The following is a 56,157-nucleotide window of genomic DNA, read 5'->3' as shown; positions in this document are numbered from 1 at the left end:
CACCTTTACCTTTGTAAGGCTCTGGCGGACGGAAGTCGCGGATTTCAGCGGCCACCTGACCCACCAGCTGCTTGTCGATACCCTTGATCAGGATGTCGGTCTGGCTTGGGGTTTCAGCGGTGATACCGGCTGGCAGTTCGTAGTCCACTGGGTGCGAGAAGCCCAGAGCCAGGTTCAGGACGGTGCCTTTAGCCTGTGCCTTGTAACCAACACCGACCAGCTGGAGCTTGCGCTCGAAGCCTTGGCTTACGCCTTGGACCATGTTGTTCACCAGAGCGCGGGTGGTACCGGCCATGGCGCGAGCTTGCTGGTCACCGTTGCGAGCGACGAAACGCAGCTCGCCAGATTCTTCGGTAACTTCAACAGACGAGTGAACGTTCAGTTCGAGAGTGCCTTTGGCACCCTTCACCGAAAGCTGCTGGCCGGCGAATTTGACTTCGACGCCTGCTGGCAGCTTAACGGGGTTCTTAGCGACGCGAGACATGCCTATCTCCCCTTAGAACACTGTGCACAGAACTTCGCCGCCGACACCGGCAGCGCGCGCAGCGCGATCAGTCATCACACCTTTGTTGGTGGAGACGATAGACACGCCCAGACCGCCACGTACTTTCGGCAGCTCTGCGACGGACTTGTACTGGCGCAGGCCTGGACGGCTGGAGCGCTTCAGTTCTTCGATGACCGGACGGCCTTCGAAATACTTCAGTTCGATCGACAGGGAAGGCTTGGCCTCACCAGTTACCTGGTAGCCAGCGATGTAACCTTCGTCTTTCAGAACTTTGGCAACCGCGACCTTCAGGGTGGAGGAAGGCATGCTTACGACGGACTTTTCAGCCATCTGGGCATTACGGATGCGAGTTAGCATGTCCGCTAACGGGTCCTGCATACTCATGGGCTAGATGCTCCTGATACAAGAATTATTAGCCTTGCGGCTATCACAACCACCCGAACAGGCAGGGGAAAACCCCAGGCTCAGGTGAGCCGGTCATTCTAGACACAAGGTAGAAACGAAACAAGCCCCATGTAGGGGCTTGTTTGATGGCAAGGTCACCGGCGGTCGGAAGATTGCTCCCCTTGCGCCGGGATCTTGCCTGCAGCGATTACCAGGAGGCCTTGACCAGACCTGGTACGTCACCGCGCATTGCAGCTTGACGCAGCATGTTACGGCCCAGGCCGAACTTACGGTATACACCGTGAGGACGACCGGTCAGGCGGCAACGGTTGCGCAGGCGCGAAGCGCTAGCGTCGCGTGGCTGCTTCTGCAGAGCGACTACGGCAGCGAAACGCTCTTCAGGAGAGGCGTTGACGTTGACGATGGTCGCTTTCAGTTCAGCACGCTTCTTAGCGAACTTGGCTACCGTGAGCTGACGCTTCAGCTCGCGGTTTTTCATGCTCTTCTTGGCCATTTTCCTACTCCAATCAGTTGCGGAACGGGAACTTGAAAGCACGCAGCAGAGCGCGGCCTTCGTCGTCCGAACGAGCAGTGGTGGTCAGGGTGATGTCCAAACCGCGCAGAGCATCGATCTTGTCGTAGTCGATTTCCGGGAAGATGATCTGCTCTTTCACGCCCATGCTGTAGTTGCCACGACCATCGAAGGACTTGGCATTCAGGCCGCGGAAGTCGCGGACCCGAGGCAGGGAGATCGCCAGCAGGCGGTCCAGGAATTCGTACATCTTGTCGCTACGCAGGGTCACCTTGACGCCGATCGGCCAGCCTTCGCGGACTTTGAAGCCAGCGATGGACTTGCGAGCGAAAGTCACAACCGGCTTTTGACCGGTGATCTTTTCCAGGTCGGCAACAGCGTGCTCGATGACTTTCTTGTCGCCGATCGCTTCGCCCAGACCCATGTTCAGGGTGATCTTGGTAACGCGCGGAACTTCCATCACGTTCGACAGCTTAAGTTCTTCCTTAAGCTTAGGAGCGATTTCGTTCCGGTAAATCTCTTTCAGTCGTGCCATGGTCTTCTACCTAGCAGTGTTCAAGCATCAACCGCTTTTTGGGTCGACTTGAAGACACGAATTTTTTTACCGTCTTCTACTTTGAAGCCAACGCGATCAGCCTTGTTGGTTTCACCGTTGAAGATGGCAACGTTGGAAGCGTGCAGAGGCGCTTCTTTCTCGACGATACCGCCCTGTACGCCCGCCATCGGGTTAGGCTTGGTATGACGCTTGACCAGGTTCACGCCACCGATGACCAGACGGTCATCAGCCAGAACCTTCAGCACCTTACCGCGCTTACCTTTGTCTTTGCCGGCGATCACGATGATCTCGTCGTCACGACGAATCTTTTGCATGTCGGATCTCCTTACAGCACTTCAGGGGCGAGCGAGACGATCTTCATGAACTTCTCGGTACGAAGTTCACGGGTCACTGGCCCGAAGATGCGAGTGCCGATCGGCTCTTGCTTGGTGTTCAGCAGAACAGCAGCGTTGCCGTCGAAACGAATGATGGAACCGTCAGCGCGACGTACACCGTGACGGGTACGGACGACAACAGCAGTCATCACCTGGCCTTTTTTGACCTTACCGCGCGGAATTGCTTCCTTGACGGTTACTTTGATGATGTCACCGATGCCGGCGTAACGGCGGTGCGAGCCGCCGAGCACCTTGATGCACATGACGCGACGAGCGCCGCTGTTATCGGCCACATCGAGCATGGATTGAGTCTGAATCATAAAATTTCTCCGACCCCTAGCCCTTAGACTTCAACAGCGCGTTCGAGGACTTCAACCAGTGCCCAGGACTTGGTCTTGGCCAGCGGACGGGTTTCGGTAATGGAAACCTTGTCGCCGATTTTGCACTGGTTGGTTTCGTCGTGCGCGTGCAGCTTAGTCGAACGCTTAACGTATTTACCGTAGATCGGGTGCTTGACGCGACGCTCGATCAGAACGGTGATGGTCTTGTCCATTTTGTCGCTGACGACACGGCCAGTCAGCGTACGGACGGTTTTTTCAGCTTCAGCCATGATCACTTACCTGCCTGCTGGTTGAGCACAGTTTTCACGCGAGCGATGTCACGCTTAACTTGCGAGAGCAGGTGCGACTGCCCCAACTGGCCAGTTGCTTTCTGCATACGCAGATTGAACTGGTCGCGCAGCAAGCCGAGCAGTTGCTCGTTCAGTTGCTGTGCCGATTTTTCACGAAGTTCATTCGCTTTCATCACATCACCGTCCGCTTAACAAAGGAGGTGGCGAGAGGCAGCTTTGCAGCAGCCAGGGCGAAAGCTTCGCGCGCCAGCTCTTCAGAAACACCCTCGATCTCGTACAGGACTTTGCCTGGCTGGATCTGGGCAACCCAGTACTCCACGGAACCCTTACCTTTACCCATACGAACCTCGAGAGGCTTCTTGGAGATCGGCTTGTCCGGGAACACACGGATCCAGATCTTGCCGCCACGCTTAACGTGACGGGTCAGCGCACGACGTGCGGACTCGATCTGGCGAGCGGTGAGGCGACCGCGAGCAACAGCTTTCAGGGCGAATTCGCCGAAGCTGACTTTGCTACCGCGCAGTGCCAGACCACGGTTGTGGCCAGTCATCTGCTTGCGGAATTTTGTACGCTTTGGTTGCAACATTTGGCGTACCCCTTACTTAGCAGCTTTTTTACGAGGCGCTGGTGCTTGTGGTTTCAGTTCTTCTTGGCGACCACCAATCACTTCGCCTTTGAAGATCCAAACCTTCACACCGATCACACCGTAAGTGGTGTGAGCTTCGTAGGTGTTGTAGTCGATATCGGCACGCAGGGTGTGCAGCGGCACACGACCTTCGCGATACCACTCGGTACGAGCAATCTCAGCACCGCCGAGACGACCGCTCACCTGGATCTTGATGCCCTTGGCACCAATACGCATGGCGTTCTGTACGGCGCGCTTCATGGCGCGACGGAACATTACGCGGCGTTCCAGCTGCTGAGCTACGCTCTGCGCAACCAGCATAGCGTCGAGTTCCGGCTTGCGGATCTCTTCGATGTTGATGTGCACAGGCACACCCATCTGCTTGGTCAGGTCCTGACGCAGCTTCTCGACATCTTCACCTTTCTTCCCGATAACGATACCTGGACGAGCGGTGTGGATGGTGATGCGTGCAGTTTGAGCCGGACGATGAATATCGATACGGCTTACGGACGCGCTTTTTAGTTTGTCTTGGAGGTACTCACGCGTTTTCAGATCCTTCAACAGGTAATCTGCGTAAGTAGCACCGTCTGCGTACCAGACGGAGGTGTGCTCCTTGACGATTCCCAGGCGAATGCCAGTGGGATGTACTTTCTGACCCATCTGATCGACTCCGTTACTTGTCCGCAACCTTGACAGTGATATGGCAAGACCGCTTGACGATGCGATCAGCACGGCCTTTGGCACGTGGCATGATGCGCTTCAGCGAACGCCCTTCGTTGACGAAGACGGTGGAGACCTTCAGGTCATCAACGTCTGCGCCTTCGTTGTGTTCGGCGTTGGCTACGGCCGACTCGAGGACTTTCTTCATGATTTCAGCAGCTTTTTTGCTGCTGAAGGCCAACAGGTTGAGCGCTTCGCCCACCTTCTTCCCGCGGATCTGGTCGGCGACCAAGCGGGCTTTCTGGGCGGAGATTCGAGCGCCCGACAACTTAGCGGCTACTTCCATTTCCTTACCCCTTAACGCTTGGCTTTCTTGTCAGCCACGTGCCCGCGATAGGTGCGGGTACCGGCGAACTCGCCCAGTTTGTGGCCGACCATGTCTTCGTTCACCAGAACTGGGACATGTTGACGACCGTTGTGTACCGCGATGGTCAGACCGACCATTTGTGGCAGGATCATCGAACGACGCGACCAGGTTTTAACTGGCTTGCGATCATTCTTCTCCACCGCCACTTCGACCTTCTTCAGCAGGTGAAGATCGATAAAAGGACCTTTTTTCAGAGAACGTGGCACTGTCGTATCCCTCTAGTTACTTGCGACGACGGACGATCATGTTGTCGGTACGCTTATTACCACGGGTTTTAGCACCCTTGGTTGGGAAGCCCCATGGCGATACCGGATGACGACCACCGGAGGTACGACCTTCACCACCACCGTGTGGGTGGTCAACCGGGTTCATGGCAACACCACGAACGGTTGGGCGAACGCCGCGCCAGCGTTTGGCACCAGCTTTACCCAGCGAACGCAGGCTGTGCTCGGAGTTCGAGACTTCGCCCAGGGTCGCACGGCACTCAGCCAGGACTTTACGCATTTCACCAGAGCGCAGACGCAGGGTCACGTAGACACCTTCGCGAGCGATCAGCTGAGCCGAAGCACCAGCGGAACGAGCGATCTGTGCACCTTTACCCGGCTTCAGTTCGATGCCGTGGATGGTGCTACCTACTGGAATGTTGCGCAGCTGCAGGGAGTTACCGGCCTTGATTGGGGCCAGTGCACCTGCGATCAGCTGGTCGCCAGCGCTCACGCCTTTAGGGGCGATGATGTAGCGACGCTCACCGTCTGCGTAGCACAGCAGGGCGATGTGAGCAGTACGGTTCGGGTCGTATTCGATACGCTCGACAGTGGCTGGGATGCCATCTTTGTCGTTGCGACGGAAGTCGACCAGACGGTAATGCTGCTTATGACCACCACCAACGTGACGAGTGGTAATGCGGCCATTGTTGTTACGACCACCAGACTTCGATTTTTTCTCGATCAGCGGTGCGTGAGGAGCGCCTTTGTGCAGCTCCTTGTTGACCACCTTGACCACGAAACGGCGGCCAGGGGAAGTCGGTTTGCATTTAACGATTGCCATGATGCACCCCTTCCTTACTCAGCACTGCTGCTGAAATCGAGATCTTGGCCTGGCTGAAGGGAGACGATCGCCTTCTTCCAGTCATTACGCTTGCCCAGACCACGTGCGGTACGCTTGGTTTTACCCAGAACGTTAACAGTCGACACGTTTTCAACTTTTACGTTGAACAGGCCTTCGACAGCTTTCTTGATTTCCAGCTTGGTTGCATCGGTAGCAACCTTGAATACGAACTGGCCTTTTTTCTCAGCCAGAACGGTAGCCTTCTCGGAAACGTGCGGGCCAAGGAGGACTTTGAATACGCGTTCCTGGTTCATCCCAGCAGCTCCTCGAATTTCTTCACGGCCGAGACAGTGATCAACACTTTCTCGTATGCGATCAGACTGACCGGGTCGGAACCTTGTACGTCACGTACATCGACGTGCGGCAGGTTACGAGCAGCCAGGTACAGGTTCTGATCAACAGCGTCGGAAACGATCAAAACATCGCTCAGACCCATGCCGTTCAGCTTGTTCAGCAGATCTTTGGTTTTTGGCGCTTCAACAGCGAAGTCCTGAACCACGACCAGACGGTCGCTACGCACCAGCTCAGCGAGGATGGAGCGCAGTGCTGCGCGGTACATCTTCTTGTTGAGCTTCTGCGAGTGATCTTGAGGGCGAGCTGCGAAGGTTACACCACCGCCACGCCAGATCGGACCACGAGTGGTACCAGCACGAGCACGGCCAGTACCCTTCTGACGCCATGGGCGCTTACCGCCACCAGCCACGTCGGAACGGGTCTTCTGCTGCTTGGTACCCTGACGGCCGCCAGCCATGTAGGCCACGACTGCTTGGTGAACCAGCGTCTCGTTGAATTCGCCACCGAAAGTCAGTTCGGAAACTTCGATCGCCTGAGCGTCATTTACATTAAGTTGCATGTCAGTTTCCCCTTAACCGCGAGCCTTGACAGCTGGACGTACAACCACGTCGCCACCAGTAGCGCCAGGTACGGCACCTTTGATCAGCAGCAGGTTGCGTTCAGCGTCTACGCGAACTACTTCCAGGGACTGAACAGTCACGCGCTCGGCGCCCATGTGACCGGACATTTTCTTGCCCTTGAACACACGACCAGGAGTCTGGCACTGGCCGATGGAACCAGGAACACGGTGCGACACGGAGTTACCGTGGGTGTTGTCCTGACCACGGAAGTTCCAGCGCTTGATGGTACCGGCAAAGCCTTTACCTTTGGACTGACCAGTAACGTCAACCAGCTGGCCTGCAGTGAAGAGTTCAGCTTTGATCAGATCGCCAGCCTGGAAATCGCCTTCTTCAAGACGGAACTCCCAAACACCGCGACCAGCGGCAACGTTGGCCTTGGCGAAGTGGCCTGCCTGAGCGGCAGTCACACGCGAAGCACGACGCTCGCCGACAGTGACTTGCACTGCACGGTAGCCATCGGTTTCTTCAGTTTTGAACTGGGTGACGCGATTCGGCTCGATCTCAATGACCGTGACCGGAATGGAGACACCTTCTTCGGTGAAAATGCGGGTCATACCGCACTTGCGACCGATTACACCAATAGTCATGTTGTAAACCTCATGAGTGTACGGGGCTTTCACCCGCTATGGCCGCCCATTTCAGAGCGTTACACGACTAGACCGAAGTCTTAGCCGAGGCTGATCTGTACTTCCACACCTGCCGCCAGATCAAGCTTCATCAGCGCGTCAACGGTTTTATCCGTTGGCTGGACGATGTCCAGAACACGCTTATGAGTGCGGATCTCGTACTGGTCACGCGCGTCTTTGTTGACGTGCGGGGAAACCAGAACGGTGAAACGCTCTTTGCGGGTAGGCAGTGGAATTGGACCACGCACTTGTGCACCAGTACGTTTCGCGGTTTCCACGATTTCCTGGGTGGATTGGTCGATCAGGCGATGGTCGAAAGCCTTCAACCTGATACGGATTTGCTGATTTTGCATTGGATTTCAGACTCCAGGCTGTTCCCAACGGACGCACCACGCCCGCTAAAAGGAGGCGTGATTCTATAGACGCCCCCATTTAGTGTCAACCCAATAAAAAAAACCCCCGCTGAGCGGGGGTTTTTTCAATCGGTCGAGAGATTACTCGATGATTTTGGCTACGACGCCGGCGCCGACGGTACGACCGCCTTCACGGATAGCGAAGCGCAGACCGTCTTCCATTGCGATGGTCTTGATCAGGGTAACAGTCATCTGAATGTTGTCACCTGGCATTACCATTTCAACGCCTTCCGGCAGTTCGCAGTTACCGGTCACGTCAGTGGTACGGAAGTAGAACTGAGGACGGTAGCCTTTGAAGAACGGAGTGTGACGGCCGCCTTCTTCCTTGGACAGAACGTAGACTTCTGCGGTGAACTTGGTGTGCGGCTTGACCGAACCTGGCTTGACCAGAACCTGGCCACGCTCAACGTCGTCACGCTTGGTACCACGCAGCAGAACGCCGCAGTTCTCGCCAGCACGGCCTTCGTCCAGCAGCTTGCGGAACATCTCAACACCGGTGCAGGTGGTGGTGGTGGTGTCACGCAGACCAACGATTTCCAGCGGATCCTGAACGCGGACGATACCACGCTCGATACGACCGGTAACTACGGTACCACGACCCGAGATCGAGAATACGTCTTCGATTGGCATCAGGAATGGCTGGTCGATGGCACGAACTGGCTCAGGGATGTAGGCATCCAGAGTTTCTACCAGCTTCTTGACAGCGGTAGTGCCCATTTCGTTGTCGTCTTTGCCTTCCAGCGCCATACGAGCCGAACCGATGATGATCGGGGTGTCGTCGCCTGGGAAGTCGTAGGTGGACAGCAGGTCGCGAACTTCCATCTCAACCAGTTCCAGCAGCTCAGCGTCGTCTACCAGGTCAGCCTTGTTCAGGAAGACCACGATGTACGGAACGCCAACCTGACGGGACAGCAGGATGTGCTCACGGGTTTGTGGCATCGGACCATCGGCGGCCGAGCAAACCAGGATCGCGCCGTCCATCTGGGCAGCACCGGTGATCATGTTCTTCACGTAGTCAGCGTGACCTGGGCAGTCAACGTGAGCGTAGTGACGAATGTTCGAGTTGTACTCGACGTGAGCGGTGTTGATGGTAATACCGCGCGCTTTTTCTTCCGGAGCCGAGTCGATCTTGTCGAACTCAACGACTGCCGAACCGAAAACTTCGGAGCAGACGCGAGTCAGAGCTGCGGTCAGAGTGGTCTTACCGTGGTCAACGTGGCCGATGGTGCCGACGTTAACGTGGGGAAGGGAACGATCAAATTTTTCTTTAGCCACGACAGTGAACCTCTTGCCTAAAGGGGATTAGCCTTGTTTTTTAACGAGTGCTTCGACGATGTTCGACGGAGCTTCGGCGTATTTGGAGAATTCCATGGAGTAGCTTGCGCGACCCTGAGACATGGAACGAACGTCGGTTGCATAACCGAACATTTCTCCGAGTGGTACCTCAGCAGTGATTACCTTGCCGGACACCGAGTCTTCATTACCCTGGATCATCCCACGACGACGGCTCAGGTCACCCATCACGTCACCCAGGTAGTCTTCCGGGGTTACAACTTCAACCTTCATGATCGGCTCAAGCACCACGCCACCGCCCTTCTGGGCCAGTTGCTTGGTCGCCATCGAAGCGGCGATCTTGAACGCCATTTCGTTGGAGTCGACGTCGTGGTACGAACCGTCGAACACTGTAGCCTTCAGGCCGAGCAGCGGATAGCCGGCAACAACGCCGTTTTTCATCTGCTCTTCGATACCCTTCTGGATCGGGGCGATGAATTCCTTCGGAATCACACCACCAACGACTTCGTTGGTGAAGACCAGACCTTCGGTGATGTTGCCCTTCTCGTCGACGTCTGGCTCCGAGAAACGGATCCAGCAGTGACCGAACTGACCACGACCACCCGACTGACGAACGAACTTGCCTTCGATCTCGACGTTGGACTTGGTGATCTTCTCGCGGTACGAAACCTGCGGCTTGCCGACGTTGCACTCGACGTTGAATTCGCGCTTCATGCGGTCAACGAGAATGTCCAGGTGCAGCTCACCCATACCGGAGATGATGGTCTGGCCGGTTTCTTCGTCGGTCTTGACGCGGAACGACGGGTCTTCCTGGGCCAGCTTGCCCAGTGCGATACCCATCTTCTCCTGGTCAGCCTTGGTTTTCGGCTCTACGGAGAGCGAAATTACCGGCTCAGGGAAGTCCATACGCTCAAGGATGATCGGCTTGTCGAGGTTGCACAGGGTATCACCGGTGGTGACGTCCTTCATCCCGATCAGAGCAGCGATGTCGCCTGCACGTACTTCCTTGATCTCTTCACGCTGGTTGGCGTGCATCTGCACCATACGGCCAACGCGCTCTTTCTTGCCCTTGACCGAGTTGATGACGGAGTCACCAGAGGTCAGGAAGCCCGAGTAAACGCGGACGAAGGTCAGGGTGCCCACGAACGGGTCGGTAGCGATCTTGAACGCCAGGGCCGAGAACGGCTCGTCGTCGTCAGCAGGACGCTCGTCGTACTGTTCAGGCTTGACTTCATCCTTCGGCACGTCGATCAGATCAGGGTGGATACCCTTGATCGCAGGGATCTCGGTTGGCGCAGGCAGGTAGTCAATGACGGCATCGAGAACCAGGGGAACGCCCTTGTTCTTGAACGAAGAACCGCAGACAGCAGGAACGATCTCGCTCGCCAGGGTACGGGCGCGCAGACCAGCCTTGATGTCTTCGACGGACAGGTCACCTTCTTCAAGGTACTTGTTCATCAGCTCTTCGCTGGCCTCGGCAGCAGCCTCGACCATGTTGCTGCGCCATTCGTTGGCCAGGTCCACCAGCTCGGCAGGAATCTCTTCCTCGCGATAGGTGGTGCCTTTGTCGTCGTCGTTCCAGTAGATGGCTTTCATCTTGATCAGGTCAACCTGACCCTGGAAGTCATCTTCTGCACCGATGGCCAGCTGAACCGGAACCGGGGTGTGACCCAGACGGTTCTTGATCTGACCTACAACGCGCAGGAAGTTGGCACCGGCACGGTCCATCTTGTTCACGTAGACAACACGTGGAACGCCGTACTTGTTGGCCTGACGCCATACGGTTTCGGACTGCGGCTCAACGCCGGAGGTACCGCAGAACACAACGACCGCGCCGTCGAGTACGCGCAGCGAACGCTCTACTTCAATGGTGAAGTCAACGTGGCCGGGGGTATCGATGACGTTTACGCGGTAGTTGTCGTACTGACCACGGGAACCTTTCCAGAAGGTGGTAACGGCAGCGGAGGTAATGGTGATACCCCGCTCCTGCTCCTGCACCATCCAGTCGGTGGTCGCGGCGCCGTCATGCACCTCGCCCATCTTGTGGCTCAGACCTGTGTAGAACAGGATCCGCTCGGTAGTGGTAGTCTTGCCCGCGTCAACGTGGGCACAGATACCGATGTTACGGTAGCGGTTAATTGCTGTAGTACGAGCCATAAAGCCCTCGCGAAATGATTGATGCTTGAATTAGAAGCGGTAGTGCGAGAACGCTTTGTTGGCTTCAGCCATACGGTGCACGTCTTCACGCTTCTTGACTGCAGCACCCTTGCCTTCGGCAGCATCCAGCAGTTCGCCGGCCAGACGCAGAGCCATCGACTTCTCGCCGCGCTTGCGGGCGTAGTCTACGAGCCAGCGCATTGCCAGAGCGTTACGACGGGATGGACGAACTTCAACCGGAACCTGGTAAGTAGCACCGCCTACACGGCGGGACTTGACTTCGACCAGCGGAGCGATGGCGTCGAGAGCTTTCTCGAAGATTTCCAGGGGGTCGCTGTTCTTGCGTGCTTTGACGGTATCCAGGGCACCGTAAACGATGCGCTCGGCTACGGCCTTCTTGCCGCTTTCCATCACGTGGTTCATGAACTTGGCGAGGATCTGGGATCCGTACTTCGGATCGTCAAGGATCTCACGTTTTGCTGCTACACGACGTCTTGGCATGATAAGCCCTCAAACGGTCTTCAGGTTAGCCCGGGACGCGGGTCTTCGACCCCTGCCCGACCTTACTCTTATCGACTCAAAAAAATGGATGTCTGCAAACGGCCGATTACTTCGGACGCTTGGTACCGTATTTCGAACGACCCTGGTTACGGCCTTTGACGCCCGAAGTATCCAGAGAGCCGCGAACGGTGTGGTAACGAACACCTGGCAAGTCTTTTACACGGCCGCCACGGATCAGGACGACGCTGTGCTCTTGCAGGTTGTGGCCTTCACCACCGATGTACGAGGAAACCTCGAAACCGTTGGTCAGACGCACACGGCATACTTTACGCAGTGCCGAGTTAGGTTTTTTCGGCGTGGTGGTGTACACACGGGTGCACACGCCACGACGTTGCGGGCAGTTCTGCAGCGCAGGAACGTCGGACTTCTCGACCGAACGCTTACGCGGCTGACGTACCAGCTGGTTGATAGTTGCCATCTACTAGCTCCACTGATTGTCTTGCGACTCTATTGTCTTGCAAGAAAGCCAAAAATTGGCGAGACGGAGCCTCACCAAATTTAAGGGTACAAAAGTCTAAAGAGGATCTTGCACCCAGTCAAGACAAGGCCCCGGCCCTCCTCGCCCGATCATCGGCAACATTTCATGTCACCGATGCCCGTTCGAGGGTAGCCGGGGCCCCGCCCTGGACTTAGTTACCGCTGGAATTCAGCGCTTCGGTCAGTGCGGCTTCCACCTCACTGGCGCTGACACGCAACGGTTTGTCGGCATCACGGCGACGCTTGCGCTCGCTGTGGTAAGCCAGACCAGTACCGGCTGGGATCAAACGACCCACAACCACGTTCTCCTTCAGGCCGCGCAGGTAGTCGCGCTTGCCGGTTACCGCCGCTTCGGTCAGTACGCGGGTGGTTTCCTGGAAGGAAGCCGCGGAGATGAACGACTCGGTCGACAGCGAGGCCTTGGTGATACCCAGCAGCACACGGGTGAACTTGGAGATGAACTTGTCCTCGCTGGCGAGACGCTCGTTCTCTACCAGTACCTGGGTCAGTTCCATCTGGTCGCCCTTGATGAAGCTGGAATCGCCCGACTCGGAGATCTCGACCTTGCGCAGCATCTGACGCAGGATGGTCTCGATGTGCTTGTCGTTGATCTTCACGCCTTGCAGACGGTAAACGTCCTGGATCTCGTTGACGATGTACTTCGCCAGCGCGCTGACACCCAGCAGACGCAGGATGTCGTGCGGATCGCTCGGGCCGTCGGAGATAACTTCACCGCGGTTTACCTGCTCACCTTCGAACACGTTCAGGTGGCGCCACTTCGGAATCAGCTCTTCGTACGGATCGCTACCGTCGGTCGGAGTGATCACCAGGCGACGCTTGCCCTTGGTCTCTTTACCGAATGCGATGGTGCCGCTGACTTCAGCCAGAATCGAGGCTTCTTTCGGACGACGCGCTTCGAACAGGTCGGCAACGCGCGGCAGACCACCGGTGATGTCACGGGTCTTCGACGTTTCTTGCGGGATACGCGCAATAACGTCACCAACACCGATCTGGGCACCGTCAGCCACACCCACGAGGGCGTTGGCCGGCAGGAAGTACTGGGCAGGTACGTCGGTACCTGGCAGGTACAGATCCTTGCCAGCGGCATCGACCATCTTGATTGCCGGACGGATTTCCTTGCCTGCGGCAGGGCGATCCTTCACGTCCAGTACTTCAATGTTGGTCAAGCCGGTCAGTTCATCGGTCTGACGCTTGATGGTGATGTTTTCTTCCATGCCCACGAAGGTCACGGTACCTTTCAGCTCGGTAACGATCGGGTGGGTGTGCGGGTCCCACTTGGCGACGATGGCGCCAGCTTCGACCTTTTCACCTTCCTTGACCGAAATCACTGCACCGTAAGGCAGCTTGTAGCGCTCACGCTCACGGCCGAATTCGTCGGCAATGGCCAACTCACCGGAACGCGATACGGCAACCAGGTTGCCGTCGGCACGCTCGACCTGCTTCAGGTTGTGCAGACGCACCATACCGCCGTTCTTCACCTGGACGCTGTCGGCAGCCGAAGTACGGCTTGCAGCACCACCGATGTGGAACGTACGCATGGTCAGCTGGGTACCCGGCTCACCGATCGACTGTGCAGCGATAACGCCGACAGCTTCACCGATGTTCACCTGGTGACCGCGAGCCAGGTCACGACCGTAGCACTTGGCGCAGATGCCGTAGCGGGTTTCGCAGCTGATCGGCGAACGCACGATCACTTCGTCGATGCTGTTCAGCTCGATGAACTCGACCCACTGCTCGTCGACCAGGGTACCGGCCGGAACGATCACGTCCTCGGTGCCTGGCTTGAACACGTCGCGGGCGATGACACGACCCAGTACACGCTCACCCAGCGGCTCTACAACGTCGCCGCCTTCGATGTGCGGCGTCATCAGCAGGCCTTGGTCGGTGCCGCAGTCGATCTCGGTAACCACCAGATCCTGGGCAACGTCCACCAGACGACGCGTCAGGTAACCCGAGTTCGCAGTCTTCAAGGCGGTATCCGCCAGACCCTTACGAGCACCGTGGGTCGAGATGAAGTACTGGAGTACGCTCAGACCTTCACGGAAGTTCGCGGTGATCGGCGTCTCGATGATCGAGCCGTCCGGCTTGGCCATCAGGCCACGCATACCAGCCAGCTGACGGATCTGTGCTGCGGAACCCCGCGCACCCGAGTCAGCCATCATGTACATCGAGTTGAAGGACTCTTGCTCGACTTCCTTGCCCTCGCGGTCGATGACCTTCTCTTTCGAGAGGTTGGCCATCATCGCCTTGGACACTTCGTCGTTCGCCTTGGACCACAAGTCGATGACCTTGTTGTACTTCTCGCCCTGGGTTACCAGGCCGGAGGCGTACTGGCTCTCGATTTCCTTCACTTCATCGGTAGCGTTACCGATGATGCGGGCTTTCTCGTCCGGGATAACGAAGTCGTTAACACCGATGGAAACACCGGAAATGGTCGAGTAGGCGAAACCGGTGTACATCAACTGGTCAGCGAAGATGACGGTCTCTTTCAGACCAACCACGCGGTAGCACTGGTTGATCAGCTTGGAGATCGCCTTTTTCTTCATTGGCTGGTTGACCACATCGTACGGCAGGCCTGCCGGTACAACCTGGAACAGCAGCGCACGGCCGACGGTGGTGTCGACGATACGGGTGTTCTTGACCACCGAGCCATCACGCTCTTTCACGGTTTCGTTGATACGAACCTTGATTTTCGCGTGCAGGGCAGCTTCGCCGGCGCGGAATACGCGGTCGACTTCCTGCAGGTCGGCGAATACGCGACCTTCGCCCTTGGCATTGATGGCCTCACGGGTCATGTAGTACAGACCCAGTACAACGTCCTGCGACGGAACGATGATTGGCTCACCGTTGGCTGGCGACAGAATGTTGTTGGTCGACATCATCAGCGCGCGCGCTTCGAGCTGGGCTTCCAGCGTCAGCGGCACGTGAACGGCCATCTGGTCACCGTCGAAGTCGGCGTTGTACGCGGCGCAGACCAGCGGGTGCAGCTGGATGGCTTTACCTTCGATCAGAACCGGTTCAAAGGCCTGGATACCCAGACGGTGCAGGGTTGGCGCACGGTTGAGCAGTACGGGGTGTTCGCGGATCACCTCGGCGAGAACGTCCCATACCTCTGGCAGCTCGCGCTCGACCATCTTCTTGGCAGCCTTGATGGTGGTCGCCAGACCACGCATTTCCAGCTTGCCGAAAATGAACGGCTTGAACAGTTCGAGGGCCATCTTCTTCGGCAGACCGCACTGGTGCAGACGCAGGGTCGGGCCTACGGTAATTACCGAACGGCCGGAGTAGTCCACACGCTTACCGAGCAAGTTCTGACGGAAGCGACCTTGCTTACCTTTGATCATGTCGGCCAGGGACTTCAGCGGACGCTTGTTCGAGCCAGTGATGGCGCGACCGCGACGGCCGTTGTCCAGCAGGGCGTCGACCGCCTCCTGCAGCATGCGCTTTTCGTTGCGCACGATGATGTCCGGCGCCGACAGATCCAGCAGGCGCTTCAGACGGTTGTTACGGTTGATCACCCGACGATACAGGTCGTTCAGGTCGGAGGTCGCGAAGCGGCCACCATCCAGCGGCACCAGCGGACGCAGGTCCGGCGGCAGTACTGGCAGAACGGTCAGCACCATCCACTCAGGCAGGTTGCCCGAGCCCTGGAAAGCTTCCATCAGCTTCAGGCGCTTGGACAGCTTCTTGATCTTGGTTTCCGAGTTGGTCTGCGGAATTTCTTCGCGCAGGCGGCCGATCTCGTGCTCCAGGTCGATAGCGTGCAGCAGTTCGCGGACAGCCTCGGCACCCATGCGGGCGTCGAAGTCGTCACCGAACTCTTCCAGCGCTTCGAAGTACTGCTCGTCGTTCAGCAGCTGGCCCTTTTCCAGGGTGGTCATGCCCGGGTCGATAACGACGTAGCTCTCGAAGTAGAGCACGCGCTCGATGTCACGCAGGGTCATGTCCATCAGCAGGCCGATACGGGACGGCAGCGACTTCAGGAACCAGATGTGAGCGACCGGCGAGGCCAGCTCGATGTGCGCCATGCGCTCACGACGCACTTTGGCCAGGGCAACTTCAACGCCGCACTTCTCGCAGATTACGCCACGGTGCTTGAGGCGCTTGTACTTGCCGCACAGGCACTCGTAGTCCTTGACTGGGCCAAAGATCTTGGCGCAGAACAGGCCGTCACGCTCAGGCTTGAACGTACGGTAGTTGATGGTTTCCGGCTTCTTAACTTCACCGAACGACCACGAACGGATCATTTCAGGCGACGCCAGACCGATGCGGATGGCGTCGAACTCTTCGACTTGACCCTGGTTTTTCAGCAAATTCAGTAGGTCTTTCAAGGCCTTTCCTCCTGGCGGAGCAGGGAGCGGGCATTACCTGCCCCACTCCCCTTCGCGTCACGTGTTATTCGGTTTCCAGATCGATATCGATACCGAGGGAACGGATCTCTTTGATCAACACGTTGAAGGACTCGGGCATGCCCGGCTCCATACGGTGATCGCCATCCACGATGTTCTTGTACATCTTGGTACGGCCGTTCACGTCGTCCGACTTCACTGTGAGCATTTCTTGCAGGGTGTATGCCGCGCCGTATGCTTCCAGCGCCCACACTTCCATCTCCCCGAAACGCTGACCACCGAACTGCGCCTTACCACCCAGCGGCTGCTGGGTAACCAGGCTGTAGGAACCAGTGGAACGCGCGTGCATCTTGTCGTCCACCAAGTGGTTCAGCTTGAGCATGTACATGTAACCAACGGTCACCGGACGCTCGAACTTGTTGCCGGTACGGCCATCGAACAGCACCATCTGGCCGCTTTCTGGCAGGTCTGCCAGTTTCAGCATGGCCTTGATCTCGCGCTCCTTGGCACCATCGAAGACCGGTGTAGCCATAGGCACACCTTTCTTCAGGTTGTGCGCCAGGGCCAGGATCTCGGCGTCGGAGAACTCGTCGAGGTTTTCCTGACGACCACCGATCTCGTTGTAGACCTCGGTCAGGAATACACGCAGCTCAGCGGCTTTGCGCTGCTCTTCGAGCATGCGGTCGATCTTCTCGCCCAGGCCTTTGGCCGCAAGGCCCAGGTGGGTTTCGAGGATCTGACCAACGTTCATACGCGAAGGTACGCCCAGCGGGTTCAGTACGACGTCGACCGGAGTACCGTTGGCGTCGTGCGGCATGTCTTCAACCGGCATGATAACCGAGACAACACCTTTGTTACCGTGACGGCCGGCCATCTTGTCACCCGGCTGGATGCGACGGCGGATTGCCAGGTAAACCTTGACGATCTTCAATACGCCTGGTGCCAGGTCATCGCCCTGCTGCAGCTTGCGCTTCTTGTCTTCGAACTTGTCGTCCAGCAGACGGCGACGGTCAACGATGTACTGCTGAGCCTTTTCCAGCTGCTCGTTCAGTGCATCTTCAGCCATGCGCAGCTTGAACCACTGGCCGTGCTCCAGACCGTCCAGTACTTCGTCGGAGATCACGGTGCCTTTCTTCAGGCCCGCGCCACCGTCGACCACCTGGCCGTTCAGGGCAGAACGCAGACGCTCGAAGGTTGCGCCTTCGACGATGCGGAACTCTTCGTTGAGGTCCTTGCGGATCTCGTCCAGCTGCATCTTCTCGATGGCCAGGGCGCGGCTGTCGCGCTCCACGCCATCACGGGTGAAGACCTGTACGTCGATGACAGTGCCCTTGGTGCCGGTTGGCACGCGCAGGGAAGTGTCCTTAACGTCGCTGGCTTTTTCGCCGAAGATGGCGCGCAGCAGTTTTTCTTCCGGAGTCAGCTGGGTTTCGCCTTTTGGCGTAACTTTACCGACCAGGATGTCACCCGCGCCGACTTCCGCACCCACGTAGACGATACCGGCTTCGTCCAGCTTGTTCAGTGCGGCTTCACCCACGTTCGGGATGTCCGCAGTGATTTCCTCTGGGCCAAGCTTGGTATCACGCGCCACACAGGTCAGTTCCTGAATGTGGATCGTGGTGAAGCGGTCTTCCTGCACCACACGTTCGGACAGGCAGATGGAGTCTTCGAAGTTGAAGCCGTTCCACGCCATGAAGGCGATACGCATGTTCTGACCCAGTGCCAGCTCACCCATGTCGGTGGACGGGCCGTCGGCCATGATGTCGCTGCGCTGAACCTTGTCACCCTTGCTGACCAGCGGACGCTGGTTGATGCAGGTGTTCTGGTTGGAACGGGTGTACTTGGTCAGGTTGTAGATGTCCACACCGGCTTCACCGGTCTCGACTTCATCGTCATTGACCCGAACGACGATACGGCTGGCGTCGACCGAGTCGATCACGCCACCGCGGCGAGCAACCACGCAGACACCGGAGTCACGGGCAACGTTGCGCTCCATGCCGGTACCCACCAGCGGCTTGTCGGCACGCAGGGTCGGTACAGCCTGACGCTGCATGTTCGAACCCATCAGTGCACGGTTGGCGTCGTCGTGCTCGAGGAACGGGATCAGCGAGGCAGCGACGGAAACAACCTGCTTCGGCGAAACGTCCATCAGGGTGACGTCTTCCGGCGCCTTGACGGTGAATTCGTTCAGGTGACGGACCGCTACCAGCTCATCGATCAGCTGCTTCTTGTCGTTCATCGCGGCCGAAGCCTGGGCGATAACGTGATCGGCTTCTTCAATGGCCGACAGGAACACGATGTCGTCGCTGACCACACCTTCTTTCACCACGCGGTACGGGCTTTCCAGGAAGCCGTACTGGTTGGTGCGGGCATAGGCTGCCAGGGAGTTGATCAGACCGATGTTCGGACCTTCAGGGGTCTCGATCGGGCACACACGGCCGTAGTGGGTCGGGTGCACGTCACGGACTTCAAAGCCAGCACGCTCACGGGTCAGACCGCCAGGGCCGAGTGCAGAGACGCGGCGCTTGTGGGTGATCTCGGAGAGCGGGTTGTTCTGGTCCATGAACTGGGACAGCTGGCTGGAACCGAAGAACTCTTTCACCGCCGCCGCAACCGGCTTGGCGTTGATCAGGTCTTGCGGCATCAGGCCTTCGCTTTCCGCCATCGACAGACGTTCCTTGACCGCGCGCTCTACACGCACCAGGCCAACGCGGAACTGGTTCTCGGCCATCTCGCCGACGCAACGAACGCGACGGTTACCCAGGTGGTCGATGTCGTCGACAATGCCTTTGCCGTTACGGATATCGACCAGGGTCTTCAGGACCTCGACGATATCTTCCTTGCTCAGCACACCCGAACCCTCGATCTCGGTACGACCGATACGACGGTTGAACTTCATGCGGCCAACGGCGGACAGATCGTAACGCTCGGCGCTGAAGAACAGGTTGTTGAACAGGGTCTCGGCGGCGTCCTTGGTCGGCGGCTCGCCTGGACGCATCATGCGGTAGATTTCGACCAGGGCTTCCAGCTGGTTGCTGGTGGTGTCGATCTTCAGCGTGTCGGAGATGAACGGACCGCAGTCGATGTCGTTGGTGTACAGGGTCTCGATACGGACAACCTGCGCCTTGGCGACCTTGATCAGCAGCTCGGTGGTCATCTCGGTGTTGCACTCGGCGAGGATCTCACCGGTAGCCGGATGCACGATAGCCTTGGCTGTGGTGCGGCCCAGGACGTATTCCATAGGAACGTCCAGCTGCTTGACGCCGGCCTTTTCGATCTGGTTGATGTGGCGCGCGGTAATACGGCGGCCTTGCTCGACGATGACTTTGCCGGTTTCGTCATGGATGTCCATGACAGCAACTTCACCACGCAGACGCTGTGGCACCAGTTCCAGGCTAAGTTTTTCGCCGGAAATGTGGAACACGTTGGTGGTGTAGAAGGTGTTCAGCACTTCTTCAGTGCTGTAGCCCAGGGCACGCAGCAGCACCGAGGCCGGCAGTTTGCGGCGACGGTCGATACGCACGAACACGCAGTCCTTCGGGTCGAACTCGAAGTCCAGCCAGGAGCCGCGGTAAGGGATGATGCGAGCGGAGTACAGCAGCTTGCCGGAGCTGTGGGTCTTGCCACGGTCGTGGTCGAAGAACACACCAGGCGAACGGTGCAGCTGGGAAACGATCACACGCTCGGTACCGTTGATTACGAAGGTACCGTTTTCAGTCATCAGGGGGATTTCACCCATGTAGACTTCTTGCTCTTTGATGTCCTTGATCGCTTTGTTCGACGATTCCTTGTCGAAGATGATCAGGCGCACCTTGACCCGCAGTGGTACCGCGAAGGTCACACCACGCAGGACACATTCCTTCACATCGAAGGCGGGTTCGCCCAGGCGATAGCCTACGTACTCCAGGGCAGCATTGCCGGAGTAGCTGATGATCGGGAATACCGATTTGAAGGCCGCGTGCAGGCCGACGTCGCGGAAGTTATCCTTGGATGCTCCCGCTTGCAGGAATTCGCGATACGAATCCAGCTGGATGGCCAGGAGGTAAGGCACATCCATGACGTCCGGCAACTTGCTAAAGTCCTTGCGGATACGTTTTTTCTCAGTGTATGAGTAAGCCATCAGCGTTCCCCAGCTTGGTCACCTGCTTGTTTGGCTTCTCCCGGCGGGAGCAGCCAGAAAATCGTGCAAACCCCTTGGTTTGCGCCACCCACATGGGTGTCTTGCAGCTTGTTATCGGGGCCGGCATGACCGGCCACCAATAACGGAAAAAGGCCGGTGGCATAAGCCACCAGCCATCAGCCTTTTGCTCAACGCTCAGGCTGGCATCGCAAGGTCGAGATTACTTCAGCTCGACTTTAGCGCCTGCTTCTTCCAGCTTCTTCTTAGCGTCTTCAGCGGCTTCTTTCGAAACGCCTTCAGCTACAACCTGAGGAGCGCCATCGACTTTCTCTTTGGCTTCTTTCAGGCCCAGACCGGTCAGCTCGCGAACGGCTTTGATCACGTTCACTTTCTTGTCGCCGGCTTCAACCAGAACAACGTTGAACTCGGTCTGCTCTTCAACAACGGCAGCAGCAGCAGCTGGGCCAGCAGCGGCAACAGCAGCGGTAACGCCGAAGGTTTCTTCCATTGCTTTGATCAGCTCAACAACTTCCAGAACGGTTTTCTGGCCGATTGCTTCGATGATTTGTTCGTTAGTCAGGGACATGACTTAAATCCTGTATTGGGGTGACAGCCTACGCAGCCATCAAATTAAACGTATGATTTTGAAAGAATTCGCACGCCTTAGGCGGCGGTAGCTTCTTTCTGGTCGCGAATGGCTGCCAGAGTACGAGCCAGCTTGCTGGTGGCGCCTTGAATAACGCTCATCAGTTTCGCAATAGCTTCGTCGCGGGTCGGCAGGGTAGCCAACACGTCGATCTGGTTCGCTGCAATGAAATTGCCGTCAAACGCAGCTGCCTTGATCTCGAACTTGTCCTGACCCTTGGCGAACTCTTTGAACAGACGAGCAGCAGCGCCCGGGTGTTCGTTGGAGAAAGCAATCAGGGTCGGGCCTTTGAACGCGTCGTTGAGGATCGAAAATTCGGTGCCTTCAACAGCGCGCTTGAGCAGGGTGTTACGTACGACACGTACATAAACGCCAGCTTCGCGGGCCTCTTTACGGAGTCCGGTCATTGCGCCTACAGTCACACCACGGGCATCAGCCACGACAGCGGACAGAGCGACTTTGGCAGCCTCGTTGACTTCAGCGACGATGGCCTTCTTGTCTTCGAGTTTAATTGCCACGGGTTTACTCCTGGTTTTTACCGTTTCATCTGGCCGAAGCCTGATGTCGTTTTGGTGTCTGATTCGGTAACGAATCGGGAGCACCATCTGCGTGGGCTGGGTTTTTAAGGCTTGCGCCGCCTACGGTCTTGGATAGCCCCCGCCAGGCAGGGACCCCAATTTTTGCTGGTGGCGCGACATGTCGCACCACCATGTTCTTACACGTTCAGCGAGCTCTGATCGATGACCAGACCTGGGCCCATGGTGGTGCTCAGGGTAACGCGCTTAACGTAGATACCTTTCGAAGAAGCTGGCTTGATACGCTTCAGGTCAGCGATCAGGGCTTCAACGTTTTCCTTCAGCTTGCCAGCTTCAAAGCCGACCTTGCCAACGGAGGTGTGGATGATACCGTTCTTGTCGGTACGGTAGCGAACCTGACCAGCCTTGGCGTTTTTCACGGCAGTGGCTACGTCTGGAGTCACGGTACCAACTTTCGGGTTAGGCATCAGGCCGCGAGGACCCAGAACCTGACCCAGCTGACCTACAACGCGCATGGCATCAGGCGATGCGATGACGACGTCATAGTTCAGGTCGCCGCCTTTCATTTCGGCAGCCAGATCGTCCATACCTACGCGGTCAGCGCCTGCAGCCAGAGCAGCTTCAGCAGCTGGGCCCTGGGTGAAAACGGCAACGCGAACGGTCTTGCCAGTGCCGTGCGGCAGCACAGTAGCGCTACGTACGACCTGGTCGGATTTACGCGGGTCAACACCGAGGTTTACGGCGATGTCGTAGGACTCGACGAACTTGGCAGCAGGCAGCGAGGCCAGCAGAGTTGCCGCTTCTTCGAAGTTGTAGGCCTTGCCTGCTTCGATTTTCTCGGCGATTGCCTTTTGGCGTTTGGTCAGCTTAGCCATTACACACCCTCCACGTTCAGGCCCATGCTGCGGGCAGAGCCAGCGATGGTGCGTACAGCAGCGTCCAGGTCAGCGGCAGTCAGGTCAGCCTGTTTGGCTTTCGCGATGTCTTCCAGCTGAGCACGGGTAACGGTACCGACTTTAACGGTGTTCGGGCGAGCCGAACCACTGGTCAGGCCAGCAGCTTTCTTCAGCAGAACCGAGGCAGGGGTGCTCTTGGTCTCGAAGGTGAAGCTACGGTCGCTGTAGACAGTGATGATCACTGGAGTCGGCAGGCCGGCTTCTTGACCCTGGGTACGGGCGTTGAAGGCCTTGCAGAATTCCATGATGTTCACACCATGTTGACCCAGTGCTGGACCAACGGGTGGGCTTGGGTTGGCCTGGCCGGCCTTAACTTGCAGCTTGATGTAAGCCTGAATCTTCTTAGCCATGAGCTACTCCAAAATCGGGTACGAACGCCTGCTGGCTCCCCGGATGACTTGCGTTTTATCCCAGTGACGACAAAACCCCGCAGCACACAGGGCTGCGGGGTATGGGATGCTTTGTCCGCCTAGACCTTTTCGACCTGGCTGAACTCGAGCTCCACCGGAGTAGAGCGACCGAAAATGAGCACTGCAACCTGCAGGCGGCTCTTTTCGTAGTTAACCTCTTCGACACTGCCATTGAAGTCAGCGAACGGACCGTCAATGACACGAACCACTTCACCTGGCTCGAACAGCGTCTTCGGCTTCGGCTTGTCGCTACCGTCGGCAACGCGACGCAGGATAGCCTCGGCTTCTTTATCAGTGATCGGCGCAGGCTTATCTGCAGTACCACCGATAAAACCCATCACACGAGGGGTGTCCTTGACCAAGTGCCAAGTCCCTTCGTTCATCTCCATCTGGACCAGTACATAGCCAGGAAAGAATTTGCGCTCACTTTTGCGCTTCTGGCCGTTACGCATTTCGACGACTTCTTCGGTCGGAACCAAGATCTCGCCGAAACCGTCTTCCATGCCAGCCAGCTTGACGCGCTCAATCAGGGAGCGCATTACATGCTTCTCGTAACCCGAGTAAGCATGCACAACATACCAACGCTTAGCCACGGGACACCTTTAGCCAACGATCAGGGAGACCGCCCAGCCGAGCAGGGAGTCGAGCCCCCACAGCAGCAGTGCCATAACCAGCACAACAGCCACGACAATCAGCGTGGTCTGGGTGGTTTCCTGGCGGGTCGGCCACACGACTTTACGAATCTCGGCACGAGCTTCCTTCGCCAACGTAAAGAACGACTTGCCCTTCGCAGTCTGCAGAGCTACAAAGCCCGCGACAGCAGCCAGGACGAGAAGTGCGAGAACGCGATACAGGATTGGGGAGGCGGAGTAATACTGGTTACCCACTACGCCAACAACCACCAAAGCCACTACAGCCAGCCACTTGAACAGATCAAAACGCGATTCTTGGGCTTCAGTTTTGGGGGTCATCGAGGAGGATCCTGTAAGAAGAAAGCCATCACACCGAGGTGAAATGGCAGGTCAGGAGGGAATCGAACCCCCAACCTACGGTTTTGGAGACCGTCGCTCTGCCAATTGAGCTACTGACCTGTAACGCTGTATCAGGCCGGCCATTATACCGGCCTGATCAAGTAAATCAACTACTTATTCAATAATTTTTGCTACGACGCCAGCGCCGACGGTACGACCGCCTTCACGGATAGCGAAGCGCAGACCGTCTTCCATTGCGATGGTCTTGATCAGGGTAACAGTCATCTGAATGTTGTCACCTGGCATTACCATTTCAACGCCTTCCGGCAGTTCGCAGTTACCGGTCACGTCAGTGGTACGGAAGTAGAACTGAGGACGGTAGCCTTTGAAGAACGGAGTGTGACGGCCGCCTTCTTCCTTGGACAGAACGTAGACTTCTGCGGTGAACTTGGTGTGCGGCTTGACCGAACCTGGCTTGACCAGAACCTGGCCACGCTCAACGTCGTCACGCTTGGTACCACGCAGCAGAACGCCGCAGTTCTCGCCAGCACGACCTTCGTCCAGCAGCTTGCGGAACATCTCAACACCGGTGCAGGTGGTGGTGGTGGTGTCACGCAGACCAACGATTTCCAGCGGATCCTGAACGCGGACGATACCACGCTCGATACGACCGGTTACAACGGTACCACGACCCGAGATCGAGAATACGTCTTCGATTGGCATCAGGAATGGCTGGTCGATCGCACGAACTGGCTCAGGGATGTAGGCATCCAGAGTTTCTACCAGCTTCTTGACAGCGGTAGTGCCCATTTCGTTGTCGTCTTTGCCTTCCAGCGCCATACGAGCCGAACCGATGATGATCGGGGTGTCGTCGCCTGGGAAGTCGTAGGTGGACAGCAGGTCGCGAACTTCCATCTCGACCAGCTCCAACAGCTCAGCGTCGTCTACCAGGTCAGCCTTGTTCAGGAAGACCACGATGTACGGAACGCCAACCTGACGGGACAGCAGGATGTGCTCACGGGTTTGTGGCATCGGACCATCGGCGGCCGAGCAAACCAGGATCGCGCCGTCCATCTGGGCAGCACCGGTGATCATGTTCTTCACGTAGTCAGCGTGACCTGGGCAGTCAACGTGAGCGTAGTGACGAATGTTCGAGTTGTACTCGACGTGAGCGGTGTTGATGGTAATACCGCGCGCTTTTTCTTCCGGAGCCGAGTCGATCTTGTCGAACTCAACGACTGCCGAACCGAAAACTTCGGAGCAGACGCGAGTCAGAGCTGCGGTCAGAGTGGTCTTACCGTGGTCAACGTGGCCGATGGTGCCGACGTTAACGTGGGGAAGGGAACGATCAAACTTTTCCTTAGCCATCGATACAACCCTCGCAGAAGAATAGTCTTGCGCTGATAAAACAAAGGCAGATATTTTCATATCTGCCTTGTTTGTATGGAGCTCTTGAGCGGACTTGAACCGCTGACCTCACCCTTACCAAGGGTGTGCTCTACCAACTGAGCTACAAGAGCGAAACACTTTGTGCAAAATCCAGCAAACTTGGAGCGGGTAGCGGGAATCGAACCCGCATCATCAGCTTGGAAGGCTGAGGTTCTACCACTAAACTATACCCGCGGAGCTTGTGGCTCTCGCTAAAACTGGTGGAGGGAGAAGGATTCGAACCTTCGAAGCTCTCGCAACGGATTTACAGTCCGTCCCCTTTGACCGCTCGGGAATCCCTCCAGATGTGGCCGGCATTCTATTTGTCTGCCGTCCTAGTGTCAAGCGTTTTTTCAAATTTTTTCAATCAAATCTGAAACTTAGCTGCTTTGACACCGCTTCCAGCTCTACCACCTAAGTGGTGTTCCCTGTGAAGCGGGCGCCATTCTATCAAGCTATTCGTCAGTTGCAATACCCTGGCAGAAAATAATTTTATGTTTTAAGTCTTTGAAATCATTGGAAAGAGATGAGAGCACCGTTTCATCCAGCAATCGCTCGCTTTCCGGGGCTACCTTGAGCCAACGACCATCGGCACCAGGCAACTGCCCTACCACCGGCACCGTCGCAATATCGAGGCTAAGCAGGCGCTGGCGCAGGGCTTCGAGCTGCGCCTGCACCATTACCCCACCGATTACCAGGCATTCATCCCGGCGCTTTGTGGGTGTTGATACACCCGTTTCACGCAAAAGCCGGATTTCTTGCTGACTCCCCTTGTACAGAGACAAGGGGGCGACTTCCTTGACCTTCAGCGGGGCTTCCTGCTGATGCCACACGTAGTAGAAGACGTTGAGCACCAGTAACAGCAGAAACAACCAACGCATAGGCACCTCAATCCAATGGACAAGCCATGGCCAGCCCCACGAACACCAGGTCGGGCACGACACGCGCCTGGGGCACGGCCTCCCTCACTAGCGGCGCATCGCCCCCAGTGAGGAATACGGTGAAATCTTCACCCCACAGGGCGCGTGCCTGCTCGAGCTGCGTGCGGGCAAAACCCTGCAGCATCAGAACACAACCGCGCTCGACTGCCTCGACGGTTGAGCGCCCTGGCAACAGGCTCGTCAACGCGCGCTCGGCGGAGGCATCGTCATAACGAATGCGCCGGGTGTGGGTGCGCAACTGACTGCGCATCAATGGCATGCCCGGGCAGATATACCCGCCCAGGTGCTCGCCATCCGCAGCCACGAAGTCGGCTTTTGCGGCAGTCCCCAAATCGATGACCAGGCAAGCCCCTTTGGCAACATGAAATGCACCTAACGCGGCCAGCCAGCGATCCATCCCCAAACGCTGGTAATCCTCATAACCGTTGCGCACGCCTGCCATTTCCCGGGCGGGGTGCGCTACCCGGGCCTGAACGGCAAAGGCCTGGGCGATAACCGCGCAAAGCGCATCGGTCTCTTCCTCGCTACGCACACTCACAATGCGACAGCCCGTAAGACGCACCGAGGCGAGTGCGGCCACTTCGGCCACCAATGCCTGATCGGAGTCGACAATCCCGCCGCCCTCGATCACTGCATCGGCGACATGGATGACCCGCCATTTGATAAAGCTGTTTCCGCAATCGAGCTCAAGAATCATCACGCAACCTCAAACTGAGCTCACCACCGCTGAAGCTCTTCTCCACTCCATCCACCTCAAGGCGCAAGCCGCCCTGCCCGTCGACGCCAAGAACAACACCATCAATACGCGTGTTACCGGCAATCAGCGATACACTCCGGCCTTGCCAAAGGTGCGCCTGCTCCCATTCCTCCTGGAATGCAGCGAAACCATAGCGCCGATGACGTGCCAGTTCATGCTGCAAATGCTGGGTGAGCGACGCCACCAGGTGATTCCGGTCTATTGCCCCACCCAGCTCGCGTCGCATCGACGTCCACTGCTGGTCGACCTGCTCGTTCGCCTGCATGTTCACATTGATGCCGACACCCAGCACAACATGGCAGACATCGGCTGGATCTCCCACCAGTTCCAGCAGAATGCCGGTGATCTTCATCCCGCGAACCAGGACATCGTTAGGCCACTTCAGCCCTACATCTTTTACACCAAAGCCCTGCAAGGTGCGCATTACTGCCAACCCTACCACCAGGCTCAAGCCTTCAAGCTGGCGCATGCCGCCGTCAACCCGCAGCACCAGGCTGTAGTACAGGTTCTCGGCAAACGGACTGACCCATTGCCGACCACGTCGGCCACGGCCAGCGCTCTGGCGCTCGGCCAAAACCAAAAAGGGTGCTGCCTGGCCCTCACCCGCCATGCGCAGGCCTTCGGCGTTGGTCGAGTCGATCGTGTCGTGGATGAATACTGGCCACTGCTCGCCTTCGGCGAACCCGGCGATTGCTTGTGCCTCAAGCAACACCAGCGGCGCAGCCAATTGGTAACCACGCCCACGAACTTTGTGAATGGTGAGGTTCAGTTCACTCTCCAGGTGCTGCAGCTGCTTCCAAACGGCGCTACGACTCACCCCGAGGGCCGCCCCCAGAGCTTCTCCGGAATGGAACCGGCCGTCCTTGAGGAGATTCAACAACTTCAGCATGCCAGTCTCGACTTGGAATAAGGCAGGCATGATAGCTATGGGCTGGGGGATTGCATAGGAAAAGGGCCGAATGCCTCGGGCTTAAACGCTCAGCCTGACGATAATGGCGCCGAGGAGCAGGCGCTGTGATGGCACCGGCTGCGCCGGTGTTCGCGGGCGCGCCCGCTCCCACAGGGATTGTTGTGAGGCCAGGAGACTTTTTTGGAGCACAAAGACAAAACCCCTACCTGCATGCGCAGATAGGGGTTTTGCGAAATGAATCTTGACGATGACCTACTCTCACATGGGGAAACCCCACACTACCATCGGCGATGCATCGTTTCACTACTGAGTTCGGGATGGGATCAGGTGGTTCCAATGCTCTATGGTCGTCAAGAAATTCTGTAGCCAGAATGTCCAGATGGACAGCCCAGCGAATCCGGATATGTGATGTTTGTGATGCCTTGCGAACTTTCGGTTCATGTCATCTTCACCACCGCAATCTGCGTCAGCAAATTGCTTGGGTGTTATATGGTCAAGCCTCACGGGCAATTAGTATTGGTTAGCTCAACGCCTCACAGCGCTTACACACCCAACCTATCAACGTCGTAGTCTTCGACGGCCCTTTAGGGGATTCAAGATCCCAGTGAGATCTCATCTTGAGGCAAGTTTCCCGCTTAGATGCTTTCAGCGGTTATCTCTTCCGAACATAGCTACCCGGCAATGCCACTGGCGTGACAACCGGAACACCAGAGGTTCGTCCACTCCGGTCCTCTCGTACTAGGAGCAGCCCCTCTCAAATCTCAAACGTCCACGGCAGATAGGGACCGAACTGTCTCACGACGTTCTAAACCCAGCTCGCGTACCACTTTAAATGGCGAACAGCCATACCCTTGGGACCGGCTTCAGCCCCAGGATGTGATGAGCCGACATCGAGGTGCCAAACACCGCCGTCGATATGAACTCTTGGGCGGTATCAGCCTGTTATCCCCGGAGTACCTTTTATCCGTTGAGCGATGGCCCTTCCATACAGAACCACCGGATCACTAAGACCTACTTTCGTACCTGCTCGACGTGTTTGTCTCGCAGTCAAGCGCGCTTTTGCCTTTATACTCTACGACCGATTTCCGACCGGTCTGAGCGCACCTTCGTACTCCTCCGTTACTCTTTGGGAGGAGACCGCCCCAGTCAAACTACCCACCATACACTGTCCTCGATCCGGATAACGGACCTGAGTTAGAACCTCAAAGTTGCCAGGGTGGTATTTCAAGGATGGCTCCATGAGAACTGGCGTCCCCACTTCAAAGCCTCCCACCTATCCTACACAAGCAAATTCAAAGTCCAGTGCAAAGCTATAGTAAAGGTTCACGGGGTCTTTCCGTCTAGCCGCGGATACACTGCATCTTCACAGCGATTTCAATTTCACTGAGTCTCGGGTGGAGACAGCGCCGCCATCGTTACGCCATTCGTGCAGGTCGGAACTTACCCGACAAGGAATTTCGCTACCTTAGGACCGTTATAGTTACGGCCGCCGTTTACCGGGGCTTCGATCAAGAGCTTCGCTTGCGCTAACCCCATCAATTAACCTTCCGGCACCGGGCAGGCGTCACACCCTATACGTCCACTTTCGTGTTTGCAGAGTGCTGTGTTTTTAATAAACAGTCGCAGCGGCCTGGTATCTTCGACCGGCATGAGCTTACGGAGCAAGTCCTTCACCCTCGCCGGCGCACCTTCTCCCGAAGTTACGGTGCCATTTTGCCTAGTTCCTTCACCCGAGTTCTCTCAAGCGCCTTGGTATTCTCTACCTAACCACCTGTGTCGGTTTGGGGTACGGTTCCCAGTTATCTGAAGCTTAGGAGCTTTTCTTGGAAGCATGGTATCAACCACTTCGTCGCCTAAAGGCAACTCGTCATCAGCTCTCGGCCTTGAAATCCCGGATTTGCCTAAGATTCCAGCCTACCACCTTAAACCTGGACAACCAACGCCAGGCTGGCCTAACCTTCTCCGTCCCTCCATCGCAATAACTGGAAGTACAGGAATATTAACCTGTTTTCCATCGACTACGCTTTTCAGCCTCGCCTTAGGGACCGACTAACCCTGCGTCGATTAACGTTGCGCAGGAAACCTTGGTCTTTCGGCGTGCGAGTTTTTCACTCGCATTGTCGTTACTCATGTCAGCATTCGCACTTCTGATACCTCCAGCAAGCTTCTCAACTCACCTTCACAGGCTTACAGAACGCTCCTCTACCGCATCACCAAAAGGTGATACCCGTAGCTTCGGTGCATGGTTTGAGCCCCGTTACATCTTCCGCGCAGGCCGACTCGACTAGTGAGCTATTACGCTTTCTTTAAAGGGTGGCTGCTTCTAAGCCAACCTCCTAGCTGTCTAAGCCTTCCCACATCGTTTCCCACTTAACCATGACTTTGGGACCTTAGCTGACGGTCTGGGTTGTTTCCCTTTTCACGACGGACGTTAGCACCCGCCGTGTGTCTCCCATGCTCGGCACTTGTAGGTATTCGGAGTTTGCATCGGTTTGGTAAGTCGGGATGACCCCCTAGCCGAAACAGTGCTCTACCCCCTACAGTGATACATGAGGCGCTACCTAAATAGCTTTCGAGGAGAACCAGCTATCTCCGAGCTTGATTAGCCTTTCACTCCGATCCACAGGTCATCCGCTAACTTTTCAACGGTAGTCGGTTCGGTCCTCCAGTCAGTGTTACCTAACCTTCAACCTGCCCATGGATAGATCGCCCGGTTTCGGGTCTATACCCAGCGACTAAACGCCCTATTAAGACTCGCTTTCGCTACGCCTCCCCTATTCGGTTAAGCTCGCCACTGAATATAAGTCGCTGACCCATTATACAAAAGGTACGCAGTCACCTAACAAAGTAGGCTCCCACTGCTTGTACGCATACGGTTTCAGGTTCTATTTCACTCCCCTCTCCGGGGTTCTTTTCGCCTTTCCCTCACGGTACTGGTTCACTATCGGTCAGTCAGTAGTATTTAGCCTTGGAGGATGGTCCCCCCATATTCAGACAAAGTTTCTCGTGCTCCGTCCTACTCGATTTCATTGATAAGAGATTTTCGTGTACGGGGCTATCACCCACTATGGCCGCACTTTCCAGAGCGTTCCACTAATCTCAAATCAACTTAAGGGCTGGTCCCCGTTCGCTCGCCACTACTAAGGGAATCTCGGTTGATTTCTTTTCCTCAGGGTACTTAGATGTTTCAGTTCCCCTGGTTCGCCTCTTGCACCTATGTATTCAGTACAAGATACTCAGCTTATGCTGAGTGGGTTCCCCCATTCAGAGATCTCTGGATCACAGTCTGTTTGCCGACTCCCCAAAGCTTATCGCAGGCTACCACGTCTTTCATCGCCTCTGACTGCCAAGGCATCCACCGTATGCGCTTCTTCACTTGACCATATAACCCCAAGCAATCTGGTTATACTGTGAAGACGACATTCGCCGAAAATTCGCATTTCGCCCAGTTAAGAGCAGAACTCACAAATTTTACCTTAGCCTGATCACACACCAGTGAAAGTGCGTATCAGTCTATATCTATCACATATCCGAATTTTTAAAGAACGATCTGACAAAAGTCAGAAATCAACATTCATCACCGAATGTTCATTTCTAATTTCTGAGCAGGAGCAACATCTACCGCAGAAAGTGGTGGAGCCAAGCGGGATCGAACCGCTGACCTCCTGCGTGCAAGGCAGGCGCTCTCCCAGCTGAGCTATGGCCCCGTATTCTACGGCTGAACCATGTAATGGTAGGTCTGGGCAGATTTGAACTGCCGACCTCACCCTTATCAGGGGTGCGCTCTAACCAACTGAGCTACAGACCTATAACAGGGTTGCGTTACAGCATCGTCTTTTACAATGAATCAAGCAATTCGTGTGGGAGCTCATCAGCAGGCTGATGTCGTCGATTAAGGAGGTGATCCAGCCGCAGGTTCCCCTACGGCTACCTTGTTACGACTTCACCCCAGTCATGAATCACACCGTGGTAACCGTCCTCCCGAAGGTTAGACTAGCTACTTCTGGTGCAACCCACTCCCATGGTGTGACGGGCGGTGTGTACAAGGCCCGGGAACGTATTCACCGCGACATTCTGATTCGCGATTACTAGCGATTCCGACTTCACGCAGTCGAGTTGCAGACTGCGATCCGGACTACGATCGGTTTTGTGAGATTAGCTCCACCTCGCGGCTTGGCAACCCTCTGTACCGACCATTGTAGCACGTGTGTAGCCCAGGCCGTAAGGGCCATGATGACTTGACGTCATCCCCACCTTCCTCCGGTTTGTCACCGGCAGTCTCCTTAGAGTGCCCACCATAACGTGCTGGTAACTAAGGACAAGGGTTGCGCTCGTTACGGGACTTAACCCAACATCTCACGACACGAGCTGACGACAGCCATGCAGCACCTGTGTCAGAGTTCCCGAAGGCACCAATCCATCTCTGGAAAGTTCTCTGCATGTCAAGGCCTGGTAAGGTTCTTCGCGTTGCTTCGAATTAAACCACATGCTCCACCGCTTGTGCGGGCCCCCGTCAATTCATTTGAGTTTTAACCTTGCGGCCGTACTCCCCAGGCGGTCAACTTAATGCGTTAGCTGCGCCACTAAAATCTCAAGGATTCCAACGGCTAGTTGACATCGTTTACGGCGTGGACTACCAGGGTATCTAATCCTGTTTGCTCCCCACGCTTTCGCACCTCAGTGTCAGTATCAGTCCAGGTGGTCGCCTTCGCCACTGGTGTTCCTTCCTATATCTACGCATTTCACCGCTACACAGGAAATTCCACCACCCTCTACCGTACTCTAGCTTGCCAGTTTTGGATGCAGTTCCCAGGTTGAGCCCGGGGCTTTCACATCCAACTTAACAAACCACCTACGCGCGCTTTACGCCCAGTAATTCCGATTAACGCTTGCACCCTCTGTATTACCGCGGCTGCTGGCACAGAGTTAGCCGGTGCTTATTCTGTCGGTAACGTCAAAACAGCAAGGTATTAGCTTACTGCCCTTCCTCCCAACTTAAAGTGCTTTACAATCCGAAGACCTTCTTCACACACGCGGCATGGCTGGATCAGGCTTTCGCCCATTGCCCAATATTCCCCACTGCTGCCTCCCGTAGGAGTCTGGACCGTGTCTCAGTTCCAGTGTGACTGATCATCCTCTCAGACCAGTTACGGATCGTCGCCTTGGTGAGCCATTACCTCACCAACAAGCTAATCCGACCTAGGCTCATCTGATAGCGCAAGGCCCGAAGGTCCCCTGCTTTCTCCCGTAGGACGTATGCGGTATTAGCGTTCCTTTCGAAACGTTGTCCCCCACTACCAGGCAGATTCCTAGGCATTACTCACCCGTCCGCCGCTGAATCAAGGAGCAAGCTCCCGTCATCCGCTCGACTTGCATGTGTTAGGCCTGCCGCCAGCGTTCAATCTGAGCCATGATCAAACTCTTCAGTTCAATACTGCTTGGGTTTTTAAGAAACCCTAAACTTGGCTCAGCAATCTCAAATGACTATGTGATTTCTCGCATGGCCACTTGTGATGCTGATAATCTTTGTGACTATCAGTCCGTACTCACAAGCACCCACACGAATTGCTTGATTCAATTTGTTAAAGAGCGGTTGGTTAAGAGTGTTTCATCTCAACCGAGGCGCGCATTCTACGCTTTCCTCATTTGCTGTCAAGCGTTTATTTTGAAGTTTTTTGCGAGAAACTCGTTTAGCTTCAAACACTTGACTCGCTGCGATCTCTCGTAGCGGGAGGCGAATCATACAGCGTTTAAAAGCGCTGTCAACCATCATCTCAACCGCTTTCGATCATTTGATCGTAGCCCTCACAGCGCCTTCCGAATCGATTAACTCATTGAATTTCAAGGAGTTTGTCGTTCCGTTGTCGCTGGAAGTGGGGCGCATTATAAGGGGATTCGAGAAGGCGTCAACCTTTAATTCAAATAAACTTTCAGGGCGCTTGAAAAGCAAAGCGGGGAGGCCTTTCGGCCTCCCCGCTTCTATATAGGTACACCGCCAGGCAATCACTCAGCCTTCAGCGTAACCCGCCCGAAGGACTTCTTACCCGCCTGGCACACATGCGTAGCACCCAGACCAAACAGGAAATCCTTGTCGACCACCACACCATCCACTTTCACTGCACCAGCACTCAGCAAGTCACGCGCCTGCGCCGAGTTCTTCACCAGGCCAGCACGGTTCAGAACCGCAGCGATAGGCAAGCCTTCCGCCGAAACCACCTCTACCTCCGGCAGGTCTTCAGGCAGCTCGCCTTCTTTCATACGGTTGCCCGCAGCACGGTGTGCATTGGCGGCAGCCTCCTCACCATGGAAACGCGCGACTATCTCTTCCGCCAGCTTGATCTTGATGTCTCGCGGGTTGGCGCCATTGGCCACATCGGCGCGGAACTGCTCAATCTCTTCCATGGAGCGGAAGCTCAGCAGCTCGAAGTAACGCCACATGAGCGTATCCGGGATCGACACCAGCTTGCTGTACATCACGCCCGGCGCTTCCTGGATACCGACATAGTTGCCCAGCGACTTGGACATTTTCTTCACACCGTCCAGCCCTTCGAGCAACGGCATGGTCACGATGTTCTGCGCTTCCTGGCCATAGGCACGCTGCAGTTCGCGCCCCATCAGCAGGTTGAACTTCTGGTCGGTACCACCCAGCTCGACGTCTGCTTTCAGCGCGACCGAATCGTAGCCCTGCACCAGCGGGTAGAGGAACTCGTGAATGGCAATCGGCTGGTTGGTGGTGTAGCGCTTGTCGAATTCATCGCGCTCGAGCATGCGCGCCACCGTGTACTGCGAGGCCAGGCGAATAAAGTCGGCCGGGGTCAGCTTGTCCATCCAGGTGGAGTTGAAGGCGACTTCGGTCTTGGCCGGATCAAGAATCTTGAACACCTGCTGCTTGTAGGTCTCGGCGTTGTCCAGCACCTGCTCACGAGTCAGCGGCGGACGCGTTGCGCTCTTGCCGCTTGGGTCGCCGATCATGCCGGTGAAGTCGCCGATCAGGAAGATGACCTGGTGGCCCAGCTCCTGGAACTGACGCAGCTTGTTGATCAGCACCGTGTGCCCCAGGTGCAGGTCCGGGGCGGTCGGATCGAAGCCGGCCTTGATGCGCAGAGGCTGGCCGCGCTTGAGCTTCTCAACCAGTTCCGACTCGACCAGTACTTCTTCCGCACCGCGCTTGATAAGCGCCAGCTGCTCTTCAACCGACTTCATAGACAAACCCGCAAGGCTCAGATTCAGGGGGAGCCAACCATACAAGATCGGCCGTCAAATACAAGTTTTGCAAAGGAATGTGACCCGGGCACAGGCTTGCGACGTCTACGCGCCCTTGCGTGAAAGTGGATTTGGTTATATTTTATACAGTTATTTCATCTTCATCATGTCATTCATCTATTCCATTTCACCTTTTTCAAAGTCACCTTACCCATGACCAACGAACCGCCTAAAGCGCCACCGCTTTATCCGAAGAGCCACCTGTTGGCCGCCAGCGGCATTGCCGCCCTGCTCAGCCTGGCTTTGCTGGTATTTCCGTCCAGCGAAGTGGAAGCCAAGAAAACCACCCTCAACCTCGAGCTGGAAAGCCCTGCCGAACAATTGAAGGACGAAGCCCGCGCTGCGCCCATGGTGCAGGCACAGGGTGAGCAAGGCTCACCTTTCGCCCAGATAGAAGCAGCCACACCCGAAACCCAGAAAGCCGAGCAGCCAACGCAAGACGCCAAACAGGTCGCCGAAGCCGCCAAGCAACCAGGCCACCGCGAGGTTACCGTAGCGCGCGGCGATACCCTGTCCACGCTGTTTGCCAAGGTCGGCCTGCCAGCCAATGCCGTGCACGACCTGCTGGCCAGCAACAAGCAGGCCAAGCAGTTCACCCAACTCAAGCACGGCCAGGTCCTGCAGTTCGAACTCGACAAGGATGGCCAACTGGCCAGCCTGCACAGCAAGGTCAGCAACCTTGAAACCATCAGCCTGAGCAAAAGCGCCAAAGGCTTTACCTTCAACCGTGAAATCAGCAAGCCGGTGGTGCGTACTGCCTATGCCCACGGGGTCATCAAAAGCTCGCTGTCAGCCTCTGCCCAGCGTGCCGGCCTTTCCCACAGCATGACCATGGACATGGCGCGCGTGCTGGGCTACGACATCGACTTCGCCCAGGATATTCGCCCAGGCGACGAGTTCGACGTGGTCTACGAGCAGAAGGTGATGGATGGCAAGGTCGTCGGCACGGGCAATATCCTTTCGGCGCGCTTCACCAACCGTGGCAAAACCTACACTGCCGTGCGCTACACCAACAAGCAGGGCAACACTACCTACTACACTGCCGACGGCAACAGCCTGCGCAAAGCCTTCATCCGCACCCCGGTGGACTTCGCCCGTATCAGTTCGCGCTTCTCCGCCGGCCGCAAGCACCCGATCCTGAACAAGATTCGCGCGCACAAGGGCGTTGACTACGCAGCCCCACGCGGCACGCCTATCAAGGCAGCAGGCGACGGCCGCATCGAACTGGCCGGGCGCCGCGGCGGCTACGGCAACACCGTGATCATCCAGCACGGTAACCGCTACAAGACGCTGTATGGCCACATGCAGGGCTTTGCCAAAGGCATCAAGACCGGTAGCACCGTCAAGCAGGGCCAGATCATCGGTTACATCGGCACCACTGGCCTTTCCACCGGGCCTCATCTTCACTATGAGTTCCAGGTCAATGGCGTGCATGTCGACCCCCTGAGCCAGAAGGTGCCAATGGCCGACCCGATCGCCAAGAACGAGCGTCAACGCTTCTTGCAGCAGAGCCAGCCACTGATCGCCCGCATGGATCAGGAAAAGGCCACCCTGCTCGCCGCGAACAAGCGCTAAGCCATGGCGCTTTACCTGGGGGTGATGTCCGGTACCAGCCTGGATGGCCTGGACATCGCCTTGGTCGAACAAGGCGAGCAGCTTGAACTGCTCGCCACGCTCTACCTGCCAATGCCCGCCAGCCTGCGCCAGGACTTGCTTGCCCTGTGCAGCAGCGGCCCTGACGAAATCGCCCGGGCAGCATTGGCGGAAAATCACTGGGCCACCCTTGCGGCCGAGGGTATACGCCAGCTGCTCGCTCAGCAGGGCCTGCAGGCTGACGCCATACGCGCCATTGGTAGCCATGGTCAGACGGTCCGTCACGAACCCGCTCGCGGCTTCACCGTACAGATCGGTAACCCCGCGCTGCTCGCCGAGCTTACTGGTATCAGCGTGGTAGCCGACTTCCGCCGCCGCGATGTGGCCGCCGGCGGGCAAGGCGCGCCACTTGTCCCGGCCTTCCACGAAACCCTGTTCAGCCACCTGGGCCAACGGGTAGCGATTCTCAATGTGGGCGGTTTCAGCAACCTCAGCCTGATCGAGCGGGATGCACCGGTGCATGGCTTTGATTGTGGTCCAGGCAATGTTTTGCTGGATGCCTGGGTCGAGCGCAAACGCGGCCAGGCCTACGATGCCGACGGTGCCTGGGCTGCCACCGGCGTGGTGCAGGCCGATTTGCTGCACGCATTGATGAGCGACCCGTTCTTCGCGGGCAGCGGCCCCAAGAGTACCGGCCGTGAGGTGTTCAACCTGCCTTGGCTCGACCGCCACCTCGCCGGCCTGCCCGCCTACCGGGACGAGGATGTGCAGGCGACACTGCTGGAGCTGACCGCACGCAGCATCATCGACTCGCTGGAAAAAGCGCAACAAGGCACCGAAGCGCTGTTGGTCTGCGGTGGAGGCGCCCGCAACGGTGCGCTGATGGCCCGCCTCGGCCAACTGCTGCCCACTGCACGTGTTACAAGCACCAGTGCCCATGGCGTAGACCCTGACTGGGTCGAAGCCATGGCTTTCGCCTGGCTGGCCCATTGCTGCCTGGAGGGCATCGCCGCCAACCGCCCCAGCGTCACTGCCGCCAGGGGCCTGCGCATACTCGGTGCAATCTATCCGGCATAACACCCAGGCCAGAAAGCAAAACGCCGCGCAATTGCGCGGCGTTTTCGTATCGGCCCGAATTCAGATCGAGAACGACGACCCGCAACCGCAGGTGGTGGCGGCATTCGGGTTCTTGATCACAAAGCGCGAACCTTCCAGGCCTTCCTGGTAGTCCACTTCGGCACCGGCCAGGTACTGGAAGCTCATCGGGTCGACCACCAGGGAAACGCCTTCGCGCTCGACGATGGTGTCGTCTTCAGCCACGTCTTCATCGAAGGTGAAGCCGTACTGAAAGCCCGAGCAACCGCCACCGGTCACGAACACCCGCAGCTTCAGACGTTCATTGCCTTCCTCATTGACCAGGTTCTTCACCTTCTGGGCTGCGCCATGGGTGAATTCCAGGCCGGTAGGGGTGAAGGTTTCGACGCTCATGTTGATTCTCCCGGCGCGGTAGCCGCCATATAACTCTCGATGACGCGCATTATCCGCTTTCCCGAGAAAATTGGTCAACAATACGTAAGCCGCAAGCGACAACCTACACGCCGCAAGCTCCACCCGCAGGGGTGTTGCTCGCGGCGTCTGTCACGGCAGCAGGCCTGCGTGGGACAGGCCCATGCGCTCATCCAGTCCAAACAGGATGTTGAGGTTCTGCACTGCCTGCCCCGAAGCCCCCTTCACCAGGTTGTCGATCACCGACAGCACCACTACCAGGTCCCCGCCCTGCGGGCGATGAACGGCAATGCGGCAAACGTTGGCACCGCGCACGCTGCGGGTTTCCGGGTGGCTACCGGCCGGCATCACGTCGACGAACGGCTCATCGGCGTAGCGTTTCTCGAACAACGCCTGCAGGTCGACCGAAGTATCGGCCACGTTCGCGTACAGGGTAGCGTGGATACCACGGATCATCGGTGTCAGGTGCGGCACGAACGTCAGGCCGATGTCCTTGCCGGCCGCCTGGCGCAGGCCCTGGCTGATTTCCGGCAAGTGGCGATGCCCCTTGACGGCATAGGCCTTCATGCTTTCACCGGCTTCGCAGAACAGCGAACCCACTGCCGCACCACGCCCGGCGCCGCTGACACCCGACTTGCAGTCGGCGATCAGCCGCGCGGGGTCGGCCAGACCCGCTTCCAGTAACGGCAGGAAACCGAGCTGGGTGGCGGTCGGGTAGCAACCCGGCACGGCAATCAGGCGCGCCTGGCGAATCTTCTCGCGGTTCACTTCGGGCAGGCCATACACGGCATCCTTGAGCAGTTCAGGCGCGCCATGCGGCTGACCGTACCACTTGCCCCACTCGGTGGCATCCTGCAGACGGAAGTCAGCCGACAGGTCGATCACCTTGGTACCCGCCGCCAGCAATTCGCCGGCCAGTGCGTGGGCAACGCCATGCGGTGTGGCGAAGAACACGACGTCGCAAGCAGCCAGCGCCTTGCTGTCGGGTACGCTGAACGCCAGCCCGTCATAGTGGCCGCGCAGGTTCGGGTACATGTCTGCCACCGCCACGCCCGCCTCCGAGCGCGAAGTGATGACAGCCACTTCGGCCTGTGGATGCTGTGCCAGCAGACGCAACAGTTCGACGCCGGTGTAACCGGTGCCGCCAACAATACCGACCTTGATCATAACGCTTGCCCCTTATCAACGAGCCGTCTGGAAAGCGCACGATAATAGGGGCGCGAGGCGCCTGTAACAACTCTTCGGGTGTCCCTTCCGGCGCCCGACCACTACTATCTGACGACCGTGATTACCTGAAGGAACACCCTCCATGCTTTACCTATGGATCAAAGCGCTGCATATCGTCAGCGTAGTCTGCTGGTTCGCCGGCCTGTTCTATCTGCCGCGGCTGTTCGTGTACCACGCCCAGAGCCAGGACAGCATCAGCCAGGAACGCTTCGTGACCATGGAGCGCAAGCTCTACCGCGGCATCATGAACCCCGCAATGGTCGCCACCTATGTGTTTGGCGCCTGGATGCTCTACCTCAACCCCGGCTGGCTGAGCCAGGGCTGGCTGCATGCCAAGCTGACCCTGGTAATCCTGCTCACCGGCTACCATCACGTGTGTGGCGCCCAGCGCAAACGCTTCGCCAGCGGCACCAACACACGCAGCCACGTCTATTATCGCTGGTTCAACGAAGTGCCCGTGCTCATCCTGCTGGGCATCGTGATTCTGGTGGTGGTCAAGCCGTTCTGACACAGCCACCTCAACTATCAGCAAGCCCAGCCGCGCTGCCAGGCCATTGGCCCCCGGGCCTTGTAGCAAAACGCAGCACCTGGCACGGGCAAGCTGTACACTAGGCGCCCTCTTCCGCCCCCAGGAGCCTTGCATGTCCCGTTACGCCATGATCACTGGTGCTTCCAGCGGCCTGGGCCTGGCCCTGGCGGAAGCGCTGGCACGGCGTGGACGCAACCTGATCCTGGTGGCACGCCAGCGCGAAACGCTGGAACCGGTCGCCCTCGAGCTGACCCAACGCTTTGGCGTAGAGGTACTGTTCCGCGCCTGCGACCTCAGCCAGCCGCTGCGCCTGTCAGGTTTCGTGCTGGAGCTGGAAGAAGGCGAGCGGCGCATCGACCTGCTGGTCAACTGCGCCGGTTTGCGCACCTACGGCCCGTTCCTGGCCCATGAGTGGGCCGACGAGCAAGACCTGCTCGAGGTCAACGTGCTGGCCATGAGCCGGCTATGCCATGCAATCGGCAACCTGATGGCCGTGCAGGGTGGCGGGCAGATCCTCAACGTTGCAGGCCTGGCCGGGGTCGCACCTGGGCCATGGATGGCGGCCTATGCCGCCAGCAAAGCCTACGTGCTGAGCTTTTCCCAGGCACTGCGCGAGGAGCTCAAGCGCGCCGGCATCAAGGTCTCGGTACTGTGCCCCGGCCCGGTACGCTCTGCACGGCGGCGCATCCCCCGCCTGGATGGCAAGCCACGCTGCCTGAGCCCCGAGGAAGTGGCCCTGTACACGGTGCGGGCGCTGGACAAGAACCGCGCCCTGATCATGCCAGGGCGGCGCAACCGCTGGCTGGCCTTCGCCCCCCGTCTGCTGCCACGCTGGCTGGTACACAAACTGGCCGGCGCCATTCACCGCCGCTATTGCCCGGCCGGCATGGAATAGCCACTGGGCGATTGGCGCCTGGCTGAGTACACTCGGCCCGACCTTCACCATGGAGCAGTGCTGTGGACGATCTATTCCTCAAAATCATCAACCGGGAAATTCCGGCGGATATCATCTACGAAGACGACCAGGTCCTGGCGTTCAAGGACATTGCTCCGGCGGCGCCGGTGCATTTCCTGGTCATCCCGAAAAAGCACATTCCTACCCTCAATCACCTCACAGAAGAGGACAAGGCCCTGGCAGGCCACATCCTGTTCACTGCCCAGCGCCTGGCAGTCGAACAAGGCTGCGAGGAAGGCTTCCGCGTGGTAATGAACTGCAACCCCAAAGGCGGCCAGACCGTCTACCACATCCACATGCACGTGCTTGGCCAGCGCCAGATGAACTGGCCGCCGGGCTGATCCACGGCAAGCGACCCCGCCGCTATTGCGGTAAACTGTCGGGCACATTCTTGCGGAGGTGCCCGATGGCTACCGAACGTCACTACTCGCCGCTCGACCGCTTGTTGCTGCAGGCCGATACCGCCATGCGCACCTTGCTGCCCTTCAGCGGCCAACCCGCCCGGCCGTCACCGGCCATCATCCAGCCAGACGCCAACCTGGACGAACAGCAAACCCGCCACATTGCCGGGCTGATGCGCATCAACCATACCGGTGAAGTCTGCGCCCAGGCCCTGTACCAAGGTCAGGCCCTGACGGCCAAGCTGCCCGAAGTGCGCAAGGCCATGGAACATGCCGCCGAGGAAGAAATCGACCACCTGGCGTGGTGCGAGCAACGCATTCGCCAGCTGAACAGCCACCCAAGTGTGCTCAACCCCCTGTTCTATGGCATGTCCTTCGGCATCGGCGCACTGGCCGGGCTGGTCAGCGACAAGGTCAGCTTGGGTTTCGTCGCCGCCACCGAGCACCAGGTATGCAAGCACCTGGACGAACACCTTGAGCAGTTGCCGCAAGAAGACGAAAAGTCCCGCGCCATTCTTGAGCAGATGCGCGTCGACGAAGAGCAGCACGCCGAGTCCGCCCTGGAAGCCGGTGGCTACCGTTTCCCTGCTCCTGTGCGCTTCGGTATGAGCTTGCTGGCCAAGGTCATGACCAAGAGCACCTACCGCATCTGAAGGCTGCCCCATGACGGACCGAATCCACGCCAAGGACCTGGCGCGAGCCGTGCAAGCCGGCGTTCTCCAGCCTGGCCAGGACCAGGCCCTGCTGGCGTTCCTGCGCCAGCAACCGCCAGCACGCGGTACCTTTCAGCTGGCCCATGTCGCCTTCTACTTCGGCGCCATGCTGATCATGGCGGCCATGGGCTGGTTGCTCACCGAGGCCTGGATGAGCATCGGCGACGCCGCACTGCTGGTCATCGCCAGCCTGTACATCGGGCTGATCACCTTATTTGCCCTCAACTTGCAGCGGCGTGCGCAGCCCGTAGCCGCCGGGGTACTGGCCGCCGTCGCGGTCAGTATCGTGCCGCTGGCAGTGTTCGCCATCGAACGCTTGGCGGGTTGGTGGCCAATGGATGACACCCAGGCCAACTACCACCACTACTACACCTACGTGCAAGGCGGCTGGCTGGCGATGGAGGCGGCCACGGTAGTGGCCGGTTTGCTGATGCTGCGGTTGATCCCTTACCCGTTCATCGTCATGCCGATCGCCGTGGCCCTATGGTTCATGTCGATGGACATGACTGAGTGGTTCTTCGGCTCGCCGTTCAGCTGGGCGCAGCGCCGTGAGGTTTCGCTGTGGTTCGGCCTGGGAATGCTGGTGGTGTTCCTGCTGGTGGACGGCCGTACACGCGAGGACTATGCCCGCTGGGGGTACCTGGCAGGACTGGCGGCATTCTGGGGCGGGCTGACGCTACTGGACAGCGGCAGCGAGCTGGGCAAGGCGCTGTACTGCCTGATAAACATTGCGCTGATGGGCATGGCAGTGCTGCTGCGCCGGCCGGTGTTCATGGTGTTCGGCGCGCTGGGGGTTGCGGCCTACCTGGGCTACCTGGCGTATGAGGTATTCGCGCAATCGCTGCTGTTCCCGGTCGTGGTGACACTGATCGGGCTGGGGGTCATCTGGCTGGGGCTGGTCTACCAGAAGCGCCGGGAGCGGTTGAGCCGCGCAATGCGCAGCGGCTTGCCGGCATGGCTTCGCTCTGCATTGCCGGCACTGCGCAACTGATGGTGTCGGGACCGCCTGGCGGCCCCAAAAAACCCGGCTTCAACCCAACTCTACAATCTCGTACCCGTGGGTAATCTCGACCCCGGCACGCTCGAGCATGATCGACGCAGAGCAGTACTTCTCTGCCGACAGCTCTACCGCGCGCTTGACCTGCGCTTCTTTCAGCCCGCGCCCCTTAACGACGAAGTTCATGTGGATCTTGGTGAACACTTTCGGGTCTTCACTGGCGCGCTCGGCTTCCAGAAACGCCTCGCAGCTCTCCACCGCCTGGCGCGACTTCTTCAGAATGCTGACCACGTCAAAGCTGCTGCAGCCACCCAACCCCAACAGCAGCATCTCCATAGGGCGCACACCCAGGTTGCGGCCGCCGGCCTCGGGAGGGCCATCCATCACGACGACATGGCCGCTGCCCGATTCGCCGAGAAACATTGCCTCACCGGCCCACTGGATACGTGCCTTCATCTACCTGGACTCCTGATATTCGGAAAAGGGTGTCAGCTTAGACCTTGTGTGGCTGTGGGAAAAGTACGAGAGGACTCGGTTTAGTACCGAAACATCTTGTAGTGTCTGATAAGCTGGCGCCAAATGACTGGCGCCTGCCGCTGTCGATCTACAAAAATACCCAAGCCTCGTATCGAACAGGACTTCGTGATGGTTGCCTCTGCCCTACCCGCAAAGATCAAGAACATCGACAAGTTGCTGGTGCACTGCCAGCGCCGCCGCTTCACCGCAAAAAGCAACATCATCTGCGCTGGCGACCGGGCCGAAACACTGTCGTTCATCATCAAGGGGTCGGTCACCATCATCATCGAAGACGATGACGGTCATGAAATGATCATCGCCTACCTCAACCCGGGCGATTTCTTTGGCGAGCTGGGGCTGTTCGAGCCCGTTGAGGGTGAGCAGCAGCGCAGCGCCTGGGTACGGGCGAAGACGGAATGCGAAGTGGCCGAGATCAGTTACGAGAAATTTCGCGAAGTGGCGCGCCAGGACCCGGAAATTCTCTACGCCCTGGGCAGCCAGATGGCCCAACGCCTTCGTAATACCACACGCAAGGTCGGCGACCTGGCGTTCTTCGACGTAACCGGCCGCGTCGCCCGCTGCCTGCTGGAGCTGTGCAAGCAGCCCGACGCCATGACCCATCCGGATGGCATGCAGATCAAGATCACCCGCCAGGAAATCGGCCGCATCGTCGGTTGCTCGCGGGAAATGGTCGGCCGCGTGCTCAAAGACCTCGAAGAGCGCAGCCTGGTCCATGTCAAAGGCAAGACCATGGTGGTCTACGGTACCCGCTAATCCCTGGGCAGGTCGGCCAAGACCTTGGCGTAAGCTTGCGAGAGGCGCTGGAACCAGGGCACTGCGGGCGCCACTTCGTGCAAGGCAATGTGTGCGTCGGCGCGGCAACGCTGCTCAAGCGCGCAGCACTCGTTGAAACGGTTGACCGCCGCCACCATCGCCTCACGTTCGTTGTCCAGCAACAACGCGCCGTGCACCAGTACCACCGGGCGTTTGCCGCCCAGGCCCTGGCGCCATCGCTGGGCGGTACCGACCAGCTTGCGGCCGTTGAGGTTGACGTTGTAACGGCCATCGCAGAAGGCGCCGTCGATTTCCCCCACCGACGCTACCCCGCCCCACTCGCGCAACACATCGCACAGTGGCAGGCACAGGCGCTCATAAGCGGTTTCGATACGGCCATGGTCGCCTTCGCTGCGCGGCGCGGCATAGACCAGCGCCACGTTCACGGTGGCATGCGACTGCGGGACCGGCTCACCGCCGGTTTCACGCAGCAATACCGGCCAACCGGCGATCGCCAGTTCTGCGCAGGCTGTTTCGAAATTGGCTAGCCGGCTCATGCGCCGGGGCATCACCAAGGCATGGTCAGTGGGGCGCCAGAACAGCACACCACTCTCACGTTCGCCGCGGCAAACGGCGGCCAGCAGGTCCTGTTCGGCGTGCAAGCCCTGCTCGACAGTCAGGGCCAGGGGTTGATCGCTCATTGCTCCACCTTGGATGTTGTTTTCAAGGGCCTCTTGCCGGGCCCGTAAAAAAGCCGGCAATCACGCCGGCTTCATTGCAATCAGTCCAGTTGCTGAACAGTTTTCTTCACCTGGTCCGGGAAGAACAGCCGCTGCAGCTCCAGCCCAGGTTGTTCGGCGCGCATGAATGCCTCACCCACCAGGAACGAATAAACGTCATTGATCGCCATCAGCTCGACATCGGCCCGGTTCAAGATACCGCTCTCGGTAATTGCCAGGCGATCACGCGGTATGCGCGGCAGCAGGTCGAGGGTGGTTTCCAGGCTGACTTCAAAGGTGTGCAGGTTGCGGTTGTTCACGCCCACCAGCGGTGTATCCAGGGTTTTCAGCGCACGCTCCAGCTCATCGCCATCGTGCACTTCTACCAGTACATCGAGGCCGACGTCATTGGCGGTGGCGGCCAGTTCGGCCATCTTCACGTCATCCAGCGCCGACACGATCAGCAGCACGCAGTCCGCACCCAAGGCCCGCGCCTCGACGATCTGGTACGGGTCGATCATGAAATCCTTGCGGATCACGGGCAGGGAAACCGCCGCACGTGCCTGCTGCAAGTACTCATCGGCACCCAGGAAGTAGTCCACATCGGTCAGCACCGACAGGCAGGTAGCACCGCCCTTCTCATAGCTGACAGCGATTTCCGCCGGCCTGAAGTCTTCACGGATCACGCCCTTGCTGGGCGAGGCCTTCTTGATTTCGGCAATCACCGCAGGCTGCTTGCGCTTGGCCTGCTCGATCAAGGCATTGGCAAAGCCCCGGGGAGCGTCAGCGGCCTTGGCCAGGCCCTCCAGTTCGCGAAGGCTGACCCGCGCGCTGCGCTCGGCCACTTCCTGGAACTTGCGGGCAATGATCTTTTCCAGCACCGTCGGCACGCTCATGCTTCGTTCTCCACCTTGAATACTGCAGTAAATGCACCCAATTCCTGCAGCTTTTCCCAGGCCAGGCCGGTGTGCAGTACGTCATGGGCCAGTTCCACACCGGCTTTCAGGCTCATGGCATGGTCAGCGGCATACAGCGCCGCACCGGCATTGAGCACGATCATCTCGGCAGCTTTCTGGCCGTTTTCAGTCTTGCGCCGGCCCAGTGCATCACGGATCAGTTCCAGTGACGCCTGCGGGCTCTCAACGGCCAGGCCATGCAGGCTCTGGCTTTTCAGGCCGAGGTCTTCCGGCTCGACCCAGTATTCGGTGATCTGGTCGTTCTTCAGCTCGGCCACAAAGGTGGGGGCAGCCAGGCTGAACTCATCCAGGCCATCCTTTGAGTGCACCACCAGCACATGCTTGCTGCCCAGGCGCTGCAGCACCTCGGCCAACGGCCGGCACAGGGCCTGAGCGAACACGCCGACCACCTGGTGTTTCACCCCGGCCGGATTCGTAAGCGGGCCGAGCATGTTGAACAGGGTACGCATACCCAGCTCGCGGCGCGGGCCAGCGGCGTGCTTCATTGCCGAGTGATGGCTTTGCGCGAACATGAAGCCGATCCCCAGGCTGTCTATGCAGCGGCCCACTTGCGTTGGCGTCAGGTTCAGGTAGATGCCGGCAGCTTCCAGCAAGTCGGCACTGCCGCTCTTGCCCGACACCGCGCGGTTGCCATGCTTTGCCACTGGGCAGCCCGCCGCCGCCAGCACGAACGACGAAGCGGTGGAAACGTTGAAGATGTTGGCACCGTCACCGCCGGTACCGACGATATCCACCACACCCTCCAGGCTCTGCAGCTCGACCTTGTCGGCCAGCTCGCGCATCACCGATACCGCGCCCACGATCTCGTCGATGCTCTCGCTTTTCATGCGCATGCCCATCAGGAAGGCGCCGATCTGCGCCTCGCTGCACTGGCCTGTCATGATCTGGCGCATCACATCGCGCATTTCTTCGGTCGAAAGGTCCAGCTGGCCAACGATACGGCTCAGCGCGCTTTTGATGTCCATATTCAATCCTTAGCGGCGGCCGCCGGTCTGCTTGAGGAAGTTGGCGAACAGCTCGTGGCCCTGCTCGGTGAGGATCGACTCAGGGTGGAACTGCACCCCTTCGATGTTCAGCGTTTTGTGTCGCAGGCCCATGATCTCGTCGACCGAACCATCTGCATGGGCCGTCCAGGCGGTCACTTCCAGGCAGTCAGGCAAGGTGTCGCGCTTGACCACCAGCGAGTGGTAGCGGGTCACCGTCAGCGGGTTGTTGAGGCCGGCAAACACGCCGAGGTCGCGGTGGAGTACCGGGCTGGTCTTGCCATGCATCACCTGGCGAGCCCGGACCACGTCACCGCCAAAGGCCTGGCCGATGGACTGGTGGCCCAGGCATACGCCGAGGATCGGCAGCTTGCCGGCGAAATGCAGGATGGCCTCGATGGACACGCCCGCCTCGCTCGGCGTGCACGGGCCAGGGGAGACGACGATCCGCTCGGGGTTCAGGGCTTCGATCTGGGCAATGGTCAGTTCGTCATTGCGAACGACCTTGACCTCGGCACCCAGCTCGCCAAGGTACTGCACAACGTTGTAAGTAAATGAGTCGTAGTTGTCGATCATCAGTAACATGGTGTTAAACCTCTTGAACTTACTGACTTCAAATTCGAACCTCCCTCTGCCCGCCATAGCGGTGGCTGTGCCACTTGAGGGCGAGGAACAGGAAGGCAAACAGGGGCGGGCCGGACTGGCCGGCAGGGGATAAAGTCAGGCGCGCCAACGCCAACGGGCGTGGGCCTTGATTACGCGCATCAAGAGTTTGCTGACGATCAACACAGGGTAGGTCTCGCTCATACGTCACGGCACAGTAGCCTACCGGCGCGGCGGGCGCAATATGCCTGTAAACACGGGGAAACGAATGGACTTGGGAGCGAAGCCCCACGATTTGCTAATGTCGATCAGGTTGTTCTCATAAAAACAAAGAAAAGGATGTTCCGCGATGAGAAAAGCTCCACTTTTACGCTTTGCCTTCGCTTCATTAGCCTTGGCCTGCAGCCAGGCCTTTGCCGCCCCCTCGCCCTATTCCACGCTGATCGTATTCGGCGACAGCCTGGCAGATGCCGGGCAGTTCCCCGACCTGACAGGTGGCACCTCCGGCGCACGCTTCACCAACCGTGAGGCCGATGGCAATTTTGCCCCGGTGTCGCCGATGATCCTCGGTGGCCGTTTGGGCATAGACCCCAATGCGCTGAACCCCTCCACCTCCGTCGGTGTACGCCCCGACGGCAACAACTGGGCGGTAGGGGGCTACACCACGCAACAGATTCTTGATTCGATCACCGAAACCTCCAGAACCGTCATTCCACCCGGCAACCCAGGCGCCGGGACGGTGTTGCGAGAGAAGCCTGGCTACCTGGCCAACGGGCTGCGCGCCGACTCCAATGCCCTGTACTACCTGACCGGCGGCGGCAACGACTTTCTGCAAGGCCTGGTCAACAGCCCGGCCGACGCAATGGCGGCCGGCGCTCGGCTGGCCGCCAGCGCTCAGGCCCTGCAACAGGGCGGCGCACGCTACATCATGGTCTGGCTGCTACCCGACCTTGGTCAAACACCGAACTTCAGCGGCACGCCGCAACAGAACCCGCTGTCGTTGCTGTCCGGGGCGTTCAATCAATCCCTGCTGGGCCAGCTGAGGCAGATCGATGCCCAGGTCATCCCCCTGAACATCCCTGTGTTGCTGAGCGAGGCCTTGGCCAGCCCCAGCCAGTTCGGCCTGGCACCTGACCAGAACCTGGTCGGCACTTGCTACAGCGGGCAAGGCTGCGTGGGCAACCCGGTCTATGGCATCGACGGCACCACGCCAGACCCGACCCGGCTACTGTTCAACGATTCGGTGCACCCGACCATCGCCGGCCAGCAACTGATTGCCGACTACGCCTACTCGATCCTGTCCGCGCCCTGGGAACTGTCCCTGCTGCCGGAAATGGCCCACGCCAGTCTGCGTGCCCACCAGGATGAATTGCGCAGCCAATGGCAAACGCCATGGCAGGCGATCGGCCAGTGGCAAGCGTTTGTCAGCAGCGGCGCCCAGGACCTGGACTTCGACAGCCAGGGCAGCGCGGCCAGCGGCGATGGCCGGGGCTACAACCTGACCGTGGGTGGCAGCTACCGCCTGAACGATGCCTGGCGCCTGGGGCTGGCGGGCGGCGTCTACCGGCAGAAACTGGAAGCAGGCACGCAAGATTCGGACTACAAGCTCGACAGCTACCTGGCCAGCGCCTTCGCCCAGTACCGGCAGGACCGCTGGTGGGCCGATGCTGCGCTGACAGCCGGGCACCTGGACTATAGCGACCTCAAGCGCACCTTTGCCCTGGGCGTGAACGACCGTAGCGAAAAGGCCGACACCGACGGTGAAGCCTGGGCGATGTCCGCACGGCTGGGCTACAACCTGGCGGCGGACAGCAGCAACTGGCAACTGGCGCCATTCATCAGCGCCGACTATGCGCGGGTCAAGGTGGACGGCTACGACGAGAAGAGCGGGCGCTCCACAGCCCTGGGTTTCGATGACCAGGAGCGCACGTCTCGCCGCCTGGGCGTGGGGCTGCTGGGCAGCGTGCAGGTGCTGCCCTCTACCCGGCTGTTCGCCGAGGTGGCGCAAGAGCATGAGTTCGAGGATGACCAGCAGGACGTGACCATGCACCTGACCAGCTTGCCGGCGAATGACTTCACCCTGACCGGGTATACGCCACACAGCGACCTGACCCGGGCCAGCCTGGGGGTAAGCCATGAAGTGGTGGCGGGGGTGCATTTGCGCGGCAACTACAATTGGCGCAAGAGTGATGAGCTGACGCAGCAGGGGGTGAGTCTGGGGGTTAGCGTCGATTTCTAGGGCCTGTACCGGCCCCATCGCCGGCAAGCCACAGGTGTCGCATCAGGGCTGATAGGTGTTTGTCACAAGATATGCAGCGCCTGTGAGATCGAGCGCCGCCCGCGCGGCGCATCGCGAGCTACGCTCGCTCCTACGTTTGTTTCGGGCCAATTATTCCTGTGGGATTCGCGCGCGAACGCCTTGGCGCATGCCTCAAAATCGCGTCGTACGAACAAGGCGGCCGCGCGCATCTGGCACAGGGGTTACTGGCCCGAAACAAACGTAGGAGCGAGCGCAGCTCGCGATGCGCCGCGCGGGCGGCGCTCGACCTCACAGGCGCTGAAGATGCTGCGGCCACCCTTGCCAGAAACCATAGAATCTCCCACAGGAATGCCACAAGGTCGGGAACCGAGGATACTCTGTGGGAGCTGGCTTGCCAGCGATGGGCTGCGCAGCAGCCCTGATCAATTCATTTGGCGCAAGTCTGCTCAGCCAAGGCCACCGCACGGAACATCGCCCGGCGCTTGTTGATGGTTTCTTCCCACTCCAGCGCCGGCACCGAGTCGGCAACGATACCGCCACCTGCCTGCACATGCAGCTCGCCGTCCTTGATCACCGCCGTACGAATGGCAATGGCGGTATCCATGTTGCCATTCCAGGCGAAGTACCCCACGGCACCGCCATATACACCACGCTTGACCGGCTCCAGTTCGTCGATGATCTCCATTGCACGGATCTTCGGCGCCCCCGAAAGGGTACCGGCCGGCAGGATCGCGCGCAGTGCATCCATCGCCGTCAGCCCTTCGCGCAAGTGGCCGGTGACGTTGGAGACAATGTGCATGACGTTGGAGTAGCGCTCGATCACCATCTTCTCGGTCAGGCGTACGCTGCCCGTGGAGGACACCCGGCCGACATCGTTGCGGCCCAGGTCGATCAGCATCAGGTGCTCGGCGATCTCTTTGTCGTCCGACAGCAGGTCGTCTTCCAGCGCACGGTCGGCCTCTTCGGTTGCGCCACGCGGGCGGGTACCGGCAATCGGGCGCACGGTGACCAGGTTGTCCTCGACCCGCACCAGCACCTCTGGCGAGCTGCCAACCACGTGGAAGTCGCCAAAATTGAAGAAGTACATGTAAGGCGTCGGGTTGAAGCAGCGCAACGCGCGGTAGAGGTCGATTGGCGCAGCCTTGAAGTCGATCGACATACGTTGTGACGGCACCACCTGCATGCAGTCGCCAGCCAGAATGTATTCCTTGATGCGGCCAACGGCGCTTTCGTAGTCCTCACGGGTGTAGCTGGAGCGGAATGCCGGCTCGGCAGCCTGCGGGCCACTCAGGTCCAGGCCTCGGCGGGGGGTAATAGGCTGGCGCAGGGTTTCCAGCAAGCCTTGCAGGCGCGCCTGGCCTTGCTCGAAAGCCTGATCTTGCGCAGGGTCTACCAGCACGATGGCGTGCATCTTGCCGGCCAGGTTGTCGAATACCACGACCGCGTCCGAGACCATCAGCAGAATGTCGGGCACACCCAGCGGGTCTGGGTTCGGGCTGGCCCCCAGGCGCTTTTCCACATAGCGCACGCAGTCGTAGCCAAAGTAACCGACCAGGCCACCATTGAAACGTGGCAGGCCGGGAATGTCAGCGACCTTGTAGCGCTCCTTGAACGTCTCGACAAAGGCCAGCGGGTCTTCGACATCGTGGCGTTCAACCTCGACACCGTCCTGCAGGATGCTGACGTGATAGCCGTGCACCCGCATCACCGTCCTCGAGGGCAGGCCGATCATCGAGTAACGGCCCCATTTCTCGCCGCCCTGCACCGATTCGAGCAGGTACGAGTTGGCCTGGTCGGCCAGCTTCAGGTAGATCGACAGCGGCGTATCGAAGTCGGCCAGGGTTTCGCAGGCCAGGGGAATGCGGTTATAGCCGGCAGCAGCCAGGCGCAGGAATTCTTCGTGGTTCATGAGTAGCCTCGTGGCAAGCAGCAATGGGTCAGGCAAACGGACGGGCCGGCACGTGCCGGCAGGCTGAAGTCAGGCGCGCCAACGCCAACGGGCCAAGGCCTTGATGACTTTCATCCAGAATTTGCCAGTAACCGCCACGGTGGACTCTCTGTCTGCTGAGGCTTGAAGGTCCGCCAACGTTATCCCAGTGGCCGGGTCTGCGCAACCGGGCAGCAATGCACGCAAATCGTCGATCACCAGGCTTGGTGACTCGTCCTTGATGGGCCGGCCATGGTTGTAGCCGTAGGTCAGCCCCACGCACTGCACCCCGGCCGCCTTGGCCGCCTGCACGTCGCTGCGCGAGTCGCCGACAAACAGCGACTGTTGCGGGCTCACGCCCGCCATTTGCATGACGAACAGCAGCGCCGCCGGGTCGGGCTTTTTCTGTGGCAGGGTGTCACCGCCGATGATCCAGCGGAAATACCGGCCGATCTTCATCTGGTCCAGCAAGGGCGCGACGAAGCGCTCCGGCTTGTTGGTGATCAAGGCCATTTCCACGCCCTGCTTGTGCAGCCAGCGCAGGGTGTCCTTGACCCCGGGGTAAACCACGGTGAGCTCATGGCTTTCGGCATAGGCTTCCATGAACAGCGCCAAGCCCTGTTCAGCCAGCGCATCGTCCACGGTTTCATGCTCGATGCCACCGGCCAGGGCGCGGCGCACGAGCACCTGGGCGCCATTGCCGACCCATTGGCGTACCGCCTCAAGGCCAGCAGGCGGGCGCCCCAGTTCGAGCAGCATGCGGTCCACGGCGGCGGCCAGGTCTGGCACGGAATCGATCAGGGTACCGTCCAGATCGAACATCACCAGCCTGGGGAGCGTCCCCGGAAACAGCTGCTCGAAGCCACTCATGGGCGAGCCTGGGCCAGTTCGGCGCGCATTTTGGCGATGACTTCCTGGTAGTCCGGGGCATTGAAGATCGCCGAGCCGGCCACGAACGTGTCGGCGCCAGCGGCAGCGATCTCGCGGATGTTGTTGACGTTGACGCCACCGTCGATTTCCAGGCGGATATCCCGGCCACTGGCGTCGATCAACGTACGCGCTTCACGCAACTTGTCGAGTGTGCCAGGGATGAACTTCTGCCCGCCGAAACCCGGGTTGACGCTCATCAGCAGCACCATGTCGATCTTGTCCATGACGTACTTCAGGGCGTCCAGGCTGGTGGCCGGGTTGAACACCAGCCCGGCCTTGCAGCCGCCGTCCTTGATCAGTTGCAGCGAACGGTCGATGTGCTGCGAAGCTTCCGGGTGGAAGGTGATGTAGGTGGCGCCGGCTTCGATGAAGTCGCCGATGATGCGATCGACCGGGCTGACCATCAGGTGCACATCGATCGGGGCGGTGACGCCATACTTGCGCAGGGCAGTGCACACCATCGGGCCGATGGTCAGGTTGGGAACGTAGTGGTTGTCCATGACATCGAAGTGGACGATGTCGGCACCCGCCGCCAGTACCTTGTCGACATCCTCGCCCAAGCGGGCGAAATCGGCAGAAAGAATGGAGGGGGCAATAGCGTAGGGCTGCATGGCGCACCTGTTGGCAGAATCACGGTGGCGCGCATTGTAACTCAGGGAAAGGGGTGAAGGCTGATTGGTATCAATGGGTGTCGACCAGTGACCAAAAGCCTTGTAGTGCCTGTACGGGCCCTATCGCCGGCAAGCCGGCTCCCACATGGGATCTCCACAGGTTTCTGCATCGCATGACTCTTGTGCAGAACGCTGTGGGAGCCGGCTTGCCGGCGATAGGGCCCGTACAGCTACTGGAAAATCAGGCAGGCTGCTGGGTTCTCAGCTTCTCGCTACGCCCGCGCAGCCACTCCAGGGTCAGCAGCAAGATCACCGAAAACGCAATCAGCAATGTCGCCGCGGCAGCGATGGTCGGGCTCAGGTTCTCGCGAATACCGCTGAACATCTGCCGCGGCAGGGTCGCCTGCTCCGGGCCGGCGAGGAACAGGGTCACAACGACCTCATCGAACGACGTGGCAAAGGCGAACAGCGCCCCCGAAATCACCCCGGGGGCGATCAGCGGCAGGGTCACCCGGCGGAAGGTCAGCAGGGGCGAAGCGCCCAGGCTGGCTGCCGCGCGCACCAGGTTGTAGTTGAAGCCCTGCAAGGTTGCCGACACCGTGATGATGACGAACGGCACGCCCAGCACCGCATGCACCAGAATCAGCGAGGTGAAGCTGTTGCCCATGCCCAGCGGGGCAAAGAACAGGTAGCTGGCCACCCCAATGATCACCACCGGCACCACCATCGGCGAAATCACCAGTGCCATCACCAGCGACTTGCCGGGAAAGTCGCCGCGGGTCAGGCCGATGGCTGCCAACGTGCCGAACACCATGGCCAGCACCGTGGCCGCAGGGGCAACGATGATGCTGTTCTTCAGCGCCCGCATCCATTCGGCCGAGTTGAAGAAGTCCTGGTACCACTGCAGCGAGAAGCCCTGCAGCGGGTACACCAGGAAGCTGCCACTGTTGAACGACAAGGGCACGATCACCAGCACCGGCAAGATCAGGAACAGCAGGATCAGGCCGCAAAGAATGCGCAGGCTGTAGAACCACACCCGCTCCACGGGCGACATGTAAGGGCTCAGCATGACAAGGCTCCTCAGCTCAGGCGCAGGCGGCTGGCGCCGACCAGCCAGCTATAGATCAGGTACAGCAGCACGGTCGCCAGCAGCAACAGCCCGCCCAGTGCGGTGGCCATGCCCCAGTTGATGCTGGTGTTGGTATAGAAGGCCACGAAGTAGCTGACCATCTGGTCGTTCGGGCTACCCAGCAGTGCCGGGGTGATGTAGTAACCAATGGCCAGGATGAATACCAGCAGGCACCCGGCGCCGACACCGGCATAGGTCTGGGGGAAGTACACCCGCCAGAAACTGGCGAACGGGTGGCAACCCAGCGAAATCGCCGCACGCATGTAGCTTGGCGAAATGCCTTTCATCACGCTGTACAGCGGCAGGATCATGAACGGCAGCAGAATGTGCACCATCGAGATGTACACGCCGGTGCGGTTGAACACCAGTTCCAGCGGCTGGTCGATGATGCCCATGGCCATCAGCGCACTGTTGATCAGCCCGCCCGACTGCAGCAGTACGATCCACGCTGCCACCCGCACCAGGATCGAGGTCCAGAACGGCAGCAACACCAGAATCATCAACAGGTTGCTCTGCCGGGTCGGCAGGTTGGCCAGCAGGTACGCCAGCGGGTAGGCCAGCACCAGGCAGATGGCGGTGATCACCACGCCCATCCACAGGGTGCGGGCAAAGATATCCAGGTAAATGGCCTGGTCCGGGGTAGCCTTGGCCAGTTCGCCAAGGTCATCGATACGGTGGTCCAGCGAAGCCAGCAGGTAGAACGGGGTCAGCGTGCTGGTGTTGCGGCGGATCGCCTGCCAGTAGGCCGGGTCGCCCCAACGTTCGTCCAGGGCCTGCAGGGCATCCTTGTAAGAGGCGGGCTCGCTCTTGAACGGCAATGCGCGCGCCGTCTTGGCCAGCAGGCTGCGGTAGCCGGCCAGTTCCATGTTCAGGCGTTTGGACAGGTCGCCCAGGGTCTGGTTCTTGCGCGACTCGGCCAGGTCCTGGCTCAGCGCCTTGTACACGTCCTCGCCAGGCAGGCTCTTGCCGTCCCACTGGCTGATGACGTCGACCGTGCGCGGCAGGCCACCGACCACCTCCGGGTTGCCGACGCTCTTGTACAGCAGCGCCGCGATCGGCACCAGGAACACCAGCAGAAGGAACAGCGCCAGCGGCGCGATCAGCGCTTGCGCCTTCCAGCGGTTGACCCGCTCGGCATGCTTGAGGCGCTGCTTCAGACTTTGACCTGCGCCTTCTTTGAGTGGCACTGCAATGGCCATGGCAAACTCCGCGATACGAACTGAAATTGGGGCCGCATGGCGGCCCCTTGCGCTGGTC

Annotated in this window: 55 protein-coding genes, 6 tRNA genes and 3 rRNA genes (1 of these 64 cut by a window edge); 9 read left to right on the top strand and 55 right to left on the bottom strand. The window is 58.7% G+C overall.

The window, feature by feature from the left end:
- The 43 genes from rplF to tyrS form a co-directional block, all read right to left on the bottom strand.
- Nucleotides 1–484, bottom strand: partial view of a 50S ribosomal protein L6 gene (gene rplF / locus FPB55_RS02395; protein WP_009681972.1) — the 5' portion only. Its footprint begins 50 nt before the window's first position; 484 of the gene's 534 nt are visible here — the first part of the coding sequence; it begins with the start codon at nt 482–484; its stop codon lies off the left edge, out of view.
- A gap of 12 nt (nt 485–496) precedes the next feature.
- Nucleotides 497–889, bottom strand: coding sequence for a 30S ribosomal protein S8 (rpsH, locus tag FPB55_RS02390; protein WP_009681971.1), 393 nt, complete (start codon nt 887–889; stop codon nt 497–499).
- 208 nt (nt 890–1,097) lie between these two features.
- Nucleotides 1,098–1,403, bottom strand: a complete 306-nt coding sequence (gene rpsN, locus FPB55_RS02385) for a 30S ribosomal protein S14 (protein WP_009681970.1) — start codon at nt 1,401–1,403, stop codon at nt 1,098–1,100.
- Between the two features lie 13 nt (nt 1,404–1,416).
- Nucleotides 1,417–1,956, bottom strand: a complete 540-nt coding sequence (rplE, locus tag FPB55_RS02380; protein WP_003255474.1) for a 50S ribosomal protein L5 — start codon at nt 1,954–1,956, stop codon at nt 1,417–1,419.
- Between the two features lie 20 nt (nt 1,957–1,976).
- Entirely contained in the window at nt 1,977–2,291 is a 315-nt protein-coding gene (gene rplX, locus FPB55_RS02375) for a 50S ribosomal protein L24 (protein WP_003255476.1), read from the bottom strand.
- An 11-nt stretch (nt 2,292–2,302) separates the two neighbouring features.
- Complete coding sequence (gene rplN, locus FPB55_RS02370; RefSeq protein ID WP_008089810.1) at nt 2,303–2,671, bottom strand: 50S ribosomal protein L14; 369 nt, start codon at nt 2,669–2,671, stop codon at nt 2,303–2,305.
- A gap of 23 nt (nt 2,672–2,694) precedes the next feature.
- Entirely contained in the window at nt 2,695–2,961 is a 267-nt protein-coding gene (gene rpsQ / locus FPB55_RS02365) for a 30S ribosomal protein S17 (protein ID WP_023534981.1), read from the bottom strand.
- A 2-nt stretch (nt 2,962–2,963) separates the two neighbouring features.
- Nucleotides 2,964–3,155, bottom strand: coding sequence for a 50S ribosomal protein L29 (gene rpmC / locus FPB55_RS02360; RefSeq protein WP_002555481.1), 192 nt, complete (start codon nt 3,153–3,155; stop codon nt 2,964–2,966).
- A complete protein-coding gene (gene rplP / locus FPB55_RS02355; RefSeq protein WP_003255479.1) occupies nt 3,155–3,568 on the bottom strand; it encodes a 50S ribosomal protein L16 in 414 nt (137 codons plus the stop codon). The genes rpmC and rplP overlap by 1 nt, the downstream gene beginning before the upstream one ends.
- A 12-nt stretch (nt 3,569–3,580) precedes the next feature.
- A complete protein-coding gene (gene rpsC / locus FPB55_RS02350; RefSeq protein ID WP_003255481.1) occupies nt 3,581–4,267 on the bottom strand; it encodes a 30S ribosomal protein S3 in 687 nt (228 codons plus the stop codon).
- A gap of 13 nt (nt 4,268–4,280) precedes the next feature.
- Complete coding sequence (rplV, locus tag FPB55_RS02345) at nt 4,281–4,613, bottom strand: 50S ribosomal protein L22 (protein ID WP_003103908.1); 333 nt, start codon at nt 4,611–4,613, stop codon at nt 4,281–4,283.
- Nucleotides 4,614–4,624: 11 nt separating this feature from the next.
- Nucleotides 4,625–4,900, bottom strand: coding sequence for a 30S ribosomal protein S19 (gene rpsS / locus FPB55_RS02340; protein ID WP_003255482.1), 276 nt, complete (start codon nt 4,898–4,900; stop codon nt 4,625–4,627).
- Between the two features lie 16 nt (nt 4,901–4,916).
- Nucleotides 4,917–5,741, bottom strand: coding sequence for a 50S ribosomal protein L2 (rplB, locus tag FPB55_RS02335; protein WP_003255483.1), 825 nt, complete (start codon nt 5,739–5,741; stop codon nt 4,917–4,919).
- A 14-nt stretch (nt 5,742–5,755) separates the two neighbouring features.
- Entirely contained in the window at nt 5,756–6,055 is a 300-nt protein-coding gene (rplW, locus tag FPB55_RS02330; protein WP_003255484.1) for a 50S ribosomal protein L23, read from the bottom strand.
- Nucleotides 6,052–6,654 carry a 50S ribosomal protein L4 gene (rplD, locus tag FPB55_RS02325; protein ID WP_003255485.1) on the bottom strand — a complete coding sequence of 201 codons (603 nt, stop codon included), beginning with the start codon at nt 6,652–6,654 and terminating at the stop codon, nt 6,052–6,054. Before rplD ends, rplW begins: the two co-directional genes overlap by 4 nt.
- 12 nt (nt 6,655–6,666) lie before the next feature.
- Nucleotides 6,667–7,302 (bottom strand): 50S ribosomal protein L3, encoded by a 636-nt coding sequence (gene rplC, locus FPB55_RS02320; RefSeq protein WP_003255486.1) that lies wholly within the window; start codon nt 7,300–7,302, stop codon nt 6,667–6,669.
- Between the two features lie 80 nt (nt 7,303–7,382).
- Complete coding sequence (gene rpsJ / locus FPB55_RS02315; protein ID WP_003186070.1) at nt 7,383–7,694, bottom strand: 30S ribosomal protein S10; 312 nt, start codon at nt 7,692–7,694, stop codon at nt 7,383–7,385.
- Nucleotides 7,695–7,835: 141 nt separating this feature from the next.
- A complete protein-coding gene (tuf, locus tag FPB55_RS02310; RefSeq protein WP_010951775.1) occupies nt 7,836–9,029 on the bottom strand; it encodes an elongation factor Tu in 1,194 nt (397 codons plus the stop codon).
- 27 nt (nt 9,030–9,056) lie between these two features.
- Complete coding sequence (fusA, locus tag FPB55_RS02305) at nt 9,057–11,204, bottom strand: elongation factor G (RefSeq protein WP_009681248.1); 2,148 nt, start codon at nt 11,202–11,204, stop codon at nt 9,057–9,059.
- A 30-nt stretch (nt 11,205–11,234) separates the two neighbouring features.
- Entirely contained in the window at nt 11,235–11,705 is a 471-nt protein-coding gene (rpsG, locus tag FPB55_RS02300) for a 30S ribosomal protein S7 (protein ID WP_003246741.1), read from the bottom strand.
- A 106-nt stretch (nt 11,706–11,811) separates the two neighbouring features.
- Entirely contained in the window at nt 11,812–12,183 is a 372-nt protein-coding gene (rpsL, locus tag FPB55_RS02295; RefSeq protein WP_003255492.1) for a 30S ribosomal protein S12, read from the bottom strand.
- A 211-nt stretch (nt 12,184–12,394) separates the two neighbouring features.
- Entirely contained in the window at nt 12,395–16,594 is a 4,200-nt protein-coding gene (rpoC, locus tag FPB55_RS02290) for a DNA-directed RNA polymerase subunit beta' (protein ID WP_009681247.1), read from the bottom strand.
- A gap of 64 nt (nt 16,595–16,658) precedes the next feature.
- Nucleotides 16,659–20,732 (bottom strand): DNA-directed RNA polymerase subunit beta, encoded by a 4,074-nt coding sequence (rpoB, locus tag FPB55_RS02285; protein ID WP_009681246.1) that lies wholly within the window; start codon nt 20,730–20,732, stop codon nt 16,659–16,661.
- A gap of 220 nt (nt 20,733–20,952) precedes the next feature.
- The gene (gene rplL, locus FPB55_RS02280) at nt 20,953–21,318 is read right to left on the bottom strand and encodes a 50S ribosomal protein L7/L12 (RefSeq protein WP_003255496.1); all 366 of its coding nucleotides are present in this window, start codon (nt 21,316–21,318) and stop codon (nt 20,953–20,955) included.
- Nucleotides 21,319–21,395: 77 nt separating this feature from the next.
- Nucleotides 21,396–21,896 (bottom strand): 50S ribosomal protein L10, encoded by a 501-nt coding sequence (gene rplJ, locus FPB55_RS02275; RefSeq protein WP_009681245.1) that lies wholly within the window; start codon nt 21,894–21,896, stop codon nt 21,396–21,398.
- A gap of 197 nt (nt 21,897–22,093) precedes the next feature.
- Nucleotides 22,094–22,789, bottom strand: coding sequence for a 50S ribosomal protein L1 (gene rplA / locus FPB55_RS02270; protein WP_009681244.1), 696 nt, complete (start codon nt 22,787–22,789; stop codon nt 22,094–22,096).
- A complete protein-coding gene (gene rplK / locus FPB55_RS02265; RefSeq protein ID WP_003255500.1) occupies nt 22,789–23,220 on the bottom strand; it encodes a 50S ribosomal protein L11 in 432 nt (143 codons plus the stop codon). Before rplK ends, rplA begins: the two co-directional genes overlap by 1 nt.
- Before the next feature lie 119 nt (nt 23,221–23,339).
- Nucleotides 23,340–23,873 (bottom strand): transcription termination/antitermination protein NusG, encoded by a 534-nt coding sequence (gene nusG / locus FPB55_RS02260; protein WP_003255501.1) that lies wholly within the window; start codon nt 23,871–23,873, stop codon nt 23,340–23,342.
- A gap of 9 nt (nt 23,874–23,882) precedes the next feature.
- The gene (secE, locus tag FPB55_RS02255) at nt 23,883–24,251 is read right to left on the bottom strand and encodes a preprotein translocase subunit SecE (RefSeq protein WP_009681243.1); all 369 of its coding nucleotides are present in this window, start codon (nt 24,249–24,251) and stop codon (nt 23,883–23,885) included.
- Nucleotides 24,252–24,295: 44 nt separating this feature from the next.
- A tRNA-Trp gene (locus FPB55_RS02250) sits at nt 24,296–24,371 on the bottom strand.
- Between the two features lie 54 nt (nt 24,372–24,425).
- On the bottom strand, nt 24,426–25,619 hold the full coding sequence (gene tuf / locus FPB55_RS02245) for an elongation factor Tu (RefSeq protein ID WP_010951775.1): 1,194 nt from the start codon (nt 25,617–25,619) through the stop codon (nt 24,426–24,428).
- Nucleotides 25,620–25,695: 76 nt separating this feature from the next.
- A tRNA-Thr gene (locus FPB55_RS02240) sits at nt 25,696–25,771 on the bottom strand.
- Nucleotides 25,772–25,800: 29 nt separating this feature from the next.
- Nucleotides 25,801–25,874 (bottom strand) — tRNA-Gly (locus FPB55_RS02235).
- A gap of 24 nt (nt 25,875–25,898) precedes the next feature.
- A tRNA-Tyr gene (locus FPB55_RS02230) sits at nt 25,899–25,982 on the bottom strand.
- Nucleotides 25,983–26,134: 152 nt separating this feature from the next.
- Nucleotides 26,135–26,560, bottom strand: coding sequence for a hypothetical protein (locus FPB55_RS02225; RefSeq protein WP_115293307.1), 426 nt, complete (start codon nt 26,558–26,560; stop codon nt 26,135–26,137).
- Nucleotides 26,561–26,567: 7 nt separating this feature from the next.
- A complete protein-coding gene (locus tag FPB55_RS02220) occupies nt 26,568–27,317 on the bottom strand; it encodes a pantothenate kinase (RefSeq protein ID WP_009681393.1) in 750 nt (249 codons plus the stop codon).
- Complete coding sequence (gene birA, locus FPB55_RS02215; RefSeq protein WP_054906288.1) at nt 27,307–28,266, bottom strand: bifunctional biotin--[acetyl-CoA-carboxylase] ligase/biotin operon repressor BirA; 960 nt, start codon at nt 28,264–28,266, stop codon at nt 27,307–27,309. The genes FPB55_RS02220 and birA overlap by 11 nt, the downstream gene beginning before the upstream one ends.
- A 260-nt stretch (nt 28,267–28,526) precedes the next feature.
- A 5S ribosomal RNA gene (rrf, locus tag FPB55_RS02210) occupies nt 28,527–28,642 on the bottom strand.
- Between the two features lie 134 nt (nt 28,643–28,776).
- A 23S ribosomal RNA gene (locus tag FPB55_RS02205) occupies nt 28,777–31,669 on the bottom strand.
- 249 nt (nt 31,670–31,918) lie between these two features.
- Nucleotides 31,919–31,994: transfer RNA gene (locus tag FPB55_RS02200), tRNA-Ala, on the bottom strand.
- 24 nt (nt 31,995–32,018) lie between these two features.
- Nucleotides 32,019–32,095: transfer RNA gene (locus tag FPB55_RS02195), tRNA-Ile, on the bottom strand.
- An 85-nt stretch (nt 32,096–32,180) separates the two neighbouring features.
- A 16S ribosomal RNA gene (locus FPB55_RS02190) occupies nt 32,181–33,717 on the bottom strand.
- Together the 16S, 23S and 5S rRNA genes with 2 tRNA genes alongside form the textbook arrangement of a ribosomal RNA operon.
- A 573-nt stretch (nt 33,718–34,290) precedes the next feature.
- Nucleotides 34,291–35,490: a tyrosine--tRNA ligase gene (gene tyrS / locus FPB55_RS02185; RefSeq protein ID WP_144187457.1), complete on the bottom strand. Its 1,200-nt coding sequence runs from the start codon at nt 35,488–35,490 to the stop codon at nt 34,291–34,293.
- A 213-nt stretch (nt 35,491–35,703) separates the two neighbouring features.
- Here tyrS and FPB55_RS02175 point away from each other — a divergent pair, with 213 nt between their 5' ends.
- On the top strand, nt 35,704–37,125 hold the full coding sequence (locus tag FPB55_RS02175) for a peptidoglycan DD-metalloendopeptidase family protein (protein WP_009681266.1): 1,422 nt from the start codon (nt 35,704–35,706) through the stop codon (nt 37,123–37,125).
- 3 nt (nt 37,126–37,128) lie between these two features.
- Nucleotides 37,129–38,220: an anhydro-N-acetylmuramic acid kinase gene (locus FPB55_RS02170; RefSeq protein ID WP_144187455.1), complete on the top strand. Its 1,092-nt coding sequence runs from the start codon at nt 37,129–37,131 to the stop codon at nt 38,218–38,220.
- A 60-nt stretch (nt 38,221–38,280) separates the two neighbouring features.
- On the opposite strand, the gene erpA is transcribed toward FPB55_RS02170, so the two are convergent.
- Nucleotides 38,281–38,631 (bottom strand): iron-sulfur cluster insertion protein ErpA, encoded by a 351-nt coding sequence (erpA, locus tag FPB55_RS02165; protein ID WP_003255511.1) that lies wholly within the window; start codon nt 38,629–38,631, stop codon nt 38,281–38,283.
- Between the two features lie 150 nt (nt 38,632–38,781).
- Nucleotides 38,782–39,816, bottom strand: coding sequence for an N-acetyl-gamma-glutamyl-phosphate reductase (gene argC, locus FPB55_RS02160; protein ID WP_009681264.1), 1,035 nt, complete (start codon nt 39,814–39,816; stop codon nt 38,782–38,784).
- Between the two features lie 142 nt (nt 39,817–39,958).
- Between argC and hemJ the strand changes: the two genes are divergently transcribed.
- The 5 genes from hemJ to FPB55_RS02135 all read left to right on the top strand — a co-directional run bounded on the left by hemJ (nt 39,959) and on the right by FPB55_RS02135 (nt 43,465).
- Nucleotides 39,959–40,384: a protoporphyrinogen oxidase HemJ gene (hemJ, locus tag FPB55_RS02155; RefSeq protein ID WP_009681263.1), complete on the top strand. Its 426-nt coding sequence runs from the start codon at nt 39,959–39,961 to the stop codon at nt 40,382–40,384.
- A gap of 133 nt (nt 40,385–40,517) precedes the next feature.
- A complete protein-coding gene (locus tag FPB55_RS02150) occupies nt 40,518–41,300 on the top strand; it encodes an SDR family oxidoreductase (RefSeq protein ID WP_144187454.1) in 783 nt (260 codons plus the stop codon).
- Nucleotides 41,301–41,362: 62 nt separating this feature from the next.
- Nucleotides 41,363–41,701, top strand: a complete 339-nt coding sequence (locus tag FPB55_RS02145; RefSeq protein ID WP_054906028.1) for a histidine triad nucleotide-binding protein — start codon at nt 41,363–41,365, stop codon at nt 41,699–41,701.
- 65 nt (nt 41,702–41,766) lie between these two features.
- The gene (coq7, locus tag FPB55_RS02140) at nt 41,767–42,414 is read left to right on the top strand and encodes a 2-polyprenyl-3-methyl-6-methoxy-1,4-benzoquinone monooxygenase (RefSeq protein ID WP_029887376.1); all 648 of its coding nucleotides are present in this window, start codon (nt 41,767–41,769) and stop codon (nt 42,412–42,414) included.
- 10 nt (nt 42,415–42,424) lie between these two features.
- On the top strand, nt 42,425–43,465 hold the full coding sequence (locus FPB55_RS02135; protein ID WP_144187452.1) for a DUF2157 domain-containing protein: 1,041 nt from the start codon (nt 42,425–42,427) through the stop codon (nt 43,463–43,465).
- Nucleotides 43,466–43,504: 39 nt separating this feature from the next.
- Here the strand turns inward: FPB55_RS02135 and FPB55_RS02130 are convergent, their stop codons facing one another.
- Entirely contained in the window at nt 43,505–43,927 is a 423-nt protein-coding gene (locus FPB55_RS02130; RefSeq protein WP_004376171.1) for an OsmC family protein, read from the bottom strand.
- Nucleotides 43,928–44,116: 189 nt separating this feature from the next.
- On the opposite strand from FPB55_RS02130, the gene crp reads away from it, so the two are divergent.
- On the top strand, nt 44,117–44,761 hold the full coding sequence (gene crp, locus FPB55_RS02125) for a cAMP-activated global transcriptional regulator CRP (RefSeq protein WP_009681258.1): 645 nt from the start codon (nt 44,117–44,119) through the stop codon (nt 44,759–44,761).
- Here the strand turns inward: crp and FPB55_RS02120 are convergent.
- The 4 genes from FPB55_RS02120 to FPB55_RS02105 all read right to left on the bottom strand — a co-directional run bounded on the left by FPB55_RS02120 (nt 44,758) and on the right by FPB55_RS02105 (nt 48,025).
- Complete coding sequence (locus FPB55_RS02120; protein WP_009681257.1) at nt 44,758–45,462, bottom strand: lipoate--protein ligase family protein; 705 nt, start codon at nt 45,460–45,462, stop codon at nt 44,758–44,760. The genes crp and FPB55_RS02120 overlap by 4 nt on opposite strands.
- An 80-nt stretch (nt 45,463–45,542) precedes the next feature.
- A complete protein-coding gene (gene trpC / locus FPB55_RS02115; RefSeq protein ID WP_009681256.1) occupies nt 45,543–46,376 on the bottom strand; it encodes an indole-3-glycerol phosphate synthase TrpC in 834 nt (277 codons plus the stop codon).
- On the bottom strand, nt 46,373–47,422 hold the full coding sequence (gene trpD, locus FPB55_RS02110; protein ID WP_009681255.1) for an anthranilate phosphoribosyltransferase: 1,050 nt from the start codon (nt 47,420–47,422) through the stop codon (nt 46,373–46,375). Before trpD ends, trpC begins: the two co-directional genes overlap by 4 nt.
- 9 nt (nt 47,423–47,431) lie before the next feature.
- On the bottom strand, nt 47,432–48,025 hold the full coding sequence (locus FPB55_RS02105) for an aminodeoxychorismate/anthranilate synthase component II (RefSeq protein ID WP_009681254.1): 594 nt from the start codon (nt 48,023–48,025) through the stop codon (nt 47,432–47,434).
- A gap of 367 nt (nt 48,026–48,392) precedes the next feature.
- On the opposite strand from FPB55_RS02105, the gene estP reads away from it, so the two are divergent.
- Complete coding sequence (gene estP / locus FPB55_RS02100) at nt 48,393–50,282, top strand: esterase EstP (protein WP_115293305.1); 1,890 nt, start codon at nt 48,393–48,395, stop codon at nt 50,280–50,282.
- A gap of 448 nt (nt 50,283–50,730) precedes the next feature.
- Here estP and trpE read toward each other — a convergent pair whose 3' ends face one another.
- The 5 genes from trpE to FPB55_RS02075 all read right to left on the bottom strand — a co-directional run bounded on the left by trpE (nt 50,731) and on the right by FPB55_RS02075 (nt 56,099).
- A complete protein-coding gene (trpE, locus tag FPB55_RS02095) occupies nt 50,731–52,212 on the bottom strand; it encodes an anthranilate synthase component I (protein WP_009685254.1) in 1,482 nt (493 codons plus the stop codon).
- 69 nt (nt 52,213–52,281) lie between these two features.
- Nucleotides 52,282–53,100 carry a phosphoglycolate phosphatase gene (locus FPB55_RS02090; RefSeq protein WP_029885955.1) on the bottom strand — a complete coding sequence of 273 codons (819 nt, stop codon included), beginning with the start codon at nt 53,098–53,100 and terminating at the stop codon, nt 52,282–52,284.
- Nucleotides 53,097–53,771: a ribulose-phosphate 3-epimerase gene (gene rpe, locus FPB55_RS02085; RefSeq protein WP_115293304.1), complete on the bottom strand. Its 675-nt coding sequence runs from the start codon at nt 53,769–53,771 to the stop codon at nt 53,097–53,099. The genes FPB55_RS02090 and rpe overlap by 4 nt, the downstream gene beginning before the upstream one ends.
- Nucleotides 53,772–54,012: 241 nt before the next feature.
- Entirely contained in the window at nt 54,013–54,840 is an 828-nt protein-coding gene (locus tag FPB55_RS02080) for an ABC transporter permease (protein WP_009685251.1), read from the bottom strand.
- An 11-nt stretch (nt 54,841–54,851) separates the two neighbouring features.
- Entirely contained in the window at nt 54,852–56,099 is a 1,248-nt protein-coding gene (locus FPB55_RS02075; RefSeq protein ID WP_009685250.1) for an ABC transporter permease, read from the bottom strand.
- Nucleotides 56,100–56,157: the final 58 nt, after the last annotated feature.

Source organism: Pseudomonas sp. BJP69, from assembly GCF_007633355.1.
In the GTDB taxonomy this organism is placed as follows: Bacteria; Pseudomonadota; Gammaproteobacteria; order Pseudomonadales; family Pseudomonadaceae; genus Aquipseudomonas; species Aquipseudomonas juntendi.
This window is presented reverse-complemented; position numbering and strand designations above follow the sequence as displayed.

Excerpts from the sequence above, each read along its gene's own strand:
- FPB55_RS02225 (WP_115293307.1), bottom strand. The coding sequence starts at position 26,560 with ATGCGTTGGTTGTTTCTGCTGTTACTGGTGCTCAACGTCTTCTACTAC.
- fusA (WP_009681248.1), bottom strand. The coding sequence starts at position 11,204 with ATGGCTCGTACTACAGCAATTAACCGCTACCGTAACATCGGTATCTGT.
- rplC (WP_003255486.1), bottom strand. The coding sequence starts at position 7,302 with ATGACTATTGGTGTAATCGGTCGCAAGTGCGGTATGACCCGCATTTTC.
- rplN (WP_008089810.1), bottom strand. The coding sequence starts at position 2,671 with ATGATTCAGACTCAATCCATGCTCGATGTGGCCGATAACAGCGGCGCT.
- tuf (WP_010951775.1), bottom strand. The coding sequence starts at position 25,619 with ATGGCTAAGGAAAAGTTTGATCGTTCCCTTCCCCACGTTAACGTCGGC.
- erpA (WP_003255511.1), bottom strand. The coding sequence starts at position 38,631 with ATGAGCGTCGAAACCTTCACCCCTACCGGCCTGGAATTCACCCATGGC.
- rplL (WP_003255496.1), bottom strand. The coding sequence starts at position 21,318 with ATGTCCCTGACTAACGAACAAATCATCGAAGCAATCGGCCAGAAAACC.
- rpmC (WP_002555481.1), bottom strand. The coding sequence starts at position 3,155 with ATGAAAGCGAATGAACTTCGTGAAAAATCGGCACAGCAACTGAACGAG.
- rpe (WP_115293304.1), bottom strand. The coding sequence starts at position 53,771 with ATGCAGCCCTACGCTATTGCCCCCTCCATTCTTTCTGCCGATTTCGCC.
- rpsL (WP_003255492.1), bottom strand. The coding sequence starts at position 12,183 with ATGGCAACTATCAACCAGCTGGTACGTCAGCCGCGTAAGCGTTCGGTC.
- rpsG (WP_003246741.1), bottom strand. The coding sequence starts at position 11,705 with ATGCCAAGACGTCGTGTAGCAGCAAAACGTGAGATCCTTGACGATCCG.
- rpoB (WP_009681246.1), bottom strand. The coding sequence starts at position 20,732 with ATGGCTTACTCATACACTGAGAAAAAACGTATCCGCAAGGACTTTAGC.
- rpsJ (WP_003186070.1), bottom strand. The coding sequence starts at position 7,694 with ATGCAAAATCAGCAAATCCGTATCAGGTTGAAGGCTTTCGACCATCGC.
- rplK (WP_003255500.1), bottom strand. The coding sequence starts at position 23,220 with ATGGCTAAGAAGATTCAGGCTTACATCAAGCTGCAAGTTAAGGCCGGC.
- secE (WP_009681243.1), bottom strand. The coding sequence starts at position 24,251 with ATGACCCCCAAAACTGAAGCCCAAGAATCGCGTTTTGATCTGTTCAAG.
- crp (WP_009681258.1), top strand. The coding sequence starts at position 44,117 with ATGGTTGCCTCTGCCCTACCCGCAAAGATCAAGAACATCGACAAGTTG.
- rplW (WP_003255484.1), bottom strand. The coding sequence starts at position 6,055 with ATGAACCAGGAACGCGTATTCAAAGTCCTCCTTGGCCCGCACGTTTCC.
- hemJ (WP_009681263.1), top strand. The coding sequence starts at position 39,959 with ATGCTTTACCTATGGATCAAAGCGCTGCATATCGTCAGCGTAGTCTGC.
- FPB55_RS02130 (WP_004376171.1), bottom strand. The coding sequence starts at position 43,927 with ATGAAGGCACGTATCCAGTGGGCCGGTGAGGCAATGTTTCTCGGCGAA.
- coq7 (WP_029887376.1), top strand. The coding sequence starts at position 41,767 with ATGGCTACCGAACGTCACTACTCGCCGCTCGACCGCTTGTTGCTGCAG.
- FPB55_RS02170 (WP_144187455.1), top strand. The coding sequence starts at position 37,129 with ATGGCGCTTTACCTGGGGGTGATGTCCGGTACCAGCCTGGATGGCCTG.
- FPB55_RS02075 (WP_009685250.1), bottom strand. The coding sequence starts at position 56,099 with ATGGCCATTGCAGTGCCACTCAAAGAAGGCGCAGGTCAAAGTCTGAAG.
- argC (WP_009681264.1), bottom strand. The coding sequence starts at position 39,816 with ATGATCAAGGTCGGTATTGTTGGCGGCACCGGTTACACCGGCGTCGAA.
- rpsN (WP_009681970.1), bottom strand. The coding sequence starts at position 1,403 with ATGGCCAAGAAGAGCATGAAAAACCGCGAGCTGAAGCGTCAGCTCACG.
- rplX (WP_003255476.1), bottom strand. The coding sequence starts at position 2,291 with ATGCAAAAGATTCGTCGTGACGACGAGATCATCGTGATCGCCGGCAAA.
- rplD (WP_003255485.1), bottom strand. The coding sequence starts at position 6,654 with ATGCAACTTAATGTAAATGACGCTCAGGCGATCGAAGTTTCCGAACTG.
- FPB55_RS02175 (WP_009681266.1), top strand. The coding sequence starts at position 35,704 with ATGACCAACGAACCGCCTAAAGCGCCACCGCTTTATCCGAAGAGCCAC.
- rplV (WP_003103908.1), bottom strand. The coding sequence starts at position 4,613 with ATGGAAGTAGCCGCTAAGTTGTCGGGCGCTCGAATCTCCGCCCAGAAA.
- FPB55_RS02120 (WP_009681257.1), bottom strand. The coding sequence starts at position 45,462 with ATGAGCGATCAACCCCTGGCCCTGACTGTCGAGCAGGGCTTGCACGCC.
- rplB (WP_003255483.1), bottom strand. The coding sequence starts at position 5,741 with ATGGCAATCGTTAAATGCAAACCGACTTCCCCTGGCCGCCGTTTCGTG.
- trpE (WP_009685254.1), bottom strand. The coding sequence starts at position 52,212 with ATGAACCACGAAGAATTCCTGCGCCTGGCTGCTGCCGGCTATAACCGC.
- estP (WP_115293305.1), top strand. The coding sequence starts at position 48,393 with ATGAGAAAAGCTCCACTTTTACGCTTTGCCTTCGCTTCATTAGCCTTG.
- FPB55_RS02220 (WP_009681393.1), bottom strand. The coding sequence starts at position 27,317 with ATGATTCTTGAGCTCGATTGCGGAAACAGCTTTATCAAATGGCGGGTC.
- FPB55_RS02080 (WP_009685251.1), bottom strand. The coding sequence starts at position 54,840 with ATGCTGAGCCCTTACATGTCGCCCGTGGAGCGGGTGTGGTTCTACAGC.
- rpsH (WP_009681971.1), bottom strand. The coding sequence starts at position 889 with ATGAGTATGCAGGACCCGTTAGCGGACATGCTAACTCGCATCCGTAAT.
- rpsC (WP_003255481.1), bottom strand. The coding sequence starts at position 4,267 with ATGGGTCAGAAAGTACATCCCACTGGCATTCGCCTGGGAATCGTCAAG.
- birA (WP_054906288.1), bottom strand. The coding sequence starts at position 28,266 with ATGCTGAAGTTGTTGAATCTCCTCAAGGACGGCCGGTTCCATTCCGGA.
- trpD (WP_009681255.1), bottom strand. The coding sequence starts at position 47,422 with ATGGACATCAAAAGCGCGCTGAGCCGTATCGTTGGCCAGCTGGACCTT.
- FPB55_RS02150 (WP_144187454.1), top strand. The coding sequence starts at position 40,518 with ATGTCCCGTTACGCCATGATCACTGGTGCTTCCAGCGGCCTGGGCCTG.
- trpC (WP_009681256.1), bottom strand. The coding sequence starts at position 46,376 with ATGAGCGTGCCGACGGTGCTGGAAAAGATCATTGCCCGCAAGTTCCAG.
- rplP (WP_003255479.1), bottom strand. The coding sequence starts at position 3,568 with ATGTTGCAACCAAAGCGTACAAAATTCCGCAAGCAGATGACTGGCCAC.
- FPB55_RS02135 (WP_144187452.1), top strand. The coding sequence starts at position 42,425 with ATGACGGACCGAATCCACGCCAAGGACCTGGCGCGAGCCGTGCAAGCC.
- FPB55_RS02090 (WP_029885955.1), bottom strand. The coding sequence starts at position 53,100 with ATGAGTGGCTTCGAGCAGCTGTTTCCGGGGACGCTCCCCAGGCTGGTG.
- rplA (WP_009681244.1), bottom strand. The coding sequence starts at position 22,789 with ATGGCTAAGCTGACCAAACGCCAAAAGGCAATCGCCGAGAAAATCGAA.
- FPB55_RS02105 (WP_009681254.1), bottom strand. The coding sequence starts at position 48,025 with ATGTTACTGATGATCGACAACTACGACTCATTTACTTACAACGTTGTG.
- rpsQ (WP_023534981.1), bottom strand. The coding sequence starts at position 2,961 with ATGGCTGAAGCTGAAAAAACCGTCCGTACGCTGACTGGCCGTGTCGTC.
- tyrS (WP_144187457.1), bottom strand. The coding sequence starts at position 35,490 with ATGAAGTCGGTTGAAGAGCAGCTGGCGCTTATCAAGCGCGGTGCGGAA.
- rplE (WP_003255474.1), bottom strand. The coding sequence starts at position 1,956 with ATGGCACGACTGAAAGAGATTTACCGGAACGAAATCGCTCCTAAGCTT.